Origin of the sequence: Amycolatopsis sp. NPDC006125 (assembly GCF_040614195.1) — a bacterium.
GTDB classification, from domain to species: Bacteria; Actinomycetota; Actinomycetes; order Mycobacteriales; family Pseudonocardiaceae; genus Amycolatopsis_E; species Amycolatopsis_E tucumanensis.
This window is the reverse complement of the sequence record NZ_JBEXTZ010000017.1, coordinates 55,533-103,794: the sequence shown is the minus strand read 5'-3', so window position 1 is coordinate 103,794 and position 48,262 is coordinate 55,533. Positions and strand designations below refer to the sequence as shown.

Here is a 48,262-nt window from a genome sequence, read left to right as displayed (position 1 = left end):
GACGCCACCATCCCGCCCGGCGGCTACGTGTGCGGCGTCTGCGGCATGCCGACCGAGTCCGAGCCGTGCCGCGAGCACCAGCCGCGCGCCGCCGCGGATCACAAGCGGTCTCGTACCGCCCGGCCAGATCGGAGTCGGAGATCTCCTGCGCCCCGCCGAGGCACTCGGTGACGTCCTCGCCGGTGAGCTCGATGTGGATGCCGCCGGGGTAGCTGCCGAGCTTGTGGTGCACCTCGAAGAAGCCCTGGACCTCGTCGATGATGCGGTCGAAGTGGCGGGTCTTGTAGCCGCTGGACGACTCGTGCGTGTTGCCGTGCATCGGGTCGCACTGCCAGATCACCTTGTGGCCGGTGGCCTCGACCTTCTCCACGATGGCGGGCAGGACGTCGCGGACCTTGCCGTTGCCCATGCGGGAGATGAGGGTGACGCGGCCGGGCTGGTTGCGCGGGTCGAGGCGCTCGACGTACTCCACGGCCTGCTCGGGCGTGGTGGTCGGGCCGATCTTGACGCCGATGGGGTTGGCCAGCAGTTCGGCGAGGGCGATGTGGGCGCCGTCGAGCTGGCGGGTGCGCTCGCCGATCCACAGGAAGTGGGACGAGAGGTTGTACAGCTTCGGGTTGGCCGCGTTGGCGTTGTCCATCCGCAGCATGGCGCGCTCGTAGTCGAGCAGCAGGGCCTCGTGGCTGGCGAAGATCTCGGTGGAGTGCAGCGAGGTGTCGCTGACGCCGCAGGCGGACATGAACCGCAGGCCGCGGTCGATTTCGCCGGCCAGCGCCTCGTAGCGCTCGCCCGCGGGCGAGGTGCGGACGAAGTCCTTGTTCCAGTCGTGCACCTGGGCGAGGTCGGCCATGCCGGCGCCGGTGAGGGCGCGGACCAGGTTCATCGCCGCGCCGGAGTTGGCGTAGGCGCGGATCATGCGGCCCGGGTCGGGGACGCGCAGCTCGGGCTTGGCGACGAGCGAGTTGACGATGTCGCCGCGGTAGACGGGCAGGCCGAGCGCGTCGGTGCTGTTGGAGCGCGGCTTGGCGTACTGGCCCGCGATGCGCCCGACCTTCACGACGGGCAGGCTGGCGCCGTAGGTGAGGACGACGGCCATCTGCAGCAGCGTGCGCAGGTTGGCGCGGATGTGCGGCTCGGTGTTGGACTCGAACGTCTCGGCGCAGTCGCCGCCCTGGAGCAGGAAGGCCTCGCCGCGGGCGACCATGGCGAGGCGGTCCTGGAGCCGGTCGATCTCGGCGGGCACGGTGATGGGCGGCACGGCCTCGAGCAGGTGGCGGACCCGGCCGACCGCGTCGGCGTCGGGCCACTCCGGCTGCTGGGCGGCGGGGCGGGACAGGGCGTCGTCCAGCCGGGCACGCAGTTCCGGCGGCAGGGGCGGCAGCTCGGGAAGGGTGTCGACGGGCACGTCCACGGTCCAGTTCACCACCCCAGGATATGGGGTGCGCTGGGACGATCCGCCCCGAGGTGGTGGGGGCCACCCCGGGGCGGCGCCCTCAGCCCTGCCGCACCCGCTCCGGCTCGGGTTCCGGCTTCGCGCGGTCGCCGTGGCCCGGCCACCACGCGGCGCGGCCGATGAGCGCCGTGAGGCTGGGCACGAAGAACATCGCCATGACGAACGCCGCGACGAGGATCCCGAACGACAACGCGAACCCCATCTCGGCCAGCAGCGCGTTGCCGGCCAGCATCAGCGCGCCCAGCGAACCCGCCAGGATGACGCCCGCCGCGGCGATGGTCGGGCCCGTGTGACGCACCGCGAGCGCCGCCGCCTCACGCGGGGAATGACCGTTCTTCGCCTCTTCCCGCAGCCGGGCCATCATCAGGATGTTGTAGTCCGTCCCCAGCGCGACCACGAACATGTAGATGATCAGCGGGATCATGAAGATCAGCCCGGTCTCGCCGATCGCGTTCTGGAACAGCAGCGTCGTCGCGCCCAGCGTCGCCGCGAAGCCGAGGCCAACGGACGCCATCACGTACCACGGCGACACCACGCTGCGCAGCAGCAACGCCAGCACCAGCATGATCAGCACCGCCGCCACCGGGAACACCACCCGGTAGTCGCGGTTCATCGTGTCCTGGATGTCGACGTACACCGCCGTCTCGCCGCCGACCAGGGCCCGCGCGCCAGGCGGGGCGCCGTCGTGCGCGGCCGTCCGGAGCGGACCCGACACCGTGTCGATCGCCGCGTCCGAACTCGGGTCGTCGGTCAGGGTGACCGCGAAGTTGGCCGTCGCGCCGTCGGCGCTGACCTGCGGCTGCCCGACCTGCCCGACACCCGGCACGGCCCGCAGCCGCTCCCCGAACGACGGCAGCGCCGGGACGTCCAGCGCCCCGCTGTCGCTGTGCAGGTAGACGTTCGTCGGCGAGGTCGTGCCCGGCGGCAGGCCGCGCTCCAGCTGCCGCAGCCCGACCTGCGATTCGGCGGTGTCCGGCATCGACCCGGACGCCAGGTCGAAGGTCGGGTTGAAGTTGACCAGCCCGGCGGCCAGCGCGGCCATCACCACGCCGGACACGGCCGCGAAGATCGCCGGCTTGCGCCCGAGACCCCGGCCGATCGCGGCGAACCGCGCGCCCTTCGGCTCGGCGCGCCACGACTTCGACGGCCAGAACACCTTGGCGCCCAGCAGGGACACCACGGCGGGCACCAGGGTCAGCCCGGCCAGCAGCGTGACCGCGACCGCGATCGCCAACGACGGGCCCATCGACCGGAAGAACCCGAACAACGACAGGGCCATCGACAGGAACGCGATGATCACGACGGCCGCCGCGGACGTGATGGCCTCGCCGACGCGGCTCACCGCGGTGACCATCGCCTGTTTCGGTTCGTCCCCGGCGCGCAGGCGTTCGCGGAACCGGAACATCAGGAACAGGATGTAGTCGGTGCCGACGCCGAACAGCACCACGATCAGGATCGACGAGATCGACGCGTCGGTCTGCATCCCGAACAGCTTCACCACCCAGGAGATGAGGCCGTTCGCGATCTGCGACACGATGCCGATCAGCACGATCGGCAGCAACGCGATCACCGGGCTGCGGAAGATCACCAGCAGCAGCACGAGGATCAGCAGCACGGTCGCGATGCCGACCACGGCGTCCGCGCTGCCCGACGCCTCCTGCACGTCGAGCTGCTGCGCGACGGTGCCGGTGGTGGCGGCCTTCAGGTCGCCGCCGCCGAGCAACGCCTGCAGCTCGGTGCGGAACTGCTTGGCCGACGCGGTCAGCTGCTCGGCGTTGCCGGACGACAGCTGCGGCATCTTCACCGCGGAGATCTGCACGACGTTGTTGGGCGCCGGGGTGGGCGGCGAGATCAGCTCGACGTCCGGCAGGCGTTTCGCGGTCAGGCCGGCCAGCACTTCACCGGTCTTCTGGATGTCCGCCGCGGTGAGCGGAGCGTTGTCGCCGCGGTAGAACACGACGAGCATCGACGGGGTGAACGCGGTGGGAAACGCTTCCTGGCCCAGGGTCATCGCCTGGATGGACTCGTAGTCCCTGGGCAGTGCGTCGCTTTCGTCCGTGCTGCGGGGCAGCGCCGGCGCGGTGAAGATCACCACCACGGCCAGCACGACCCAGGCGGCGATCACCCACCAGGGCCGGTGTACGACCAACCGCCCCAGCCGGGCGAAGACGCCACGCTCGATGACGGGTTCTTGCCTCGCGGAGGTCATGCCCCATTCACCCCCCGCGAAGCTGAGAACCGGGAAGAGCCCTAGGACGTGTCCTCAAAGTTGGAGATTCGACCTGGTTTGATCTTGAGTTGTGGTGCGTAGGCACGAGCTGACTGATGAGCAGGGGCAGGTGATCGAGCCATCGCTGCCGGCGTCGGGGACGAAGGGACGTCCGCGGGTCGATGACCGCCGGGTGATCAACGGGATGTTGTTCAAGGCCAAGACCGGGGTGGCTTGACGTGACTTGCCGGAGCGGTATGGGCCGTGGAAGACGGTCTACAACCGGTTCTGGCGCTGGTCACGAACCGGCACTCTGTCCGCGTTGGTGGCACGGTTCGTGTGATCGCCGAGGCGATCGACGAACTCGACCGCGAAGTCTCGGTCGATTCCAGCATCGCGCGGGCGCATCAGGACGCTGCCGGCGCCCGCCGCATGACCGCGTCCCACACAGGGGGAAGCGCACTCGTGCGGCGGACACAGCGAACCACATGATCATGCCATCGGCCGGTCCCGCGGCGGACCAACCACCAAGATCCACCTCGCCTGCGACGGCCACGGACGGCCCTTTGTCGACCCTGTTGACCGGCGGCAACGTCAACGACTGCGTCATGTTCACGCAGGTCATGGCAGGCATCGAGTTCCACCAGCCAGGCCCGGGCAAGACCGCCACCTCCTACCGGAGCATGATCGACCTGGCCACACTGCTCATCTGGCTTTGAGGACAGGCCCTAGGACATCGCTTTCCACTCATGAGCCAGGAGCCCGAGCAGCACCTCATCGAGGAACTCGCCCATCACCCAGGCCGACTTGCGCAGCACGCCCTCCCGCACGAAGCCGTTGCGCTCCGCCGCGCGCAGCATCGCGTAGTTGTCCGCCAGCGTCTCGATCTGCAGCCGCTGCAGGCCGCGCACCACGAAGCCGTAGTGGCACAGCACCGCGACCACGTCGCTGCCGTAACCCTTGCCGCGCGCGGACGGCAGCAGTCCCAGCCCGATGTGCGCGGTGCGGTTGTGCGTGTCGATGCCCCACAGGTTCGCGGTGCCGATCAGCGTGTCGCCCGCCAGCTCCACGATCGAGAACGGGACGTGTTCCGCCACGCTGTCGTCGACGTGCAGCCGCCGGTCCTTCGAGCTCGGCGAGATCGGCCGCCACGGCCGGCTTTCCGCCCGGGAACCGCCCTCCACGTCGTCGTAGAGCTCGGTCCGCAGGATCGGGATGTCCTCCTCGTACCGGGCCCGCAGCCCGACCTTCTCGCCCTTCAGCATGCGGGCTTCCTATCCGACCGGGCCGGGCCGCGGCAACCGAATATGAACTACCGCGCAGCCGCCGCGTTGTAGAGCGCCTCCGCGTCCGCGCCGAAGTACGGGCCGAACATCACGCCGGGCAGGAAGGTGTAACCGAAGCTGTTCACCGAGTTCTGGATGCCGGTCCCGGTCGCCTCGTCGAAGCTGAGGAACCACGGGCCGCCGCTGGAACCGCCGGTCATGTCGCAGCGCATTCCGAGGTCGTTGCTGCCGAACGTGTCGTTGAAGGTCCGGCCGGCGCAGTAGGTCAGTTCGCTGCCGTCGTACGGCGGCTCGGCGGGGTAGCCGAAGCTGTGCATCGCCTGGCCGCGCGGCTGGTTGAACGCGATGCCCTGCGAGCCGACGACATCCGTCAGGTACTGGCCGTTGAGCGGGGCCACCACGGCGGCGCCGACGTCGTAGTTGAGGTCCTCGTTCGCCTGCCACTGCGGCGTGGTGAGGGTCGTGGTGGCGGCCCACTCGCCGTACGGGGCGTTGCCGTTGTCGTAGCCCGGCACGAAGACCCAGTTGGTGTGCCAGCTGCCCTCGAACTTCACGCAGTGCCCGGCGGTGATGACGACGCTGCGGTTGGCGCTGGTGACCGCGTCGCCGCTGCACGAGGCCGGGGAACCGTTGAAGGTGAAGAACACCCGGCCCGCGGTGCGCGTGACCGCGCCGCCGCCGGCCCACGGGTCGCCGGTGCTGACCTTCGAGGTCCGCGACGGGAGCAGGCGCGGCACCGCGGCGCGGACGTCGGCGCCGAGGTCGCGGGCGGCGGTCACCAGGCCGTCGAGCGGCTTGGCGGAGCGCATCTTCTCCGGCGTCCAGTACTCCGCGGCACCGGCGCCGTGGACGTGGACCGCCGGGCCGGGCGCCGCCGTGGCCGGCGCGTTGAACACGGCCGTGGTGACCGCGGCGACCGCCGCGAGAACCAGTGCCCGGATACCTGTTCGCTTCATGACGCCACCCGTCTGCCGGTCGATCCGTTGTCACCGAAAGTTAGGCGGGCGCGACGGGGTGAACAATCGGCCGTTCGGGCCCAGGGTGAGCCCGAACGGCCGATGCGCGTTATTTGGTTGCGTTACCCGGAGAGTTACACCACAGCGAGCGGCAGAGCCGTCGGGTGCACCGGGGCCGGCAGGTCCGACGCGCCGGTCAGGTAGGCGTCGACGGCGTTGGCCACCGAGCGGCCCTCCGCGATCGCCCACACGACCAGCGACGCGCCGCGGTGGGCGTCACCGCAGACGAACACGCCCGGGGCCTCGGTCTGCCAGTCCGGGCCGCACGAGATGGTGCCGCGCCGGGTCAGCCGGATGCCCAGGTCGTCGAGCAGCCGCATGTGCTCCACGCCCTCGAACCCGATGGCGAACAGCACCAGGTCGGCCGGGATCTCCTCGATCTCGTCCGACACCGGCAGCACCTCGCGGCGCCCGGTCTCCGGGTCCTTGACGACCTTGACCTGCTGCAGCTCGATCGCGCGGACGTGCCCGTTCTCGTCGCCCACGAACCGCCGCACGGCGACACCGAACTTCCGCTCGCCGCCCTCCTCGTGCGCCGGGTAGGTGCGCAGCACGTACGGCCACGTCGGCCACGGCGACCGCTCGTCGTCGCGGGTCGTCGGCGGCATCGGGTACTGGTCCAGCTGGACCACCGAGGCCGCGCCCTGGCGGATCGCGGTGCCGTAGGAGTCGGCGCCGGTGTCACCGCCGCCGATGATCACCACGTGCTTGCCGTGCGCGTGGACCGGCGACGGGCCGTCGCCCTCGCATTGCTTGTTGGCCGGCACCAGGTGCTCCATCGCCAGGTGGATGCCCTTGAGCTCCCGGCCGGGCGTGGTGGTGTCGTCCCGGCCGCGCAGCGCGCCGACGGCGAGCACGACCGCGTCGTAGCGGGCCCGCAGCTCCTCGACGGTGATGTCGACGCCCACCTCGCAGCCCGTGACGAACTGCGTGCCCTCCTTCTTGAGCTGGGCCAGGCGCTTGTCGAGGTGCTTCTTCTCCATCTTGAACTCGGGGATGCCGTAGCGGAGCAGCCCGCCGAGCCGGTCGTCCCGCTCGAAGACGGTGACGTCGTGCCCGGCGCGGGTGAGCTGCTGGGCGGCGGCGAGCCCGGCCGGGCCGGACCCGACCACGGCGACGCGCTGACCGCTGGCCACCTCGGCTACCTGCGGCTGGGCCAGGCCCAGCTCCCACGACTTCTCCGCGATCGTCGCCTCGACGCGCTTGATCGCGACCGGCCCGCCGGACAACGGCGAGATGGACAGCGTGCAGCCCGCCTCGCACGGCGCCGGGCACAGCTTCCCGGTGAACTCCGGGAAGTTGTTGGTGGCGTGCAGCCGGTCGCTGGCCGCGGTCCAGTCACCACGGCGCACCAGGTCGTTCCACTCCGGGATCAGGTTGCCCAGCGGGCAGCCGGAACCGGCCGAGTGGCAGAACGGGATGCCGCAGTCCATGCAGCGGGTGGCCTGGGTGCGCACCTGCTGGTCGCGCTCGGCCGGTTCGAGGTCGACGTAGACCTCGCGCCAGTCCTCGGCGCGGTGCTCCTTGGGGCGCTTGGGCGGCTCGACCCGCTCGTACTTCAGGAAGCCCTTGGGGTCAGCCACGAGACGCCACCTCCATGATCGCCTCGTCGACGTCGCGGCCCGCGGCCTTCGCGGCCTTGGTCGCCTCCAGCACGCGCTTGTAGTCGCGCGGCATGACCTTCGTGAAGCTCGCCGACCGGCGCGGCCAGTCGCCGAGCAGCGACGCGGCGACCGCCGAGCGGGTGAGTTCGTGGTGACGGGTCACGATGTCCTTCAACCAGTTCAGATCCTCGGGCTCGAGCGGGAGCAGCTCGACCATCTCGCGGTTGACGCTGCCCTCGTCGAGGTCGAGGACGTAGCCGATACCGCCGGACATGCCCGCGGCGAGGTTGCGGCCGGTCGGTCCGAGCACCACGGCACGGCCACCGGTCATGTATTCGAAGGCGTGGTCGCCCACGCCCTCGGCGACGACGGTGGCGCCCGAGTTGCGTACGCAGAACCGCTCGCCCACATGCCCGCGCAGGAACATCTCCCCCGCGGTGGCGCCGTAGGCCAGCGTGTTGCCGGCGATGACCTGACGTTCAGCGGCGAACGTCGCGTCCGGGTGCGGCCGCACGATGATGCGGCCGCCGGACAGGCCCTTGCCGACGTAGTCGTTGGCGTCGCCCACCATCTCCAGCGTGACGCCGCGCGGCAGGAACGCGCCCAGCGACTGCCCCGCCGACCCGGTGAGCCGGATGTGGATCGTGCCGTCGGGCAGGCCCTCCCCGCCGTAGCGGCGGGTGATCTCCGAGCCCAGCAGTGTGCCGACGGTGCGGTTGACGTTGCGCACCGGCAGTTCCAGCCGGACCGGGTGCGCGTCCTCCAGCGCCGCCTCGGACAACTGGATCAGCGTGCGGTCCAGAGCGTGCTCGAGGCCGTGGTCCTGCTCGCGGATCTTGCGCCGGGCGCCGCCGTACGGGGTGTCGGTCGGCATCTGGAAGATCGGCGACAGGTCCAGGCCGCTGGCCTTCCAGTGGTCGACGGCGTCGTCGGTGTCCAGCACGTCGGCCCGGCCGATCGCCTCGTCCAGGGTGCGGAAACCCAGCTCCGCCAGCAGTTCCCGGACCTCCTGCGCGACGAACCGGAAGTAGTTCACCACGTGCTCGGCCTGCCCGGTGTAGCGCTTGCGCAGCTCCGGGCTCTGGGTGGCGACACCGACGGGGCAGGTGTCGAGGTGGCAGACGCGCATCATGATGCAGCCGGCCACGATCAGCGGCGCGGTCGCGAAGCCGTACTCCTCGGCGCCGAGCAGCGCGGCGACCACGACGTCGCGGCCGGTCTTCATCGCGCCGTCGACCTGCACGGTGATGCGGTCGCGCAGCCCGTTCAGCATCAGGGTCTGCTGGGTCTCGGCAAGGCCGATCTCCCACGGCGTGCCCGCGTGCTTGAGCGAGTTCAGCGGCGAGGCGCCGGTGCCGCCGTCGTGGCCGGAGATCAGCACGACGTCCGCGTGCGCCTTGGACACGCCGGCCGCGACCGTGCCGACGCCGAGCGAGCTGACCAGCTTCACGTGGATGCGGGCCTGCTCGTTGGCGTTCTTCAGGTCGTGGATCAGCTGCGCCAGGTCCTCGATCGAGTAGATGTCGTGGTGCGGCGGCGGCGAGATGAGGCCGACGCCCGGCGTGGAGTGCCGGGTGCGCGCGATCCACGGGTACACCTTGTTCGGCGGCAGCTGGCCGCCCTCGCCGGGCTTGGCGCCCTGCGCCATCTTGATCTGGATGTCGTCGGCGTTGACCAGGTACTCGCTCGTCACGCCGAACCGGCCGCTGGCGACCTGCTTGATCGCGCTGCGCCGCTCGGGGTCGTAGAGCCGCTCCGGGTCCTCGCCGCCCTCACCGGTGTTGGAGCGGCCGCCGATGCGGTTCATCGCGATCGCGAGCGTCTGGTGCGCCTCGGCCGAGATCGAACCGTAGGACATCGCGCCGGTGTTGAACCGCTTGCAGATCGACTCGACCGACTCGACCTCGTCGATCGGCACCGGGGCGCGGCCTTCCTTGCGGAACTTGAACAGCCCGCGCAGCGCGCCGCCCTCGCGGGACAGGCGGTGCACCTCTTCGGTGTACTTCCGGTACACCTCGTCGCGGCGCGTCTTGCTGGCGTGCTGCAGCAGGAACACGGTCTCCGGGGTGAACAGGTGCAGCTCGCCCTCGCGGCGGTAGGCGTACTCGCCGCCGCTGTCCAGGCGGCGGTGCACCCGGTCGGTGGGGTTGTCCGGGTACGCCCGGCGGTGCCGGACGGCGACCTCCTCGGCGAGCACGTCGAGACCGACGCCGCCGAGCTTGGACACCGTGCCGGTGAAGTACTCGTCGAGCAGTTCCTGCGACAGCCCGAAGGACTCGAACACCTGCGCCGCGGTGTAGGCGCCGACGGTCGAGATGCCCATCTTGGACATGATCTTCAGGACGCCCTTGACGAGCGCGTTGACGTAGTTGCGCACGGCCTTGCGCGGCTCGATGCCGGTGATCGCGCCCTGCGCGATCATGTCCTCGATCGTCTCGAAGGCCAGGTACGGGTTCACCGCGGCCGCGCCGTAACCGAGCAGCAGCGCGATGTGGTGCACCTCGCGGGCGTCACCGGTCTCGACGACGAGCGCGACGCGCAGCCGCTCCTTGGTGCGCACCAGGTGGTGGTGCACCGCGGAAACCAGCAGCAGCGACGGGATCGGCGCCATCTTGTGGTCGGAGTCCCGGTCGGACAGCACGAGCGTGCGCGCGCCCGCCGCGATCGCCTCGGACGCCTCGCGGCGCACCCGCTCGATCGCCTCCGCCAGCGCCTTGCCGCCGCCGTCCACTTCGAACAGTCCGGACAGGACGGTGCAGGCGAAGCCGGGCAGGTCACCGTCGTCGTTGATGTGGATGAGCTTGGCCAGCTCGTCGTTGTCGATGACCGGGTACGGCAGCTGGATGTGCCGGCACGAGGCCGGGCCAGGGTCGAGCAGGTTGCGCTCGGGACCCATGATCCGGCTCATCGAGGTGACCAGCTCCTCGCGGATCGCGTCCAGCGGCGGGTTGGTCACCTGGGCGAAGGCCTGTTTGAAGTAGTCGTAGAGCTGCCGCGAGCGCTTGGACAGCACGGCGGGCGGGGTGTCGGTGCCCATCGAGCCCAGCGGCTCGGCGCCCTTCTCGGCCATCGGCGCGAGCAGGATCTTCAGCTCCTCCTCGGAGTAGCCGAAGGCGAGCTGGCGGCGCAGCACCGAGTCGTGGCTCTGCGTGACGTGGTCGCGGTCCTGCAGGTCGGCCAGCTGCAGCAGGCCGGCGTGCAGCCACTCCTCGTACGGGTGCTGCTTCGCCAGCTCCGACTTGACCTCGTCGTCGGCGACGATGCGGCCTGCCTCGGTGTCCACCAGGAACATGCGGCCCGGCTTGAGGCGGCCCTTGGCGACCACCTGGTCCGGCGGCACGTCCAGGACGCCGGCCTCGCTGGCCAGCACGACGCGGTCGTCGGCGGTGCGCCACCAGCGGCACGGGCGCAGGCCGTTGCGGTCCAGCACCGCGCCGACGAGCGTGCCGTCGGTGAAGGTGACGCACGCGGGGCCGTCCCACGGCTCCATCAGGCTGGCGTGGAACTGGTAGAACGCGCGGCGCTGCGGGTCCATGGTCGCGTGGTTCTCCCACGCCTCCGGAATCATCATCAGCACGGCGTGTGGCAGGCTGCGACCGCCCAGGTGCAGCAGTTCGAGCACCTCGTCGAAGGACGCCGAGTCCGACGCCTCCGGCGAGCAGATCGGGTACAGCCGGGTCAGGTCGCCCGGGATCAGGCCCGATTCGAGCAGCGCCTCGCGGGCCCGCATGCGGTTGCGGTTGCCGCGGATCGTGTTGATCTCACCGTTGTGCGCGACGAACCGGAACGGGTGCGCCAGCGGCCACGACGGGAACGTGTTGGTGGAAAAGCGGCTGTGCACCAGCGAGATCGCGCTGGTGAGCCGCGGGTCGCGCAGGTCGCCGAAGAACGCGGGCAACTGCTCGGGCGTGAGCATTCCCTTGTAGACCAAGGTACGCGAGGACAACGACGGGAAGTACGTGCCGCACTCGGCCACGACGCTCTCGTGCTCGACGCGCTTGCGCAGGCAGAAGGTGAGCCGGTCCAGTGCGAGGCCGGACGGTCGCACGCCCTCGGCGTCCGGCCTGCCCGCCACGAACAGCATGGCGAAGTGCGGCATCACCGAACGCGCGGTGGGGCCGATGTCAGCCCCGTCGGCGTCGACCGGGACCTCGCGCCAGCCCAGCACCTCGAGGCTCTCCTCGTCGGCGAGGCGTTCGATCAGCGCCACGGCCTTGCCGCGCGCCTCCTCCTCGGCCGGCAGGAACGCGATGCCGGCCGCGTAGCGGTGGTGGCCCTGCGCGTCGGGTTCGGGCAGCTCGAAGCCGGCTTCCTCGCGGAGCAGCTGGTCGGGCAGCTGCACGAGGATCCCGGCGCCGTCGCCGGAAGTCGGTTCGGCGCCCGCGGCGCCCCGGTGGTCCAGGTTGATCAGCGCCGTCAGCCCGTCCGTGACGATGGCGTGCGTGCGCCGGCCCTGAATGTCGGCCACCATCGCCACACCGCAGGAATCCTGCTCCATGGCAGGGTCGTACAGGCCCTGCTTGCCCGGGTTGGCGGAGAAGATCATGCGGGGACCTCCTTCGTCGTCTCAATGCTCAGTTCGGAAAGTTCCCCCGGTACTGCTGCAGGGACGACGATGGCCCTTGGATTAGCGCGACCTTAACACCCAGGAAACATGACGGCACCCTCTCGGAGTGTGGATTTTCTCATCCGATCGGTAACGATCTGGCTGCGAGGAACGACGTCGTTCTTGATGGGCTGGTTCGGTTCTGCTTACCGAGCATACGCGTCGCGCGATCCCATCAAGATTACGCGAGGATCCCGCCCGGCGGCCAGATTCGCCGGTGGTAGCGTTCCTCACGCTGGTCAGCGGCTTGCCGACCAGTGACGCGGCGGCCGCGAAACCGGTGGGAACCCGGTGCTGTGCCGCAACTGTGATGACTCGGGTGCGCTCCGTGCTCACCCGGTCGAGCCAGGTCGCCTGCCGCCGCGCCGACGCCTTTCGCCTCCGGCTCAGGGGTGCGGCGTCCGTTACGCCTGGGTGCGGGACGGGGCCCCGGGACGCCGGCCGGAAACCGAGGTCTTCCCGTGTTCCGTCGTATCGCACCGTTGTTCGCCGTTCTACTCGTACTCACCGGGTGCGCCACCCGGCCGTCCGAGGATTCGACCGCCCCACCCGAAACGCAGGGCGCCTTCCCGGTCACGGTCGCCGCGCCCGGCGCACCGGCGGTGACGCTCGACCGGCAGCCGCAGCGGATCGTGTCGTTGTCGCCCGCCGCCACCGAGACGTTGTTCGCGCTCGGCGCGGGACCGCAGGTGGTCGCCGTCGACTCGGCGTCGAACTTCCCGGAGCAGGCGCCGCGGACCCAGTTGTCCGGCCTGAGCCCGGATCCGGAGGCGATCGCCGCCTACCGGCCCGACCTCGTCGTGGTCTACGCCGACACCACCGGCCTCGCCGACGCGCTGGCCAGGACCGGCACCAAGACCCTCGTGATGCCCGACGCGAAGACGCTCGACGACGCCTACGCGCAGTTCGAGGTGCTGGGCAAGGCGACCGGGCACCAGGCCGAGGGCGAGAGCCTGGCCCGGCAGACCCGCGACGACATCGACAAGATCGTCGCGGACACCCCGAAGCGGTCGCTGACCTACTACTGGGAGCTGGACCAGACGTTCTACAGCGTGACCTCGGCAACGTTCGCCGGGCAGGTGCTCACCCGGTTCGGCCTCACCAACATCGCCGACGGGACCGATCCGAACGCCTCCGGCGGCTACCCGCAGCTGTCGGCCGAACGCATCCTGCAGTCCAACCCGGACCTGATCTTCCTCGCGGACAGCAAGTGCTGCGGGCAGAACGCGCAGACCGTCGCCGCCCGGCCGGGCTGGAACACGTTGACCGCTGTGCAACGCGGACAGGTGATCGCCCTCGACGACGACATCGCCTCGCGCTGGAGCCCGCGGATCGTCGAGCTCGTCCGCACGGTCGCCGACGCGGTCGCCAAGGCCGGTGCCTGACACCCGCACGCGGCTGCGAGCCCCGGTCCTGGTCGCCGGGCTCGTGGTGCTCGTGGCCGTCCTGCTGTTCGCCGTGCTCGTCGGGGCGAGCGACCTCGGCTGGCAGCGGGTGCTCGCCGAGATCTGGGCGCAGGTCACCGGCGGGCAGTCGCCGCTGTCCGCGCGGGAGGCCGCGATCGTGTGGCAGCTGCGCGTGCCGCGGGTGCTGCTCGCCGGGATCGTGGGCGCGGCGCTCGCGGTGTCCGGGGCGACGTTCCAGGGCGTGTTCCGCAACCCGCTCGCCGACCCGTACCTGCTGGGCGCGGCGGCCGGGGCGGGCATGGCGGCGACGCTCGTCGTGGTGTTCGCCCCGGCGGTCAGCGGCTGGGTCGTCGGCCCGTTGCCGCTGGCCGCGTTCGCCGGCGCGCTCGGCGGGGTCGGGCTGAGCTGGCTGGTGGGCCGCTCGGCCGGCGGCAGCACGAGCACGCTGCTGCTGGCCGGGGTCGCGGTGGCGTCGTTCCTCACCGCGATCCAGACGTTCGCGCAGCAGCTGAACACGGAGACGATCCGGCAGGTCTACACGTGGATGCTGGGCGGGCTGAACGTCAGCGGGTGGCGGGAGGTCCTGATCGCGGTGCCGTACGTGGCGGTCGCCGCGGTCGTGCTGTGCCTGTCGGCGCGGCTGCTCGACGTGCTCGCGCTCGGCGACGCGGAGGCGGCGTCGCTGGGGCTGCGCCCCGGCCGGATCCGGCTGGTGGTGCTGGCGGCGGCGTCGCTGGCGACCGCGGCGGCGGTGTCGGTGAGCGGGCTGATCGGGTTCGTCGGGATCGTGGTGCCGCACGTGGTGCGGATGCTCGCCGGGGCCAGCTACCGGGTGGTGATCCCGCTGTCGCTGGTCGGCGGCGCGGCGTTCCTGGTGCTGGCCGATCAGCTGGCGCGCACGGTCATGCCGGGCGAGCTGCCGCTGGGCGTGGTCACCGCGTTCACCGGGGCGCCGTTCTTCGCCTGGATCCTGCGCTCGTCGCGGAGGAGGTTCTCGTGACCGCGTTGTCGTTGCGCTCGGTGCGGGCAGGCTACGGCGATTGCCCGGTGGTGCACGGGGTGTCGGTCGAGGTGCCGCCCGGCGGGTGGCTGGCGATCGTCGGCCCGAACGGCGCCGGGAAGTCCACTTTGCTCAAAACGGTGGCGGGACTCCTGTCGCCGCAAGGGGAAGTGCTCATCGACGGCAGGTCTGGGTTGCCGCGCAAGGAACTGGCGCGCGTGGTCGGTTACGCGCCCCAGGACCCGGCCGTGCCAGCCGGCCTGACGGTGACCGACTACGTGCTGCTCGGCCGGACGCCGCACCTGGGGCTGCTGGCACGGGAAAGTCGGGCCGATCTGTCCATTGTGGAGGACGTGCTGGCCCGGCTCGATCTGGGTGCGCTGGCGGGCAGACGAATGGACATGCTCTCCGGCGGCGAACGCCAGCGGGCGGTCCTGGCGCGGGTGCTGGCGCAGCGGGCGAGCCTGCTGCTGCTCGACGAGCCGACCACCGGCCTGGACATCGGGCACGCGCAGGCGCTGCTGGAGCTGATCGACCGGCTGCGGCACGAGGACGGGATCACCGTGGTGTCGACGCTGCACGACCTGACGTTCGCCGCGCAGTACGCCGAGCAGCTCCTCCTGCTCGACGACGGCCGGGCAGTCGCCGCCGGACCGCCGGCGGAGGTGCTCACCACGGAGACGCTGGCGCGACACTACGGCGCAGCGGCGGAAGTCCGCGTCGGCGACCGTGGCGAACTGGCGGTGCTACCGATCCGCCCAACGCGACCCTGACCCGGGGAAGCGCTGGCGCGGCAGCGGAAGTCCGCGTCGGCGACCGTGGTGAACTGGCGGTGCTACCGATCCGTCCCCGCCGGGACCAGACGGGAGAACGTGGTGGAACTGCGGTATTCGGCGCTGGCCGCGCCCGACCTGCACGGGCGTTCGGAGGCCGAGGTGTTCGTGCACGTCGAAGCCGACCTCGTGGTGCGCGACGGCGCGGAGATCTACTCCGAGGGCGCCTTCCCGGTGGTCGAGCTCGCCGCCGCCCTGCGCGAATGGCAGACCAGCCCGGCGCGGGGCGACTTCGAGTTCACGTCCCTGTCGCTGGAGGACCGGTGGCAGGTCCGGATCGTGGCCGCCGGGGACCGCTGGCGGGTGGTCGACGACGTGACCGGCGCGGCAAGGCGCCCTTCGCCCGCTCGTGGAGATCGATGAGGCGATCGACGCGTTCGTGGACGCGCTGCGCGCCGACTGCACGCGGGAGTTCGGCCCCTGGATCGACCGGTTCTTCCACCCCACACAGAACTAACGCCGCCGTGGAAAACCCTTGCCCCGTAGTGACTTAGCTGCCCGGTCCGCCGCTCATCAGGGCAGGCGGGCGTGTTCGGCTCGGGTGGCAGCGAGCCGCTCACGCGCGAGCGCACGGGCCCGCTTCGGGTCGTCGCGAGCGGCCTGATCTTGCCCCAGCCGCCCCAGTGGCCCTCGGGGATCTCCGTGGGGAACACCCAGATCCGGCTGGCGTCACGCGGCCAGGCGCCGTTCTCCGCGTCGAGGATCGCCTCGGTGACCTCGGCGATGACGCTCGCACGCTTCTGCTCGTCGAGCCGGCCCTCGGGAACGGACGGGACGACCTTGTAGCGAGGTGCGTCCGCGGGTTCTCCGCCGACGTAGACGCCGGCCGGCCGGTGCAGCCAGAGCCAGGAGACGGAACGGGTCACCGGGCCGGCGGGGTCGCACGGCGCATCACTCCTGCGGTCCTGAACTCCCAGGCCCGAAGTCTGGGGCGAACGTTGACCGCCGCGGCACTAGAACCTGTTACAGTCGGGCGCATGATCCTCGATCGTTTCCGCGTGACCGGCAGGGTCGCCGTGGTCACCGGGGCCGGGCGCGGCATCGGCGCGGGAGCCGCCGTGGCGCTGGCCGAAGCCGGTGCGGACGTGGTGATCTCCTCCCGCACGAAGACCGACCTCGACGCCGTCGCCGCGCGCGTGGCCGACGCCGGGCGGCGCGCGCACGTCGTGCCTGCCGACCTCAGCGATCCCGCCGCGGCCGCCGCACTCGCGCAGGCCGCGGTCGGCGAGTTCGGCCGCGTGGACATCGTGGTCAACAACGTCGGCGGCACCTACCCCCGCCCGCTGCTGGAGACCACACCCGAGTTCCTGGAGGAAGCCTTCCGCTTCAACGTCTCCACCGCGCACGCCCTCACCACCGCGGCCGTGCCGTTGATGACCGACGGCGGCGCGGTCGTCAACATCTCGTCGAACATGGGCCGCGTCGCCGGGCGCGGGTTCGCCGCCTACGGCACCGCCAAGGCCGCGCTCGCCCACTACACGCGCCTGGCCGCCTACGACCTCGCGCCGCGGATCCGGGTCAACGCGATCGCCGTCGGGTCGGTGGCGACCTCGGCGCTCGAAGTGGTGGTGAACAACCCGGAGATCAAGGGGAAGATGGAGGCGGACACGCCGTTGCGCCGGCTCGGCGAGGTCGAGGACATCGCCGCCGCGATCGTCTACCTGGCCTCCCCCGCCGGCTCGTTCGTCACCGGGAAGGTGCTGGAAGTGGACGGTGGGCTGCAGGCGCCCAACCTCGAACTCGGATTGCCGGACCTGTGACCCACCGGGTGGTGCAGTGGAGCACCGGCAACGTGGGGCGGCACGCGATCGCGGGCATCGACGCGCATCCGGAGCTGGAACTGGCCGGCGTCTGGGTGTCGAACCCCGACAAGGCCGGCCGCGACGCCGGTGAGCTGGCCGGCCTTGGCCGGACGCTGGGCGTCGAGGCGACCACCGACGCCGACGCGCTGCTGGCGCTGAAGCCGGACTGCGTGGTCTACACGGCGATGGCGGACGACCGTCTGATGGAGGCGCTGGCCGACCTGCAGCGAATCCTGCGGGCGGGCGTCAACGTGGTGTCGAGCAGCCCGGTGTTCCTGCAGTTCCCGGACGGCGTGGTGCCCGACGAGGTGTCCGTGCCCGTGCGTGCGGCCGCGGCCGAGGGCGGCGCGTCCCTGTGGGTGAACGGCGTCGACCCCGGATTCGCCAACGACTGGCTGCCGCTGGTGCTGACCGGCGTGTGCGAGCGGATCGACGAGGTGCGCTGCTTCGAGATCCTCGACTACTCGACCTACGACAACCGCAAGGTCGTCTTCGACATCATGGGTTTCGGCAGCCCGCTGGACCAGAAGCCGATGCTGCTGCAGCCCGGCGTGTTGTCGCTGGCGTGGGGCAGCGTGGTGCGTCAGCTGGCGGCCGGGCTGGGCGTGGAGCTGGACGCGGTCGAGGAGAGCTACGAACGGCTTCCCGCGCCGGCGACGTTCGACATCTCGTGCGGCACCATCGCCGAGGGCACGGCGGCCGCGCTGCGGTTCGAGGTGCGCGGCATGCGTGGCGGACGGCCGGTGTGCGTGCTGGAACACGTGACGCGGCTGCGGCCCGACCTGGGGCCGGACTGGCCGCAGCCGTCCGGGCAGGGCTGCTACCGGGTGCAGGTGACCGGCGAGCCGAACTACACGCTGGACCTGCGGCTGGTGGGCACGGACGGCGACCACAACACGGCCGGCCTCAAGGCGACCGCGATGCGGCTGGTGAACGCTATCCCCGCGGTGGTCGCGGCGCCGCCCGGGCTGCTGACGGCGCTGGACTTGCCGCTGGTGACGGGGCGCGGCCTCGTCAGCTAGACCACTGCGTCAGGCCGATGTAGAGCACCACACCCGCCGCGACGAGGGCGGCGAACCCGAGCGCGCCGCCGAGGAGCAGTCCGCTGCCCAGGGAACGCCACGGCGGCCGAGCGAGCCGGCACAGGCACCCGCCGATGATCGCGCCGAAGGTGACCCCGATGAACGCGTAGGTGTATTCGCCGGCGTGCCAGCCGGTGATCGCGTCCCGGGCCAGGGCGACCACGACCCCGATCAGCAGTCCGGTCGCGAGCGCGAACCCCAGGAAGGCGACTCCCGGCCGGGGCCGGAGCGGGTCGGGCGCGGTCATGGTCGCCAGTCTGCCGCGCCCGGCCGGTCGCGCGCCTGAGTAGAACTACTCGCGTTCCGGGGACACCTTCTCGGTGTCGTCGGCCGAATCGTCGTCCTTGCTGCGCAACGTTTCCGGCGCCTCGCGCGGCCCCCGGCGCTTGGCGAGGAAGAAGTACACCATCGCGCCGGCGAACACCAGGATCGACGTCCAGGTGTTGACCCGCAGGCCGAGGATGTGGGTGGCGTCGTCGGTGCGCATCAGCTCGATCCAGAAGCGGCCCAGCGTGTACCCGGCGACGTACAGGGCGAACGCGCGGCCGTGGCCGAGGCGCATCTTGCGGTCGGCGTAGACGACCAGCGCCGCGATGATCAGGTTCCAGATCAGCTCGTACAGGAACGTCGGGTGCACCGGGCTGTCGGCGAGCGGGATGTGCCCGAACGCGATGCCGTTGGGCCCCTGGTCGGGGATCGTCGGGTTGTTCGGGTCGAAGCGCTGGTAGATCTCCAGGCCCCAGGGCAGCGTGGTGTGTGCCCCGTAGAGCTCCTGGTTGAAGTAGTTGCCGAGGCGGCCGATGGCCTGCGCGGCGATGATGCCGGGGGCGATCGCGTCGGCCATCGCGGGCAACGGCACGCCCTTGCGACGGCAGCCGATCCACGCGCCGACCGCGCCCAGGGCGATCGCGCCCCAGATGCCGAGGCCGCCGTCCCAGATGTAGAGCGCCTTGACCGGGTCCTTGCCCTCGCCGAAGTAACGCCACCAGTCGGTGATGACGTGGTAGAGGCGCCCGCCGACGAGACCGAACGGCACGGCCCACACGGCGATGTCGACCACCGTGCCCTTGGTGCCGCCGCGCTGCACCCAGCGGCGGTCGCCCCACCAGATGGCGAGGATGATGCCGGCGATGATGCACAGCGCGTAGGCGCGGATCGGGATCGGTCCCAGGTGCCAGACGCCGCGGTCCGGGCTCGGGATCGTCGCGAGGAACACAGCCGAGGCGGAATTCACGCGCTCACCGTAACGTGCGCGGTGTGAAGTGCGTGGGTCAGCCCGCGCGGTTGAGGACGGCCGACCCGATCGCGAGCACACACCCGACGCCGAAAATGGCCGTCAGGTACCACGGGCCACCCTGGGTGACGTTCCAGACCGCCACGAGAGCCGCCACCACGGCGATGACGAGACTGCGCACCTGCAGTGGAGAAGGCCGGGCCATGCGGACAGCCTGCCATGCCCGGATCAGCGGGTGAGGTCGAGGGTGGCCGCGAAGGGCTCGGAGAAGGTGAGCTTGCCGCCCTCGCTGCGCGCGCTCTCGCGGTACTCGCCGTCGGCGAGCTCGAACAGCACCGCCGGGCCGTCGGTCTCCACGAGGAGGTAGAACGGGACGCCCGCCTCCGCGTAGAGCTGCCGCTTGAGCACCCGGTCCTGCACCCGGCTCGACGGCGAGACGATCTCCGCCGCCAGCAGCAAATCCTGAGCCTGGCAATACAGGCCGCTGTGCCCGCTCCGGTTCATGACGACGAAGTCCGGGATGAGCAACCGCTGCCCGCCCAACCGGACGTTCACCCCCGGCAGCAGTTCGGTTCCCGCCGGAAGCACCGGCGGGAATCCGATCAGCAACCGTTGCAGGAGGCGCTGGTGTCCGGACCGGGGTGCCGGACTCACCAGCAGAGCACCATCGACCAGCTCGATCCGGCAGCCGCGATCCTCGGGCAAGTCGAGCACGTCCTCAACCGTCCACGGCTCGACCCGCAACACGAGGTGGCCCGGTTCGGCAGGCCAGTGTGGCATATCGTCCCCCGGTTCATCCGAAACGCGAGGGCACCCTTCCACCCGGCACCGGCCGCCCTAGCCCGCGGACGCTCCTCGCCGCTCGAGGGCGCGGCGTACCTTGCGCTTGTCGTACTCCGGCAGGGCCTCCACGGCGGCCAGGTCGGGCAGCAGCGCGGGCTCCGTGGTGAACGCCCGGAACGCCGTCCCGATCGTCACCCCGTGGTCCGGCCGCGACAGCACCGTCACCGCGTCGCCGGCCTGGACCGGGCCCGGCTCCAGCACCCGGAAGTACGCGCCGGGCAGCGCACGCTGCGTGAAGGTCTTCACCCAGCCGCGTTCGCCGAGCCAGCCGGCGAACGTGCGGCACGGGATGCGCGGCGACGTCACCTCCAGCACCAGCGACGACCCGACCCGCCACCGCTCCCCGATCAGCGTCCCGGTCAGGTCGACGCCCACCGTGGTCAGGTTTTCGCCGAACACGCCCGGCGGCAGGTCGCGGCCCAGTTCCGCCGCCCAGACGTCCAGGTCCTCCCGCGCGTACGCGTACACCGCCTGGTCGTCGCCGCCGTGGTGGCGCAGGTCGCAGATCACGTCACCGGCCACGCCGCTCGCGCCGACCCCGCGCGGGCCGGGCGCGGCCACCGCCACCGGCCCGTCGACGGGACGCTTGTCGATCCCGGTGACCCCGAGATCGGCCTCCCGCACCTCGCGCTTCGAACCGATGTTGACCGACAGCACCTTCGCCATGCTCATGCCTTGCAGAACCAGTCGGCCTGCCCGGGCTCGGGCACGGCGCCGCCGGGCGGGAACGTCTCGCGGAAGGTGAACGCGTACGGCGTCGGCCCGTGCGCCCGCAGGTGCCGGATCCGGTCCTCGGCCTCGGCGGTGCCCGGGCGGTGCCCCTCGGGCACCCACCACAGCGCGGTGAACGCCTCGGGCATCCGCTCGAACCACTCGCGGCGGCGCTTCAGCACGGCCCGGTGCTCGCCCGAGTACACGTACGCGGCCAGGTCCTCGACCGAACGCCAGGTCGACATGTTGACGATGACCCCCGCGCTGGTGCCCGTGTCCCACTCGAAGGCGCGGATCGCGGTCGCGTTGCCGTCCTCGGTCTGCATGCGCCACACGAAACCGGGTGCGGCGTCGGCGAGGGCGTTGATCGGGTCGAGCGCGTCCACGAAGTCCTTGAGCTGGGGCGACGTCAGCGGGGCGACCAAGCGGCCGACGTTCACCTGCGCGAGTTCATAGGCCATGCCGCCAGTCTGCCGATCAGCGGGCCCGGCGGCCACGTGTTTTAGCCCGGGCTCACGCCGTGGCGACGGCCTGGCGCACGCCCTCGGCGAGCTCACCGGCCAGCGCGTGCACCGGTTCGGTGCCGCCCGCGGCGGCCGACACCAGCGCCGACCCCACGATCACGGCGTCCGCGAACCCGGCGATCTCGGCCGCCTGCTCACGCGACCGGACACCCAGGCCGACGCCGATCGGCAGGTCCGTGTGCGCCCTGGTGCGGGCCACCAGCTCGGCCGCGCCACTGCTGACCTGGTCCCGCGCGCCGGTGACACCCATGACCGCGGCCGCGTACACGAACCCGGAGGACGCCTTGACGGTCAGGTCGATCCGCTCCTCCGACGAGGACGGCGCGACCAGGAAGATCCGGTCCAGGCCGTGCTGCCCGGACGCGGCCATCCACTCGCCCGCCTCGTCCGGGATCAGGTCCGGCGTGATGAGGCCGAGGCCACCGGCGGCGGCGAGGTCGCGCGCGAACTTCTCCACCCCGTACTGGCGCACCGGGTTCCAGTAGGTCATCACGACCGCGCGGCCACCGCGGGCCGAGACCGACTCGACGACCTCGAACAGGTCGCGCAGCCGGAAGCCGTTCTTCAGCGCGGCGTCCGCGGCGAGCTGGATCGTCGGGCCGTCCATCACCGGGTCGGAGTAGGGCACGCCGACCTCGACGAGGTCCGCGCCGCCGTCGATCAGGGCCGCCAGCAGGTCCTTCGAGCCCGGCACCGTCGGGTACCCGGCGGGCAGGTAGCCGACCAGCGCGGCGCGGCCCTCGCTCTTCGTCTGAGCGAACAGATCCTGCAGCCCGGTCACTTCTCCACCAATCCGAAGTACTTCGCGGCGGTGTCCATGTCCTTGTCGCCGCGGCCCGACAGGTTCACCACGATGAGCCCGTCCCGGCCCAGCTCCTTGCCGAGCTGGATGGCGCCGGCCAGCGCGTGGGCCGACTCGATCGCCGGGATGATGCCCTCGGTGCGGGACAGCAGCGCGAACGCGTCCATCGCCTCGGCGTCGGTGACCGGCCGGTACTCGGCGCGGCCGCTGTCCTTGAGCCACGCGTGCTCGGGGCCGACGCCCGGGTAGTCCAGGCCGGCCGAGATCGAGTGCGACTCGACCGTCTGGCCGTCCTCGTCCTGCAGCAGGTACGACATCGCGCCGTGCAGGTTGCCCGGCGTGCCCTTGGTCAGGGTGGCGCCGTGGCGGTTTCCGTCGATGCCCTCGCCGCCCGGCTCCAGGCCGACGAGCCGCACGTCCGGGTCGTCGATGAAGCCGTGGAAGATGCCGATCGCGTTGGACCCGCCGCCGACGCAGGCCGCGACCGCGTCCGGCAGCCGCCCGGTCTGCTCGAGGATCTGCGCGCGGGCCTCCTCGCCGATGACCTTGTGGAAGTTGCGCACCATCATCGGGAACGGGTACGGCCCGGCGGCGGTGCCGAACAGGTAGTGCGTGGTGTCGGCGTTGGCGACCCAGTCGCGCAGCGCCTCGTTGATCGCGTCCTTGAGGGTGCGCGAACCGGTCTTGACCGGGATCACCTCGGCGCCGAGCAGCCGCATCCGCGCCACGTTCAGCGCCTGCCGCTCGGTGTCGACCTCGCCCATGTACACCACGCACTCGAGACCCATCAGGGCGCACGCGGTGGCGGTGGCGACGCCGTGCTGGCCCGCGCCGGTCTCGGCGATGACCCGCTTCTTGCCCATCCGCTTGGTGAGCAGCGCCTGGCCCAGCACGTTGTTGATCTTGTGAGAGCCGGTGTGGTTGAGGTCCTCGCGCTTGAGGAAGATCCGCGCGCCGCCCGCGTGCTCGGCGAACCGCTCGGCCTCGGTGAGCAGCGACGGCCGTCCGGCGTAGTCGCGCAGCAGGCGCTTGAACTGGGCCTGGAACTCCGGGTCGAGCCGGGCCTTGTCGTACTCGGCGGACACCTCGTCGACGACGCCGATCAGCGCCTCCGGCATGAACCGGCCGCCGTAGGGGCCCCAGTAGCCGCGCTCGTCGGGGTCGTGCGCGTCGTGCTGCTCGTGCTCGCTCATCGGCTCGGCCTCGGGCATGCGGGGTGCGATCCGGCGGTGACCAGCTTCATCAGGGCGCCCTTCGGGTCGCCCGAGGCCACCAGGCCCTCGCCGACCAGCACCGCGTCGGCGCCGTGACCGGCGTAGGCCATCAGGTCGCCGGGGCCGCGGACGCCGGACTCGGCGACCTTCACCGTGTCGAACGGCAGGCCCGGCGCGAGACGGCCGAAGACGTCCCGGTCGACCTCGAGGGTGTGCAAGTTGCGGGCGTTGATGCCGATGACCTTGGCGCCGGCCTCCAGCGCGCGGTCGGCCTCCTCGGCGTTGTGCACCTCGACCAGCGCGGTCATGCCCAGCGACTCCACCCGGTCGAGCAGCGCCATGAGGGCGTTCTGCTCCAGCGCGGCGACGATCAGCAGGACCAGGTCGGCGCCGTGCGCGCGGGCCTCGTGGACCTGGTAGGGGGTGACGATGAAGTCCTTGCGCAGGATCGGGATGTCGACCGCGGCGCGGACGGCGTCCAGGTCGGCCAGCGAGCCGCCGAACCGGCGCTCCTCGGTGAGGACGCTGATCACCCGCGCGCCCGCCGCCTCGTAGTCCTTGGCCAGCGCGGCGGGGTCGGGGATGTCGGCCAGCGCGCCCTTGGAGGGGCTGCGGCGCTTGACCTCGGCGATGACGCCGATCGACGAGTCACGCAGCGCTGACATGGCGTCCCGCGGTGGCGGCGCCTGCGCGGCGAGCCGCTTCAGCTCGTCGAACGGGAGCGCCTTCTCCCGCTCGGCGAGATCTTCCCGGACGCCGGCGACGATGTCTTCGAGAACGGTCACGGCGCAACCTCACCGGTTGTCGCACATTCACTCGAAAGCTGGCTCACAAACACCTTCCCCTTCCCGCAGAAAAGATGCTAACCCGCCCACCTGTGCGGACCGGTTCCGGGTCGGACTTGCCTTGTCCGGCAGCGGAAATCGCCGCCTACCGATCAGTAGTCGGGTCTTCGCCCTCCGACAGCGCCTCCCACAGCTCCGCGTCCGGATCCTTCGCGGCCTTCTTCCGGCCGGCCGGGGCCTCGTAGCGCGCGCCCAGCTTCGCCATGCGGCCCGCACCCTTGATCGCCAACAACCCCGCGACGAGCATCAGAATTCCCGCCAGCAGCGCCAGTCCGCGCCCGGCGAAGATCTGCCCGGTGGGCGCGCCCTCGGGGAAGCCGCCGAAGCGCCAGCCGTCGATCGCGATCCAGCCCGCGGCGATCCCCGCCAACGCGACCAGCACGCCCAGCACACGGCGCAGCCAGCCGCCCGCGGCGATCAGCCCGGCGACCCCGGCCAGCGCGAGCACGGCCAGCGGCACCAGCGCCACGGACTCCTGCTCGCCGGTGTGCTTGTCCAGCACCATCCCGCGCACGCCCGCGTCACGCAGCTCGGCCGCCCAGACCAGCCGCGAGGAACCCCACAGCGCGGCCGCGGCCAGCAGCAGCGCGGCCGCGACGATCCACAGTGGACGCTTACTGGACGCTGGCGACGTCATCGGCCGGGTCCAGCTTCCGCGGCGGCGCCATGGTCTGCGCGGCGGCGACCGCGGAGAGCACCGTGCGGGCCTTGTTCAGGCATTCGTTGTCCTCGTACTCGGGCACCGAGTCGGCCACCACGCCGCCGCCCGCCTGCACGTACGCGATCCCGTCCCGGATCAGGGCGGTGCGGATCGCGATGGCCGTGTCGGCGTCGCCCGCGAAGTCGAGGTAGCCGACGACGCCGCCGTAGAGACCGCGGCGAGTCGGCTCCAGCTCCTCGATCAGCTCCATCGCGCGCACCTTCGGGGCGCCGGAGAGCGTGCCCGCCGGGAAGCACGCGGCCACCGCGTCGAACGCGGTCTTGTCCTCGGCCAGCTCACCGGTGACGGTGGACACGATGTGCATGACGTGGCTGTAGCGCTCGATGGCGAAGAAGTCGACCACCCGGACGGTGCCGGGCTTGCAGACCTTGCCCAGGTCGTTGCGGCCGAGGTCGACCAGCATGAGGTGCTCGGCGCGCTCCTTCTCGTCGGCAAGGAGGTCCTTGGCCAGCTGCGCGTCCTCCTCCGGGTCCGCGCCGCGCCAGCGGGTGCCCGCGATCGGGTGCGTGGTGGCGCGGCCGTCCCGCACGGTGACCAGCGACTCGGGGCTGGAGCCGACGATGTCGAAGCCGTCCAGCCGCAGCAGGTACATGTACGGGCTGGGGTTGGAGGTGCGGAGCACGCGGTAGATGTCCAGCGCGTCGGCCTGGGTGGGGATCTCGAACCGTTGCGAGGGCACCACCTGGAACGCTTCGCCGGCCTTGATCGCCTCGACGGCCTTCTCCACCGCGGCGAAGTAGTCGGCCTGCGTGCGGCGGCGCTCGAACTCCGGCGCCGGGCGGTCGAAGACGGCGGCGGTCGCGGGGGCCGCGGCGCCGAGCCGCTCGGTCATCTCCTCCAGGCGGCGGACGGCGTCGTCGTAGGCCGCGTCGACCCGCTCCGGGCTGTCGTCCCAGTTGACCGCGTTCGCGATGAGCGTGACCGTGCCCTCGTGGTGGTCCACGGCGGCCAGGTCGGTGGCCAGCAGCATGGTCAGCTCGGGGATGTCGAGGTCCTTCTCGGCCAGCTCCGGCAGCTTCTCCAGCCAGCGCACGGCGTCGTAGCCGAGGTAGCCGACCATCCCGCCGGTCAGCGGCGGCATGCCGGGCAGCGGCTCGGTGTGCAGCGCGGCGACCGTCTCCCGCAGGACGGTCAGCGGGTCGCCCTCGGCGGGCAGGCCCACCGGCGGGGTGCCCTCCCACACGGCCTTGCCGTCCCGCACGGTCAGCGCGGCGGGGCTGCGGACGCCGATGAAGGACCAGCGCGACCACGACTGCCCGTTCTCGGCCGACTCGAACAGGAACGTGCCCGGGCGGTCGGCCGCGAGCTTGCGGTAGACCCCGACGGGCGTTTCGCCGTCGGCGAGCAGCCGACGGACCACCGGAATCACGCGACGACCCTCGGCGAGGGCGCGGAACTCGTCGCGTGCGGGGCTCACCGAACCGAGGCCGCCGTCGGTGGGATTCGCACTGACCATGGGGCCATTGTGCCGCCCGGGTCCGACACTCTTCGCACCGGGCGTTAATTCAGGCTCCGTTGAATTCTGGTCCCGCCCGCGTCATGATGGAGGGGTGAGCACCGCGGAACAGCCTACGCCCGCCAAGCGGCGCGGCCGCCGCCCCGGCGGCCAGGACACCCGGGCCGCGCTCGTGGCCGCCGCGCGCGAGGTCTTCAGCGAGAGCGGCTACGAGGGCGCGACCGTGCGCGCGATCGCCGCCCGCGCCGGCGTCGACGCGGCCATGGTGAACCACTGGTTCGGCGGCAAGGAGGGCCTGTTCGCGCAGGCCGTGCTGCAGCTGCCGTTCGACCCGGTCGAGCTCCTCTCGCAGCTCATGGACGGGCCGGTGGACGAGCTCGGGAAGCGGATCGTGCGGCGGTTCCTGACGGTGTGGGACGCCACCGAGGGCGGCGCGTTCCCCGCGCTGGTGCGCAGCATCGCCAGCCACGACCAGGCCGCGTTGAGCCTCAAGGACTTCCTGATCCGGCACGTGCTGGAGAACGTGGTCGGCCGGGTGTCGCCGGACCGGCCGGAGCTGCGCGCGACGCTGTGCGCGTCGCAGGTGGTGGGCATGGGGATGGCCCGGTACGTGGCGAAGTTCGAGCCGTTCTCGACCACGGACATCGACACCATCGCGGCGGCCGTCGGCCCGACGTTGCAGCGCTACCTGACCGGCGACATCGACTAAGCCTGTTTCATAAGCGGCGGAGCCGTTTGCGGTGGGCCGTCAACCGGCACCGCCGCGGGTGTGAATGGGCGCCGCCGCGCGGAGCGCGTCCGCTGAGGGTGGTGGCGGGCTGGCGGGTGGGCGGTTCCTGGCGAGGACAGCGCCGACGTGGTGAATTGGCATTCATGAGGAGGCGATCCCACAGCCAGGGGCCGCCTCAGGTTCCGCTCCCCGCACCGCCACGCAAGCCACTTCCGTCATCTTCAAGCAGCAGGCGGTCGTCGCTGTCGAAGCAGGTGCGGGTGCCGGTGTGGCAGGCGGGGCCCGTCTGGTCGACGCGCACCAGCAGCGTGTCGGCGTCGCAGTCGAGGCGGACCTCGCGCACGTGCTGCACGTGCCCGGACGTCTCGCCCTTGACCCACAGCTCCTGGCGGCTGCGCGAGAAGTACGTGCCGCGACGGGTGGTCAGCGTGCGCTCCAGCGCCTCGTCGTTCATCCAGGCCACCATCAGCACGTCGGAGGTCGCGTGGTCGACCACGACCGCGCACACCAGGCCGTCGGCGTTGCGCTTGAGCCGCTGGGCCAGCTCGGGTGCCAGGCTCACCTGACCTCGACCCCGCCGTCGCGCAGGGCGTCCTTGACCGCGCCGATCTTCAACTGTCCGAAGTGGAACACGCTGGCCGCGAGCACGGCGTCCGCCCCGGCCCGCACCGCGGGCAGGAAGTGCTCGACCGCGCCCGCTCCCCCGCTGGCGATCACCGGCACGGTGACGACCTTGCGGGTCTTCTCGATCAGCTCCAGGTCGAAACCGGCCTTGGTGCCGTCGGCGTCCATCGAGTTCAGCAGGATCTCGCCGACGCCCAGCTCCTCGCCGCGCTGGGCCCACTCGACCGCGTCGATGCCGGTGCCGCGGCGGCCGCCGTGGGTGGTCACCTCGAACCCGGACGGCGTCGGCTCGGAGCCTTCCGGCACGCGCCGGGCGTCGACCGACAGCACGATGCACTGCGCGCCGAAGCGGCGGGACGCCTCGCGCAGCAGCTCGGGCCGGGCGATCGCCGCCGTGTTGATGCTCACCTTGTCCGCGCCCGCGCGCAGCAGGCGGTCGACGTCGTCGCAGGCACGCACACCGCCGCCGACGGTCAGCGGGATGAACACCTGCTCGGCGGTGCGCCGGACCACGTCGAAGGTGGTCTCGCGGTTGCCCGAGGACGCGGTCACGTCGAGGAAGGTCAGCTCGTCGGCGCCCTCCGCGTCGTAGGCCCGCGCCAGCTCGACCGGATCGCCGGCGTCCCTGAGGTCGGCGAAGTTGACGCCCTTCACCACCCGGCCCGCGTCGACGTCCAGACACGGGATCACCCTGACCGCTACACCCATGCCACCAGGGTAGATGTTCCCTAGAGTGGCGTGGGTGTGGTGGGGGTTGCTGTGCGCGGTGGCCGCCGCGGTCGCCTACGGGGTCGCGTCCGTGTTCCAGGCCGTCGCGGCCCGCGCGGTGGACGACGGCGGGTCCGGGGTGGACCCGCGGCTGCTCGTGCGCGTGCTGCGGCAGTGGCGGTACGTGCTCGGGCTCGGCCTGGACGTCGTCGGGTTCGTGGCGCAGCTGGTCGCGTTGCGGGTGCTGCCGCTGTTCGTGGTGCAGGCCGCGCTCGCGGCGAGCCTCGCCGTCACCGCCGTGGCGGCGCTCACGCTCGGCGTGCGGCTGTCCGGCCGGGAGTGGGGCGCGATCGCGCTGGTGTGCGCGGGGCTGGCGCTGCTCGGCGTGTCCGCGCGGAGCGAGGGTTCCGAGCCGGTGGGCACGGCGTTCCACGTCGCCCTGCTCGTGGCCGTCGCGCTGCTGGCGGTCGCGGGCTGGACCGTCGGGCGCGCTCCCGAGCACATCCGCACACCGGCTCTCGGGCTGGTCTCCGGGTTGTGCTTCGGCGTGGTCGCGCTGGCCGGGCGGGTGCTGGACGCGACGGGCGTCATCGCGGTGCTGACCGATCCCGCCACGTACGCCCTCGCCGCGGCCGGGGTGCTCGCGATGCTGTTCTACGCCTCGGCGCTGCAGCGCGGCAGCGTCACGACGGCCACCGCGCTGATGGTGGTCGGCGAAACGGTGGTCCCGTCGCTGATCGGCGTGGTCCTGCTGGGCGATTCGACGCGGGCCGGGTTCGCGCCGGCGGCCGTGGCCGGGTTCGTGGTCGCGGTGGCGGCGGCGCTGGCCCTGGCCCGGTTCGGCGAGGTCGACAGTCCACAGCGGACACCGGTGCGGCGCTGATCACGCTACCGTTGGGGGCATGTCGGATTTCGAGCGCATCGCCGCCGAGAAGTACCTCCTGTTGACGACGTTCCGCAAGAACGGCACGCCCGTGCCGACGCCGGTGTGGGCCGCCGGGCACGACGGCGAGCTCGTCGTGTGGAGCGACCGGACGGCGGGCAAGGTCAAGCGGATCCGCAACAACCCCGAGGTCACGCTGCAGGGCTGCGACTTCCGCGGCCGCGAGACCCACGGGCCGGTGGTGACCGGGCAGGCCCGGCTCCTGGACGACGCGGCGACCGAGCGGGCGCGCTCGGCGATCGCGCGCAAGTACGGCGTGGTCGGTCAGGTGACGATGTTCTTCAGCAGGCTGCGGGGCCGCCAGAAGACGATCGGCCTCGCGATCAAACTCGCGGGCTGACCGCGTCCAGGGCCTGCGGCAGCGTGAACGCGCCCGCGTAGAGGGCCTTGCCGATGATGGCGCCCTCGACGCCGTCCGCGGCGAGGCCGGCCAGCGCGCGCAGGTCGTCCAAACTGGACACCCCGCCGGAGGCGATCACCGGCGCGTCGGTGCGGGCGGCGACCTCGGCGAGCAGCTCCAGGTTCGGACCCTTGAGGGTGCCGTCCTTGCTGACGTCGGTGACCACGTAGCGCGAGGCGCCGTCGCGGTCCAGGCGCTCCAGGACCTCCCACAGGTCGCCGCCGTCGCTGGTCCAGCCGCGGCCCTTGAGCCGATGGCCGTCCTCGGTGATGCGCACGTCCAGGCCGATCGCGACGCGGTCGCCGTAGGTGGCGACGACCTTCGCGGTCCACTCCGGATCTTCGAGCACGGCGGTACCCAGGTTCACCCGGCGGGCGCCGGTGGCGAGCGCGGCCTCCAGCGACGCGTCGTCGCGGATGCCGCCGGACAGCTCGACCTGCACGTCCAGCTCGCCGACCACGCGGGCGATCAGTTCCTTGTTGTCGCCCTTGCCGAACGCGGCGTCGAGGTCGACGAGGTGGATCCACTCCGCGCCGTCCCGCTGCCAGGCGAGCGCCGCGTCGAGCGGGCTGCCGTAGGAGGTTTCCGTGCCCGCCTCGCCCTGGACGAGACGCACGGCCTGGCCATCGGCCACATCGACGGCGGGAAGGAGGGTGAACGTCACGCGGCCACTATAAGGAGCAACGGCGCTCAGCTGCCCGGAGGGTGGGACTGGTCAGAGGCTGCGCAGCCAGTTCTCCAGCAGGTGGGCGCCCGCGTCGCCGGACTTCTCCGGGTGGAACTGCGTCGCCCACAGCGGGCCGTTCTCCGCGGCCGCCACGAAGTCCTCGCCGTGGTGCGCCCACGTCACCTTGGGCTGCTGGCCGGGCAGGCCGGAGTCGAGCTGCCAGCTGCGGGCGGCGTAGGAGTGCACGAAGTAGAACCGGGCGTCCGCGTCGAGGCCGGCGAACAGCTGCGAGTCCTCCGGCGCTCGGACGGTGTTCCAACCCATGTGGGGGACGACGTCGGCGTGCAGGCGGTCGACCGTGCCGGGCCACTCGCCGGTGCCCTCGGTCTCCACACCGTGCTCGACGCCACGCTCGAACAGGATCTGCATGCCCACACAGATGCCCAGGACGGGACGACCGCCGGCGAGACGGCTGCCGATGATCTTCTCCCCGCCCACGGACAGCAGGCCCGCCATGCAGGCCGCGTAGGCGCCGACGCCGGGGACGACGAGGCCGTCGGCTTCCAGCGCCGCATGCGGGTCGGCGGTCACCTCGACCTCGGCGCCGACGCGGCGCACAGCGCGCTCAGCGGAGCGCAGGTTCCCCGATCCGTAGTCCAGAATCACGACGCGAGCCACCTGACCAGTCTAGAGGCTTCGCGTGGGTGGTTCCGCCGGGCGGCTCGGAGGCGTTTGATTGCGGCAGGCGGGGGAAGGCTGCGGGAGGGCGCCGCGGTAGGGAGTGACGATGTCGTCGCAGAGCGAAGCCCACGGGTCCGGTGAGCTGGCCAGGGAGCTGGCCAAGACGCTGGACGAGCTGGACAGCGGCCGGCTGGGCCCGGACGAGGTGCGCGAGCTGCTCGAAGGGCTGACCACGCTCGCCACGGCGGTGACGCGCGTGCTCGACGACCTGCGGGCGTGCCCGGTGCTGCGAGAGCGGGAGCACGAACTGGGGCTGCTCGCGTTCCAGACGATCCGCAGCAAGCTGGAACAGGCCGCCGCGGCGGCCGAAGACCTGCAGGTGAGCGCCGAGGCGCTGTGCCGGCTGCTGCCCGAGCACACGCCGGAGGATTGAGCCGGCGGGTGCCACGGCTCGCGAGTTCCGAGGCTGCTGCGCGGACGGCAACGGCGGCGGGGCGGCAGCGGCGGGGCCGGTGCCGCCACCGGCGCGGCAGGCAGCAGCAGCGGCGCGTGCGGCGCAGTGGGCAGCAGCGCCGCGACCACTGGCCCGCCGGGCAACGGCACGCGGGGCGGCCCAGCCGCCAGGCCGCCGGCGCACCGGCAGGCGGCACGGCCGGCGCCAGCGGGACGGGCGCAGGTACCAACCGGCCAGGCCACCCGCCCGGCTGGCGCAGCCACCCACACCCGCCAGGCTGGCGCAGCCACCCACCCGCCAGGCCAACCACCGGGCTGGCGCAGCCACCCACGCCCGCCAGGCCAACCACCGGGCTGGCGCAGCCACCCACCCGCCAGGCCAACCACCGGGCTAGCGCAGCCACCCACCCGCCAGGTGCCGGGTCAGCGCCGGCAGTCCGTGTGGGTGAAGCCCGCTCGGGTGGTTCTGGGCCTCCACTTCGTCCGCTCAGTCCGGGCGCAGGAAGGCCTTCAGGGCGGCCGCGATGCTCGCCTCGTCGAGGGCGTGCGCCAGGTCATGGTCGGTGACGTCGCCGTACCTGCGCACCTCCGCGTCCCGGCGGGTGCCCAGTGCCCGGAGGCGGTGCGGGACCTCCACGAGGGCCTCGCTGACCTGGTGGGCGGACGTGCCGGCCAGGTACGGCTCGACCAGCACCACATCCGCCACGCCCGTCTCGGCCACCGCCGCGCGCAGGGTCGCGGCGTCGAAGGGGCGGACGGTCTTCGCGTAGAGCACCGTCACGTCCAGGCCCTCGGCCGCGGCCAGCACGCGGTCCAGCATCGGGCCGACCGCCAGCACGACCCCGCGCCCGCCCCGGCGCACCACCTGCAGACCCGGCCCCGGGCGTGGGCGCGCGTTCGACTGGCCGCTCAGGCGCAGGTACACCGTGCCGTCGCCGGGCAGCGCGTCGCGCAGCAGCGACACCGCCTCGTCCGGGTGCCCTGGCACGTGCACGGTCCAGCCCGGGATCGTGTCGATGAGCGCGACGTCCCCCGGCGACTGGTGGGTGCGGCCGGCGGTCGACATGTCGTACGAACCGCCCCACGAGACGAGCACCGCGCCCGCGCCCTGGTGGGTCAGGTCCAGCTTGACCTGCTCGTACGGCCGCTCCACGAGGAACGACGGGAACGTGTGCACCACGGGCCGCATCCCCGCCAGCGCCAGCCCGCCCGCGACGCCGATCAGCGCCTGCTCCCGGATGCCGACGTTGATGACCCGCTCCGGGTGCCTGCGCCGGGCGGCTTCCAGCGACGCGGCGGAGATGTCGGCAAGCACGACCGCGACTCGCGGATCCTCGTCGAGCACTTGCTCCATTGTGGACAGGAAGGTCTCCCGCATTCCGCTCATGGCTCAGCTCCCCTTCGGTTCGACGACGGCGACCACGCACAGCGGCCGGTCCTGGTGCGGCGTGGTGAACGCGGCGTGCAACGCGTCGTGGTCGCGGCCGTCGACCGTGCGCGTGGCCCAGCCCTCGACCGCGAAGCGCTGCGCGATGCCGCCCGGCCAGCCGTGCGTCGCCGACTGGTTGTCGACCACCACCGCGGTCAGCTGGGCCATCGACGCCCGTCCGGCGAGCGCGATCGCCTCGTGGTTGGAGCCCTCGTCGAGCTCGGCGTCCCCGGTCAGCACCACCACCTTCGGTTCCGTCAGGCCCTGCGCGCGCAGCCCGAACACCGTCCCGACGCCGAGCGCGAGCCCGTGCCCCAGCGAGCCGCTGGAGATCTCCACGCCGGGCACGAGCGTCCGGTCCGGGTGGTAGCCCAGCCTCGACTCGCTGCCCGCCCAGCCGGCCAGTTCCGCGGGGTCGAGAAACCCCTTCGCCGCCAGGACCGCGTAGTAGGCCATCGGCCCGTGGCCCTTCGACAACAGGAACCGGTCGCGGGCCGGATCGTCCGGCGCGTCGGGCGACACGTTCAGCACCCGGTCGTACAGCACCCACAGCACATCTACTGTGGACTCCGCCGCGCCGGAATGCTTCTCGTCGCCGCGCATGGCGTCGATCAGCGCCGGCAGGTCGGCGTAGCCCATCCCCCTGGTCGTGTTTTCCATGCTTCGACCGTGCAACCTCGACTTAAGTCGAAGTCAAGGCTAGGCTGGCGCCGTGACCAAGCTTGCCGACCACCTGACCATTGGCCAGGTCGCGGAGCGCAGCGGCGTGCCGCACACGGCGCTGCGCTTCTACGAGGACCGGGGCCTGATCACCTCCGAGCGCTCGGCCGGGAACCAGCGCCGGTACCCGCGATCGGTGCTGCGCCGGATCGCATTCATCCGGGCGGCGCAGCGGGTGGGGCTCAGCCTCGAGGAAATCCACGACGCGCTGTCCACCCTGCCACGCGACCACGCCCCGACGAAGGCCGACTGGGCCCGGCTGTCCCGCGGGTGGCAGGACGAACTCGACGCCCGGATCGACGCCCTGCAGCGGCTGCGCGACCGGCTGACGGGTTGCGTCGGGTGCGGGTGCCTGTCGTTGCGCGTGTGCGGGCTCTACAACACCGACGACCGGATGGCGCAGTACGGCCCAGGCGCGCGGGGACTCAAGCCGGCCACCGAGGGCGGCGCGTAGTCGGCCCGACGGGTCGCGCGCAGTCGGCCAGCGACGGTGGCGCGCAGCCAGCCAGCGACGGTGGCGCGCAGCCAGCCAGCGAGGGTGCCGCGCAGCCGGCGAGGGTGCCGCGCAGCCGGCGAGGGGTGCTTGATTTCGGGAGTGCCGGGGCATCGCCTCCTTCTGTTGACCGCAATACGGGGATGACGGGTGGTCTCGGCTGCAGCCGGGCGCGGGGAGCCAAGTCGGCCCGGGATGGCGCTCAATCAGCGCGGTGGGTGCACGTCGCGGGAGCCCCGGGATGGCGCCCAATCAGCGCGATGAGTGCACGTCGCGGAAGCCCCGGGATGGCGCCCAATCAGCGCGATGAGTGCACGTCGCGGAAGCCCCGGGATGGCGCCCAATCAGCGCGATGGGTGCACGATTTCGCGGGAGTGCCGGGACACCACCGGATTGAGGTCCGCGAGACGGGAGCTGGCGCTCAAGTCGGCGAGCCGCGGGCTCGCCCGGGAGCGTCAGGCCTGCCCCACATCGAGCAGGGCCTCGTCGAGCCGCGGCGGACTCCGGCGCATGGTGGGGGCGTACCGGAGCTCGTCGCGGCGCCGAGGGCGGCCGGCACTCCGCAGTCGCAGTTCACGGCGCGTCTTCGGAACATCCGGTCGAGCGCGACGACACCTGGCGCACGCAAGCCGCGCCAGCGTCGCGTCCACCGCAGCGTGCCGTCGCAGCCGAAATCGGCCAGCAGGCGGCTCACGTAGCAGCTCAGGCATTCCCGTTCCTGCGGCTCGGTCCACAGGTCGAGCAGGCCGGCGTTCGTCATCGGACCCTCCTTCGGTTCGTGCTCCCTGACTACCAGCGGCCTCCGACAAAAACCTTGCGCCGCCTCACCCGATCGTGCGCAACTGGAAACAACATGGACGAAAGAACGATCATCCGGGTGTCCAAGCGGCTGTCCCGGCACCTGCGGCACGAGCCCGGCGCGATCGGGCTGGCCCTCGGCCCCGGCGGCTGGGTCCCGGTCACCGAACTGCTCGCCGCGCTCGCCCGCCACGGGCTGCCGCTCTCCCGCGCACAACTGGACGAAGTCGTGGCGGACAACGACAAGCGCCGCTTCGCCTTCGACGAGACCGGGACGCTCATCCGGGCCAGCCAGGGGCACACCGTGGACGTCGACCTCGGCCTGCCGGACGCCGACCCGCCCGCCACCCTCTTCCACGGCACCGCCGAACGGTTCCTGCCCGCCATCCTCCGCGAGGGCCTGCGCCCGCGCTCCCGCCACGACGTGCACCTTTCGAGCGACACCGAGACCGCCGTCCGCGTCGGCTCGCGGCACGGCAAACCCGTCGTGCTGGTCGTCGACGCTGCCGGAATGACCCGCGACGGCCACCGCTTCCAGGTGAGCGCGAACGGCGTCTGGCTCACCCGTGCGGTGCCTCCGCAGTACCTGAGCCGTCACTGACCGATCACAATGAACGGGTGCGGATCAGGCCAGCCGATGTCACCGACGCCGTAGCCGTCTACACCCTGCTGGACCAGTCCGCCGGCGGACAACCACGGCGGGCGGCGTTCGACCACCACTATGAGCAGCTCATCGCGGCGATGACCTACGACGACACCGACTTCCTGGTGGCCGACACCGACGGCGAGGTCGTCGGCTACGTGCTGGCCGCCCGGGTCCTGTCGCTGCACGCCGGCGGCCCGGTCAGCCACCTGCTGGAACTCGTGGTCGCGCAGGCGCACCGACGGCAGGGCATCGGCGCGATGCTCGTCGACGCGGTCGTCCGGCGAGCGCGGCGCGCCGGGGCCGTCGAAGTGCACGTCATCGCCAGGCACATCCCCGGCTACTTCGAGCGGCTGGGCTTCGCCGAGACCGCGACCTGCCTGACACTGCCGCTCTCCTGAGTCAACCGCGCCGGCGGGGCCTGCCGAGCAGCTTGCGCCCCACCTCGAGCAGCGACTCGCGCAGGGTGTCGTCGTCGTAGTGCGCCAGGTCGGGCGAACCGCCGGCCAGCGCGATTCCGGCGACGGCGGCGTGCGCGGCGACCACCCGCGCCGGATCGGGATCGGGGCCGGTCAGGATCGTCATCATCCCGACCATGCAGCTCTCCTTGCCGAAGAAGTGCTTCTCCAGCGCCCGCGCCACCCCGGGGTCGCTGGAGAACAACGCGACCAGCGCCCGGTGCCGCACCACGAGGTCCACGAACCCGGCCAGCATGTGGTCGATACGCGCGCCCGGCCTGCGCTCCCGCTCCGCCTCCCCGACGATCGACTCCAGCTCGCGCAGCCCGGGCTCGACCACGGCTTCGGTGATCTCGTCCTTCGTCTTGAAGTGGTAGTACACCGCGGCCTTCGTGACGCCGAGCTCGTCGGCGATCATCTGCAGCGACGTGCCCTCGACCCCGTGCGCGGTGAACAGCCGCAATGCCGTGGCGAGCAGGCGGGTGCGGGTGTCTTCGTGTCCGGCCACGGCTGCCATCGACTGGTGAACCTCCTCGTCAGCAGCCGAAGAGTACGCGACCCGAAATCCTCGGGCAAACGTTTGAGGCGCTAGCCGTGCGGCTAGTCACACACTAGCCGATCGGCTTGGAGCTCCACTTGCCGATCGGCTAGCTTGAGTATCACCGGATCGGATGTCACTCGACTGAATTGGAGCCGAGTACGTGGCCACCCTGCTCTACCGCCTAGCCCGGTTTTCGTTCCGCCGGCGCTGGCTCGTCGCGAGCGTCTGGACGGCGGTTCTGCTCGTCCTGGGCGGCGGCGCGCTGACGCTGTCCGGCCAGATGTCGAACTCGGTGACCATCCCGGGCACCGAGGCGCAGCAGGCCATCGACCACCTCAAGGACAAGTTCCCGCAGGCAGCGGCAGGCAACGCGACCGCGCGCGTGGCGATCGAGGCGCCGGACGGACAGGCGCTCACCGACCCGGCCGCCCGCGCGACCGTCGAGGAGATGGTCGGCAAGATCAAGACCGCGCCCGGTGTCGCGATGGTCGCCGACCCGTACCAGGCCAAGACGATCTCCGCGGACGGCCGCATCGCCATGGCCCAGGTGAGCTACAAGGTCCCGGCCCCCGAGGTGACCGACAGTGACCGCGAAGCGCTCAAGTCAACCGCCGACGCGGCGAAGAGCGCCGGTTTCACCGTCGAATTCGGCGGTGACGCGATCCAGGGCGTGCCCGCCACGGAGGCCACCGAGGGCATCGGCGTGATCGTCGCGGCCATCGTCCTGGCGATCACCTTCGGCTCGATCGTCGCCGCCGGGCTGCCCCTGCTGACCGCCCTCATCGGCGTCGGTGTCGGCATGGCCGGCGTGATGACCGTGTCCGGGTTCGTCGACCTGAACTCCAACACCCCGATCCTCGCGCTGATGCTCGGCCTCGCCGTCGGCATCGACTACGCGTTGTTCATCGTCTCCCGCTACCGGCACGAGCTGGCCGAGGGGCACGATCCGGAACTGGCCGCCGGGCGCGCGGTCGGCACCGCGGGTTCCGCCGTGGTGTTCGCCGGCCTGACGGTGATCATCGCCCTGGTCGGGCTCACCGTCGTGGGCATCCCGATCCTCGGCCAGATGGGCGTCGCGGCCGCCGGGACCGTCGCCGTCGCGGTCCTCATCGCCCTGTCGCTGCTGCCCGCGCTGCTCGGCTTCGCCGGCCGCAAGGTCGTCGGCAAGCACGCCCGTCCGAAGCAGAACGGCAAGCCCGCGATGGGCGAGCGCTGGGCCCGATACGTCGGACGGCACCGCGTCCCGGTGCTGGTGACCGCGGTGGTCGGCCTGCTCGTCGTCGCGATCCCGGCGCTGAGCATGCAGCTCGGCCTGCCCACCGACGCCACCGCCGCGCCCGACTCGACCCAGCGCAAGGCCTACGACCTGATCAGCAAGGGCTTCGGCGAGGGCACCAACGGCCCGCTGATCGTCGTCATCGACTCCGCCGACGCGCCCGACCCGCGCCTGGCCGCCACCGAGGCCACCGACTCGATCTCGCGCCTGCCGGACGTCGCCGCGGTGACGCAGGCGCAGTTCAACGCCGAGGGTGACACCGCGCTGGTCACCGTGATCCCGAAGAGCGGTCCGAGCAGCGAGGCGACCGAGCAGCTCGTCGCGAGCATCCGCGACCAGTCCGACCGCCTGTCCGGGGCCACCGGCGCGAAGCTGTCGGTGACCGGTCAGACGGCGCTGCAGATCGACGTGTCGGAAAAGCTGGCCGGCGCGATGCTGCCCTACCTCGGCCTCATCGTCGGGCTCGCGTTCCTGCTGCTGATGCTGGTGTTCCGGTCGATCATCGTGCCGCTGAAGGCGACGCTGGGCTTCCTCGGCTCGGTCGTGGCGACCTTCGGCGCGGTGGTCGCGGTGTTCCAGTGGGGCTGGCTCACCGACCTGCTCGGCGTCGACTCGACCGGCCCGATCATGAGCATGCTGCCGATCCTGCTGATCGGCGTGCTGTTCGGCCTCGCGATGGACTACCAGGTGTTCCTGGTGACCCGGATGCGCGAGGACTACGTGCACGGCGCGGACGCCCGCGACGCCGTGGTGAGCGGGTTCAAGCACGGCGCCCGGGTCGTGGTCGCGGCCGCGCTGATCATGATCAGCGTGTTCGCCGGGTTCATCGCGGCCGAGCTGTCGCTGATCCAGTCGATCGGGTTCGCGCTGGCGTTCGGCGTCCTGGTGGACGCGTTCGTGGTGCGCATGACGATCGTGCCCGCGGTGATGTCGCTGCTCGGCAAACACGCGTGGTGGCTGCCGAAGTGGCTGCACCGCGCGCTGCCGAACGTCGACGTGGAGGGCGAGAGCCTCGCCAAGCACCTCGACGAGCGCCGTGAACTGGAAGGCGCGCGGAGCTAGGAAACCAGCCAGGCGATCGCGCCGCCGACGGCCAAGAGTGCCGCGACCAGCAACAGCATCGCGAGCACCTTGGCCGTCTTCCACGTGCTGTACACGCCGCCGACCAGGAAGCCGCCGAGCGCCAGCAGCAGCACGGCGACCAGTTCCTTGCTCACAGGACACCCTTCGTCGACGGGATGCCACCCGCGCGCGGGTCCGGCTCGGTGGCCGCCCGCAGCGCACGCGCGACCGCCTTGTACTGGGCCTCGGCGATGTGGTGCGGGTCGCGGCCGTGGATGACGCGGACGTGCAGCGCGATCTGCGCGTGGAACGACAGCGAGTCGAACACGTGCCTGGTCAGCACGAACGGGTAGTTGCCGCCGATGGTGAACGTGTTGAACTGCTCCGGCTCGCCGACGTGCACGCAGTACGGGCGGCCGGACACGTCGATCGCGGCGTGCGCGAGTGTCTCGTCCATCGGGATCCACGCGTCGCCGAAGCGGCGGATGCCCGACTTGTCGCCCAGCGCCTGGCGGATCGCCTGGCCCAGCACGATCGCGGTGTCCTCGACCGTGTGGTGCGCGTCGATCTCGATGTCGCCGGTCGCGTCGACCTTCAGGTCGAGCGAGCCGTGCACGCCGAACGAGTTGAGCATGTGGTCGTAGAACGGGACCCCGGTGGACACCTCCACCTGCCCGGTGCCGTCCAGGTCGACCACCACCGTGATCGAGGACTCCTTCGTGGTCCGGGAAACCTTGCCGACGCGGCTCACCGCGGGACCTCCTTGCTCGCCGCCAGGAAGGCGTCGTTCTCCTCCGGGGTGCCGACGGTCACCCGCAGGTGACCCTCGATGCCGACGTCACGGATCAGCACCCCGTTGTCCACGTAGGCCTGCCAGCTCGCCCGCGCGTCGGCGAAGCGGCCGAACAGGATGAAGTTGGCGTCGCTGGGCACCGGCGTGAAGCCGAGGCCCAGCAGGCCCTCGACGACGCGCTCGCGCTCGGCCGCGAGCTTGGCGACCGAGGCCAGCGTCTCGTCCGCGTGCCGCAGCGCCGCCCGCGCGGCCGCCTGCGTCAGCACCGACAGGTGGTAGGGCAGGCGCACCAGCTGCAGCGCGTCGATCACCGCCGGGGCGGCCGCGAGGTAGCCGAGCCGCCCGCCGGCGAAGGCGAACGCCTTGCTCATCGTGCGCGACACGATCAGCTGCGCCGGGTAGGCCTCGATCAGCTCGACCGCGCTGCGCTGCGACGAGAACTCCGCGTAGGCCTCGTCCACCACGACGATGCCCGGCGCGGCACGCAGCACCAGCTCCAGTTCGTCGAACGGGATCGAGCCGCCGGTCGGGTTGTTCGGGCTGGTCACGAACACGACGTCGGGCTTGCGCTCGGCGACGATCCGCGCGGCGGCCTCGGTGTCGAGCGTGAAGTCGTCCCGCCGGGGCGTCGCGACCCAGTCGGTGCGGGTGCCCGCCGCGATGATCGGGTGCATCGAGTACGACGGCTCGAAGCCGAGCGCGCTGCGGCCGGGACCGCCGAAGGCCTGCAGGATCTGCTGCAGCACCTCGTTGGACCCGTTGGCGGCCCACAGGTTCCGCTCGGTCAGCGGCACGCCCGTCGCGCCGGACAGGTACGCCGCGAGGTCCTGGCGCAGGGCGATCGCGTCGCGGTCCGGGTAGCGGTGCAGGCCAGCGGCGGCCTCGCGGACGGCCTCGGTGACGTCGTCGACCAGGGCCTGCGGCGGCGGGTACGGGTTCTCGTTCGTGTTGAGCCGGACCGGGACGTCCAGCTGCGGGGCGCCGTAGGGGCTGCGGCCCCGCAGGTCCTCGCGCAGCGGCAGGTCCTCGAGACGGACGTCGTCGGAACTCACTCGGCTCCTCCCGGGAAGCGGGCGGTGACCGCTTCCCCGTGTGCGGGCAGGTCTTCGGCGTTGGCGAGCGCGACGACCTTGCCGGCCACCTCGCGCAGCGCCTCCTCGCTGTAGTCGATGACGTGGATGCCGCGCAGGAAGCTCTGCACGGACAGCCCCGACGAATGGCGCGCGTAACCGCCGGTGGGCAGCACGTGGTTCGACCCCGCGCAGTAGTCGCCGAGCGAGACCGGCGCGTACGGGCCGACGAACACCGCGCCGGCGTTGCGCACCCGGGCGGCGACGGCCCGCGCGTCGGCCGTCTGGATCTCCAGGTGCTCGGCCGCGTAGGCGTCCACCACCCGCAGCCCCTCGTCCACAGTGGACACCAGCACGGTGCCGGACTGCTTGCCGCGCAACGCCTCGCCGATGCGCTCGGTGTGCTTGGTGGCGGCGACGCGGCCGGCCAGCTCCCGGTCCACGGCGTCGGCCAGCTCCTCCGACGTGGTGACCAGCACGCTCGCGGCGAGCGGGTCGTGCTCGGCCTGGCTCACCAGGTCGGCCGCCACGTGCACCGGGTCGGCCGTCTCGTCGGCCAGGATCGCGATCTCCGTCGGACCCGCCTCGGAGTCGATGCCGATCAGGCCGCGCAGCAGGCGCTTGGCCGCGGTCAGGTAGATGTTGCCGGGGCCGGTCACCAGGTCGACCGGGACCAGCTCGGCGCCGTCGGTGTCGGTGCCGCCGTGGGCCATCAGCGCCACGGCCTGCGCGCCGCCGACCGCCCACACCTCGTCCACGCCCAGCAGCGCGGCGGCGGCCAGGATCGTCGGGTGCGGCCTGCCGCCGAACTCGGCCTGCGGCGGCGAGCACAGCACCAGCGAGCCGACGCCCGCGACCTGAGCCGGGACGACGTTCATCACCACGCTCGACGGGTAGACCGCCAGCCCGCCGGGGGCGTAGAGGCCGACGCGCTCGACCGGCACCCAGCGCTCGGTGACCGTGCCACCGTCGGCGACCGTCGTGGTCACGTCGGCCCGCCGCTGGTCGGCGTGCACCTTGCGGGCGCGCTCGATCGCCTCCTCCAGCGCGGCGCGCACCGCCGGGTCCAGCGTGGTCAGCGCGGCCTCGATCTCCGCGCGCGGCACGCGGACGCTCGCCGGGCGCACGCGGTCGAACCGCTCGGTGTACTCCAGGACCGCCTCGACCCCGCGCTCGCGGACCGCCTCGACCACCGGGCGGACCTGATGCAGCGCCGCGTCCACGTCGATCTCGGCACGCGGGAGCGTGGCTCGGAGTTCGGTGGCGGACAGCACGCGTCCACGCAGGTCGATGCGGTTCAACATGGGTCTAGGGTACGAGTTGGAACGTTGACGACGACCAGGGAGGTAGCCCGTGCTCCGGATCGGCTTGTGCCAGCTCACATCGAGTGCCGAGCCCGCGGAGAACCTCGCCCCGATCCGCGAGGGCGTGGCGCGCGCGGCAGGTGAGGGAGCGCGGGTCGTGGTGTTCCCGGAGGCGGCGATGGCGCGGTTCGGGGTGCCGCTCGGGCCGGTCGCCGAGCCGCTCGACGGGCCGTGGGCCAAGTCGGTCGCCGCGATCGCCGACGAGCACGGCGTGCTGGTGGTGGCCGGGATGTTCACGCCGCACGAGGACGGCCGGGTGCGCAACACCCTGCTCATCACCGGGCTCGGGCACCACACCGGCTACGACAAGATCCACCTCTACGACGCGTTCGGCTTCCGCGAGTCCGACACGGTCGCGCCGGGCGCCTCACCGGTGACCGTCGAGGTCGACGGCGTGACGCTGGGCTTCGCGACCTGCTACGACGTGCGGTTCCCGGAGCTGTTCCGGGCGCTGGCCGACCGGGGCGCGTCCGCGGTCGTGCTGCCCACGTCCTGGGGCGCGGGCGAGGGCAAGCGGGACCAGTGGGAGGTGCTGGTGCGGGCGCGGGCGCTCGACTCCGGCTGCTGGGTGCTGGGCTGCGGCCAGGCCGACCCGGCGGCGTCCGGCGTCGAGGTGAACCCGAAGGCGCCGACCGGCATCGGGTATTCGACGGTGGCGGACGGGTTCGGGCGCGTGCACGCCCAGCTGGGAGCGGGGCCGGAGTCGGTCGTCGTGGACATCGACCCGGAGGTCGCGGAGAAGGCCCGCAACGCGACGGGGGCGCTCGCCAACCGCCGGCTCTGAGGTGAGCGGCTACCCGAAGCCGCACGACCCAGAAGCTCTGCGGCGCAGGCCGTCATGTCCGACCTGCTGGTCGCCGGGCTGCCGCCGGCCCCGGCGCGGTGGGTAGCACCGGAGCGCAGGTGGTGGTGGACAAGCTGGGTTGCCGCGGGTCGTGGCCACTTGGCACCACCACTTCATCCTCACCACGGCCACCGATCGTGGAAGCGATGCAGGACGCGATGCTGAAGATCACTCTCCACCGCGGGTCACGAGGTGGAGAGGGAAACGACGAACGACTACGCGCCGCACGACCTCGTGGTGACCGCCCGGAAGCAGCCGACCTCGTGGCGGGACTGGTTCACCACCAGTTCGAGGAGCGCCAAGCGCGCTCGCGTGCGAGGCAGCACGGCTTTAAGCCATGCCCTCCTCGATGGCCAGCCGGGTCAGTTCCGGGCGCCGGCGGCGGCCCGTCTTGTCGCGGATCCGGTCCAGGTACGAGCGGACGGTGCGGACGCTGATCGACATCGCCTCGGCGATGTCGGCGTCCCGCTCCCCCGCGGCGACCAGCGACAGCACCTGCCGCTCGCGGTCGGACAGCACGCTGCCCACCCCGGCCCGCGGGCGCGTCGAGTCGAGCAGGAACGACGCCAGCGTCGGCGACACGTAGGAGTTGCCCGCGGCGATCTCGCGGATCGCGTGCAGGATGTCGTCGCCGTCGGCGTCCTTCGACAGGTACCCCCGCGCGCCTGCCGAGATCGCGCCCAGCACCTCGTCCTGGCCGGCGTGCGCGGACACCACCAGCACCTTGTGCCCCATCCGCACGACCTCCTGCACGGCCTGCGAGTCGGTCACGCCACGCAGCTTGAGGTCCAGCACGACGACGCACCCGGCCGGTTCGTGGCTGCTCGCGAACGCGGCGACGGACTCCGCGACGGGTCCCAGCTCGATGTCCCGCGCCTCGGAGAGCACGTTCGCCACCGCGTAGCGGTACAGCGGGTGGTCCTCGATCACGCCGACCCGGATGGGCCCGCCCTCGCTCGCGGCCATGGGACCTCACTCCCTGTGGGCATTTTTCCCGGCAGCGAATACCGGTTCCCCGTTTATTCTGTACCAGGATCAAGGAGAAGCGAGTTGACCGCTGCCGACGCGGGGGTCTCCGCCGGTGGCGGGACCGCACCCGAAGCACCCCGGCCCCGCCGGTTCACCGTGGCGCCGTTCGTGCTGCCCATCGGGTTCGCCCAGATCGCGGTCTGGGAGTCCGCGCTGGTCGCGACGCTGCTGGCGGTGCACGACGTGCTGCCGGCGAAGCTCGTCGTGACCGTGCTGGCGCTGCTGGCGATCGCCTCCACGTCCGTCCGGTTCGCGGGACGGCACCTGGCGGGCTGGGCGCTCACCTGGGTGTCCTACCGGCTGCTGCAGCACGACGAACGCCGCCAGGCCGCCGACCCGCTGCGCGTGCTCGCCCACGACTTCCGGCTGCGGCAGCACGTCGACCGCGCCGGGAACCGGTTCGGGGTCGCCGGGGTCGGCGACGGCTGGACCACGGTGATCCGGTTGCGCGAGGGCGTGGAGCCGGACGTGGCGAAGGTGCTGGACCTGCTGCGCGCCGCGTGCGACAACCCGGAGATCCCGCTGGCCGGCGCCCAGCTGCTGGTGCGGACGAGCTTCGGCGAGCGGACGTACCTGGTCGCGGTGCGGTACCGGGCGAGCGAGGCGCCGCTGGCGGCGCTGGCCCGCGGCGGCGGTGAGGCGGGCGAGCTGCGGGCGACGACCCGCGCGGCGCTGGCGTTGATGGGCGCGCTCGCGAAGGCCGGGTACGGCAGCACGCTGCTGGAGGCCGGCGAGCTGGCGACGGAGCTGCGCGCCACCCTCGGCGCCGACACCCCGGCGCCGGTGACGGACGGCTGGCGGTCGTGGTCGGCGGGCGGGACCGCGCAGGCCGGGTTCGTCCCGCTGACGCGTGAGGACGTGCCCGTGCTGCTGACGTCGACGGCTCGCGGCGCGGCGCTGACGGTCGCCTCGTTCACGTTGCGCCGCAACCGCTTCGGGCGGCTCGTGGAGGAGGTCACGCTGCGGCTGGCGCGCTACGCCGGGACGCGGCGCCCGCCCCGGACCCGCGACCTGGACGTGCCGGTCGTGCCGCTGTACGGCAGGCACGCCGCCGCGGTGCGGCGCACGCTGCCGCTCGCGTTGCCGGGCTGAGTCACGCCATCAGCGGCGTCGGGTCGGCGAAGATGCCCGCCAGGACGCCGGTGCACGCCGCGACGGCCTGGACGTCCGGACCGAACCGCGTCACGGTCACCAGGTCGGTGCCGGGCAGGGCGGTCGTCGCCGCGAAGGCGTGCAGCAGGGTCGCCAGGTGTTCCGGCGCGTCGGTGATGTTCTGGCCGCCGAGGACGACCTGGTCCGGGTTGACGACGTCACGCAGGATGGCGACCGCCCGGCCCATCGTCGCGGCGCGTTCGGCCAGCGCGCCCCGGTCGGTCTGGTCGTTGACGGTCGCTTCGAGGCAGCCGGTCCGGCCGCACGCGCAGCGCACGTCGCCGCCGACCGGCAGGTGCGCGACCGACCCGGCCTGGCCCGGGCCGCGGTGCAGCACGCCGTTGACGACGAGCGCCGCGCCGACGACCTGGCGGGCGTAGAAGTAGAGCAGGCTCGGGTACTGCTTGCCCTCGCCGAACAGCAGCTCGGCGTGCGCCATCGCGGGCACGTGGCCGTCGACGTGCACCGGCAGGCCCGTCCCGCGCGCCAGCACCGCCTGCGCGGGGGCGCGGTGCCAGCCGAGCCGGTCGTGCGTGATCAGGCCGCGGGCGATGTCTACCTGGCCGCCGGTGGCGAGCCCGAGCCCGACGACCCGCCGCTCCCGCCAGCGCCGCAGGAACGCGCGGACCTTCGCGGCGAGGAACGCCAGCCCGTCCTCGGCGCTGCCCCGCGGGGTCGGGATCTTTTCGCTGCCCACGAGCCGCCCGCGCAGGTCGACGATGCCGAACGTGGTGGTGCGGACGCCGATGTGCACCCCGCACGCGGCGAGCACGCTGTCGTCGATGTCGACCGGCACCCTGGGCCGTCCGACGGCGCCAGCGCGGGCGAGGTCCGGCGCGTCCCGCACCAGCCGGGCCTCGGCGAGCGCGGTGACCTGACGGCTGACCGTCGGCATGCTCAGCGACGTGAGCTCGGCGATCGCGGCCCGCGACAGCGGGCCTTCCCGCCTGATCGCGCCGAGCACCGCGGCGGCGTTCGACACTGCGCACCCCCCAGGACTTCGTTCCACCGTGCACGAAAGTAGCCGACCACGTCAAAACCGCCCGGCATGCGGGACGGTGGCAGACTCCGGGGGGTGAGCACGCGCCCGTACGTCCTCGCCTCGGCGGCGGTTTCCCTGGACGGCTACCTCGACGACACCAGCGACCGGCGGCTCCTGCTGTCCAACGAGGAGGACTTCGCGCGGGTCGACGACGTGCGTGCCGGGGTGGACGCGATCCTGGTCGGGGCGGGCACGATCCGCACCGACAACCCGCGGCTGCTGGTGCGCTCCGGGCGCGGCAACCCGGCGAAGGTCACGATCACCGGGAGCGGCGACCTCGACCCGTCGGCGAACTTCTTCACCACCGGTGACGTCGAGAAGCTGGTGTACGCCCCGGCCGCGGCGGTGCCGAAGGTGCGGGAGCGGCTGGGCGCGGTGGCGACCGTGGCGGACGGCGGGGACCCGCTCGACCTGCGGCACGTGCTGGCGGACCTGGCCGGCCGCGGGATCGAGCGGCTGATGGTCGAGGGCGGCGGCGCGGTCCACACGATGTTCCTCACCGCGGGCGTGGTGGACGAACTGCAGCTGGCGATCGCGCCGGTGTTCGTGGGCGAGGCGGAGGCGCCGCGGTTCGTCGGGCCCGGCCGGTTCCCGCCGGGACGGCTGCAGCTGACCGAGACGCGCCGCATCGGGGACGTCGTGTTCATGCGGTACCACCTGGGGCAGGCGGCGCGGGACCACCGCAGGCTGCGGGAGGCGATCGAACTGGCGGAGAAGTGCCCGCCGTCGACGACGTTCCGGGTCGGCGCGATCGTGGTGAACGCCGCCGACGAGGTGCTGGCCACCGGCTACTCGGGCGAGACCGACCCGCACGACCACGCGGAAGAGGTGGCGATCACCAAGCTCGGCGACGCGGACGTCACGGGCGCGACCATCTACTCGTCGCTGGAGCCGTGCAGCTCGCGGGCGTCGCGGGCGGTGTCGTGCACGCGGCACATCCTGGACGCCGGCATCCCGCGCGTGGTGTTCGCCTGGCGCGAGCCGAACCTGTTCGTGGACTGCGTGGGAGCGGAAACCCTGCGCGCGGCGGGCCGCGAGGTGCGCGAACTGCCCGACCTGGCACCCCTCGTCAAGGCGACGAACGCGCACCTGCCGCTGGGGGACTAGATAGCGTGAGACCGTGACGTGGGTGAAGTGCACATGCGGATACCGTGATGAGCAACGCAAGAACGTTCGCATAGCAATGAAGCCGCTGATCCTCGCGGGCGGCGGATTGTTACTGCTTGCTGGGGCAGCACTCGCCACACGAAGCGGGCTGATGAACCTGACGGTCTTTGGGATCTTCCTGATCGCATGGTCCAGTTCCTTCGCGATTCTGTTTTTGATCGGCTTTCTGGGGCTGCGAAGCGATCACAAGCCGCTGTGGCGTGACATGAAAGACGGCGCCTTCCTAAGCCTGTTCTATTTTCCATTCTCGTTCGCCATCAGCTGGAGCCGCTATCTCGAAGGAGACTTGCCCGGCCCAACTCTTACCACCACTGTCGGCATACTCACAATTCTATCGACTTCAGCGGTTTGGCTGGTCATTCTGCGGGGGCCCGCGAAGATGCAGGAGTACTCTCGAGACTATCTGACGGTACGAACGAGTTCAGATCAGCCGATCAGGAATCGCAACCTGCAACCACAGAAGGCGGCGATGATCCACCTGGTCAAATGCATTGAAGACCAAGCTCCAGAGACTGCGAGACGCATTCG

General features: G+C 71.9%; 49 protein-coding genes and 1 pseudogene (1 of these 50 running past the window's edge). 19 read left to right on the top strand and 31 right to left on the bottom strand.

Features of this window, described 5'->3' with window-relative positions:
- On the bottom strand, positions 1-1,423 hold a 1,423-nt coding region (locus ABZ193_RS11745; RefSeq protein WP_354709794.1), incomplete at its 3' end, for a class II 3-deoxy-7-phosphoheptulonate synthase.
- Positions 1,424-1,493: 70 nt separating this feature from the next.
- Positions 1,494-3,662 (bottom strand): MMPL family transporter, encoded by a 2,169-nt coding sequence (locus tag ABZ193_RS11740; protein ID WP_354709793.1) that lies wholly within the window; start codon positions 3,660-3,662, stop codon positions 1,494-1,496.
- Between the two features lie 91 nt (positions 3,663-3,753).
- Between ABZ193_RS11740 and ABZ193_RS11735 the strand changes: the two are divergent.
- Positions 3,754-4,324: pseudogene (locus ABZ193_RS11735) on the top strand (IS5 family transposase); the annotation flags it as partial.
- 66 nt (positions 4,325-4,390) lie between these two features.
- Here ABZ193_RS11735 and ABZ193_RS11730 read toward each other — a convergent pair.
- From ABZ193_RS11730 to gltB, 4 genes are all read right to left on the bottom strand, one after another.
- Positions 4,391-4,927 carry a GNAT family protein gene (locus tag ABZ193_RS11730; protein WP_020419665.1) on the bottom strand — a complete coding sequence of 179 codons (537 nt, stop codon included), beginning with the start codon at positions 4,925-4,927 and terminating at the stop codon, positions 4,391-4,393.
- A gap of 47 nt (positions 4,928-4,974) precedes the next feature.
- A complete protein-coding gene (locus tag ABZ193_RS11725) occupies positions 4,975-5,904 on the bottom strand; it encodes a peptidase (RefSeq protein ID WP_237338156.1) in 930 nt (309 codons plus the stop codon).
- Positions 5,905-6,038: 134 nt separating this feature from the next.
- Positions 6,039-7,547 (bottom strand): glutamate synthase subunit beta, encoded by a 1,509-nt coding sequence (locus ABZ193_RS11720; protein WP_020419667.1) that lies wholly within the window; start codon positions 7,545-7,547, stop codon positions 6,039-6,041.
- Complete coding sequence (gene gltB, locus ABZ193_RS11715; RefSeq protein WP_354709792.1) at positions 7,540-12,114, bottom strand: glutamate synthase large subunit; 4,575 nt, start codon at positions 12,112-12,114, stop codon at positions 7,540-7,542. The genes ABZ193_RS11720 and gltB overlap by 8 nt, the downstream gene beginning before the upstream one ends.
- A gap of 542 nt (positions 12,115-12,656) precedes the next feature.
- On the opposite strand from gltB, the gene ABZ193_RS11710 reads away from it, so the two are divergent.
- From ABZ193_RS11710 to ABZ193_RS11685, 6 genes are all read left to right on the top strand, one after another.
- Entirely contained in the window at positions 12,657-13,559 is a 903-nt protein-coding gene (locus ABZ193_RS11710) for an ABC transporter substrate-binding protein (protein ID WP_354709795.1), read from the top strand.
- The gene (locus ABZ193_RS11705; protein ID WP_020419670.1) at positions 13,552-14,580 is read left to right on the top strand and encodes an iron ABC transporter permease; all 1,029 of its coding nucleotides are present in this window, start codon (positions 13,552-13,554) and stop codon (positions 14,578-14,580) included. The genes ABZ193_RS11710 and ABZ193_RS11705 overlap by 8 nt, the downstream gene beginning before the upstream one ends.
- Positions 14,577-15,353 carry an ABC transporter ATP-binding protein gene (locus tag ABZ193_RS11700; protein ID WP_354709791.1) on the top strand — a complete coding sequence of 259 codons (777 nt, stop codon included), beginning with the start codon at positions 14,577-14,579 and terminating at the stop codon, positions 15,351-15,353. Before ABZ193_RS11705 ends, ABZ193_RS11700 begins: the two co-directional genes overlap by 4 nt.
- A gap of 102 nt (positions 15,354-15,455) precedes the next feature.
- A complete protein-coding gene (locus ABZ193_RS11695) occupies positions 15,456-15,776 on the top strand; it encodes a hypothetical protein (protein ID WP_354709790.1) in 321 nt (106 codons plus the stop codon).
- Positions 15,777-16,390: 614 nt separating this feature from the next.
- Positions 16,391-17,173: an SDR family oxidoreductase gene (locus ABZ193_RS11690; RefSeq protein ID WP_354709789.1), complete on the top strand. Its 783-nt coding sequence runs from the start codon at positions 16,391-16,393 to the stop codon at positions 17,171-17,173.
- Positions 17,170-18,237: a diacylglycerol kinase gene (locus ABZ193_RS11685; protein ID WP_354709788.1), complete on the top strand. Its 1,068-nt coding sequence runs from the start codon at positions 17,170-17,172 to the stop codon at positions 18,235-18,237. The genes ABZ193_RS11690 and ABZ193_RS11685 overlap by 4 nt, the downstream gene beginning before the upstream one ends.
- On the opposite strand, the gene ABZ193_RS11680 is transcribed toward ABZ193_RS11685, so the two are convergent.
- The 11 genes from ABZ193_RS11680 to ABZ193_RS11630 all read right to left on the bottom strand — a co-directional run bounded on the left by ABZ193_RS11680 (position 18,230) and on the right by ABZ193_RS11630 (position 26,647).
- Positions 18,230-18,544 (bottom strand): hypothetical protein, encoded by a 315-nt coding sequence (locus ABZ193_RS11680; RefSeq protein WP_354709787.1) that lies wholly within the window; start codon positions 18,542-18,544, stop codon positions 18,230-18,232. The two genes, ABZ193_RS11685 and ABZ193_RS11680, sit on opposite strands and share 8 nt — an antisense overlap.
- Positions 18,545-18,589: 45 nt before the next feature.
- Positions 18,590-19,531 (bottom strand): prolipoprotein diacylglyceryl transferase, encoded by a 942-nt coding sequence (lgt, locus tag ABZ193_RS11675; protein ID WP_354709785.1) that lies wholly within the window; start codon positions 19,529-19,531, stop codon positions 18,590-18,592.
- A 37-nt stretch (positions 19,532-19,568) separates the two neighbouring features.
- Positions 19,569-19,736: a hypothetical protein gene (locus ABZ193_RS11670; protein ID WP_020419677.1), complete on the bottom strand. Its 168-nt coding sequence runs from the start codon at positions 19,734-19,736 to the stop codon at positions 19,569-19,571.
- A 23-nt stretch (positions 19,737-19,759) separates the two neighbouring features.
- Positions 19,760-20,245 (bottom strand): Uma2 family endonuclease, encoded by a 486-nt coding sequence (locus ABZ193_RS11665; RefSeq protein WP_354709783.1) that lies wholly within the window; start codon positions 20,243-20,245, stop codon positions 19,760-19,762.
- 123 nt (positions 20,246-20,368) lie between these two features.
- Positions 20,369-21,046 carry an MOSC domain-containing protein gene (locus tag ABZ193_RS11660; protein WP_020419679.1) on the bottom strand — a complete coding sequence of 226 codons (678 nt, stop codon included), beginning with the start codon at positions 21,044-21,046 and terminating at the stop codon, positions 20,369-20,371.
- Positions 21,043-21,546: a DUF3291 domain-containing protein gene (locus ABZ193_RS11655; RefSeq protein WP_237338164.1), complete on the bottom strand. Its 504-nt coding sequence runs from the start codon at positions 21,544-21,546 to the stop codon at positions 21,043-21,045. The genes ABZ193_RS11660 and ABZ193_RS11655 overlap by 4 nt, the downstream gene beginning before the upstream one ends.
- Before the next feature lie 52 nt (positions 21,547-21,598).
- Positions 21,599-22,390: a tryptophan synthase subunit alpha gene (gene trpA / locus ABZ193_RS11650; RefSeq protein WP_354709782.1), complete on the bottom strand. Its 792-nt coding sequence runs from the start codon at positions 22,388-22,390 to the stop codon at positions 21,599-21,601.
- Entirely contained in the window at positions 22,387-23,622 is a 1,236-nt protein-coding gene (gene trpB, locus ABZ193_RS11645) for a tryptophan synthase subunit beta (protein WP_027934830.1), read from the bottom strand. The genes trpA and trpB overlap by 4 nt, the downstream gene beginning before the upstream one ends.
- Positions 23,601-24,410, bottom strand: a complete 810-nt coding sequence (trpC, locus tag ABZ193_RS11640; protein ID WP_027934829.1) for an indole-3-glycerol phosphate synthase TrpC — start codon at positions 24,408-24,410, stop codon at positions 23,601-23,603. Before trpC ends, trpB begins: the two co-directional genes overlap by 22 nt.
- Positions 24,411-24,555: 145 nt before the next feature.
- A complete protein-coding gene (locus ABZ193_RS11635; protein WP_020419684.1) occupies positions 24,556-25,107 on the bottom strand; it encodes a Trp biosynthesis-associated membrane protein in 552 nt (183 codons plus the stop codon).
- A complete protein-coding gene (locus tag ABZ193_RS11630) occupies positions 25,085-26,647 on the bottom strand; it encodes an anthranilate synthase component I (protein WP_020419685.1) in 1,563 nt (520 codons plus the stop codon). Before ABZ193_RS11630 ends, ABZ193_RS11635 begins: the two co-directional genes overlap by 23 nt.
- A 94-nt stretch (positions 26,648-26,741) precedes the next feature.
- Between ABZ193_RS11630 and ABZ193_RS11625 the strand changes: the two genes are divergently transcribed.
- On the top strand, positions 26,742-27,356 hold the full coding sequence (locus tag ABZ193_RS11625; protein ID WP_020419686.1) for a TetR family transcriptional regulator: 615 nt from the start codon (positions 26,742-26,744) through the stop codon (positions 27,354-27,356).
- 196 nt (positions 27,357-27,552) lie between these two features.
- Here ABZ193_RS11625 and hisI read toward each other — a convergent pair whose 3' ends face one another.
- Both hisI and hisF read right to left on the bottom strand, forming a co-directional pair.
- Positions 27,553-27,939 carry a phosphoribosyl-AMP cyclohydrolase gene (gene hisI, locus ABZ193_RS11620; protein WP_020419687.1) on the bottom strand — a complete coding sequence of 129 codons (387 nt, stop codon included), beginning with the start codon at positions 27,937-27,939 and terminating at the stop codon, positions 27,553-27,555.
- Positions 27,936-28,709, bottom strand: coding sequence for an imidazole glycerol phosphate synthase subunit HisF (gene hisF, locus ABZ193_RS11615; protein ID WP_027936114.1), 774 nt, complete (start codon positions 28,707-28,709; stop codon positions 27,936-27,938). The genes hisI and hisF overlap by 4 nt, the downstream gene beginning before the upstream one ends.
- Positions 28,710-28,743: 34 nt before the next feature.
- Here hisF and ABZ193_RS11610 point away from each other — a divergent pair, with 34 nt between their 5' ends.
- Positions 28,744-29,592, top strand: a complete 849-nt coding sequence (locus ABZ193_RS11610; RefSeq protein ID WP_354709778.1) for a DMT family transporter — start codon at positions 28,744-28,746, stop codon at positions 29,590-29,592.
- A 19-nt stretch (positions 29,593-29,611) separates the two neighbouring features.
- On the top strand, positions 29,612-29,992 hold the full coding sequence (locus tag ABZ193_RS11605) for a PPOX class F420-dependent oxidoreductase (protein ID WP_354709777.1): 381 nt from the start codon (positions 29,612-29,614) through the stop codon (positions 29,990-29,992).
- On the opposite strand, the gene priA is transcribed toward ABZ193_RS11605, so the two are convergent.
- Both priA and hisH read right to left on the bottom strand, forming a co-directional pair.
- The gene (gene priA / locus ABZ193_RS11600; protein WP_020419691.1) at positions 29,976-30,716 is read right to left on the bottom strand and encodes a bifunctional 1-(5-phosphoribosyl)-5-((5-phosphoribosylamino)methylideneamino)imidazole-4-carboxamide isomerase/phosphoribosylanthranilate isomerase PriA; all 741 of its coding nucleotides are present in this window, start codon (positions 30,714-30,716) and stop codon (positions 29,976-29,978) included. The two genes, ABZ193_RS11605 and priA, sit on opposite strands and share 17 nt — an antisense overlap.
- Positions 30,717-30,767: 51 nt before the next feature.
- Positions 30,768-31,397: an imidazole glycerol phosphate synthase subunit HisH gene (gene hisH, locus ABZ193_RS11595; RefSeq protein ID WP_037323030.1), complete on the bottom strand. Its 630-nt coding sequence runs from the start codon at positions 31,395-31,397 to the stop codon at positions 30,768-30,770.
- 109 nt (positions 31,398-31,506) lie between these two features.
- Between hisH and ABZ193_RS11590 the strand changes: the two genes are divergently transcribed.
- A complete protein-coding gene (locus ABZ193_RS11590; RefSeq protein WP_235716187.1) occupies positions 31,507-31,833 on the top strand; it encodes a hypothetical protein in 327 nt (108 codons plus the stop codon).
- A 507-nt stretch (positions 31,834-32,340) separates the two neighbouring features.
- Here the strand turns inward: ABZ193_RS11590 and ABZ193_RS11585 are convergent.
- The gene (locus ABZ193_RS11585) at positions 32,341-33,240 is read right to left on the bottom strand and encodes a transketolase C-terminal domain-containing protein (protein ID WP_354709775.1); all 900 of its coding nucleotides are present in this window, start codon (positions 33,238-33,240) and stop codon (positions 32,341-32,343) included.
- A gap of 3 nt (positions 33,241-33,243) precedes the next feature.
- Positions 33,244-33,942, bottom strand: coding sequence for a transketolase (locus ABZ193_RS11580; RefSeq protein ID WP_354709774.1), 699 nt, complete (start codon positions 33,940-33,942; stop codon positions 33,244-33,246).
- Positions 33,943-33,994: 52 nt separating this feature from the next.
- Between ABZ193_RS11580 and soxR the strand changes: the two genes are divergently transcribed.
- Entirely contained in the window at positions 33,995-34,456 is a 462-nt protein-coding gene (gene soxR, locus ABZ193_RS11575; RefSeq protein ID WP_020421831.1) for a redox-sensitive transcriptional activator SoxR, read from the top strand.
- A 460-nt stretch (positions 34,457-34,916) separates the two neighbouring features.
- On the opposite strand, the gene ABZ193_RS11570 is transcribed toward soxR, so the two are convergent.
- The gene (locus ABZ193_RS11570) at positions 34,917-35,255 is read right to left on the bottom strand and encodes a DUF2695 domain-containing protein (protein WP_354709773.1); all 339 of its coding nucleotides are present in this window, start codon (positions 35,253-35,255) and stop codon (positions 34,917-34,919) included.
- Positions 35,256-35,348: 93 nt separating this feature from the next.
- Between ABZ193_RS11570 and ABZ193_RS11565 the strand changes: the two genes are divergently transcribed.
- Together ABZ193_RS11565 and ABZ193_RS11560 are read left to right on the top strand one after the other, a co-directional pair.
- Positions 35,349-35,894: an RNA 2'-phosphotransferase gene (locus ABZ193_RS11565; protein ID WP_354709772.1), complete on the top strand. Its 546-nt coding sequence runs from the start codon at positions 35,349-35,351 to the stop codon at positions 35,892-35,894.
- Positions 35,895-35,911: 17 nt separating this feature from the next.
- Positions 35,912-36,337: a GNAT family N-acetyltransferase gene (locus ABZ193_RS11560; protein ID WP_020421833.1), complete on the top strand. Its 426-nt coding sequence runs from the start codon at positions 35,912-35,914 to the stop codon at positions 36,335-36,337.
- A gap of 1 nt (position 36,338) precedes the next feature.
- On the opposite strand, the gene ABZ193_RS11555 is transcribed toward ABZ193_RS11560, so the two are convergent.
- Positions 36,339-36,911 (bottom strand): TetR/AcrR family transcriptional regulator, encoded by a 573-nt coding sequence (locus ABZ193_RS11555; protein ID WP_020421834.1) that lies wholly within the window; start codon positions 36,909-36,911, stop codon positions 36,339-36,341.
- 184 nt (positions 36,912-37,095) lie between these two features.
- Here ABZ193_RS11555 and ABZ193_RS11550 point away from each other — a divergent pair, with 184 nt between their 5' ends.
- Positions 37,096-39,273: an MMPL family transporter gene (locus tag ABZ193_RS11550; RefSeq protein WP_354709771.1), complete on the top strand. Its 2,178-nt coding sequence runs from the start codon at positions 37,096-37,098 to the stop codon at positions 39,271-39,273.
- Here the strand turns inward: ABZ193_RS11550 and ABZ193_RS11545 are convergent.
- Genes ABZ193_RS11545 through hisD form a run of 4 tightly spaced genes read right to left on the bottom strand, consistent with a single transcriptional unit; the run spans position 39,270 to position 42,440 of the window.
- Positions 39,270-39,428, bottom strand: a complete 159-nt coding sequence (locus ABZ193_RS11545) for a hypothetical protein (protein ID WP_017984024.1) — start codon at positions 39,426-39,428, stop codon at positions 39,270-39,272. The two genes, ABZ193_RS11550 and ABZ193_RS11545, sit on opposite strands and share 4 nt — an antisense overlap.
- A complete protein-coding gene (hisB, locus tag ABZ193_RS11540) occupies positions 39,425-40,024 on the bottom strand; it encodes an imidazoleglycerol-phosphate dehydratase HisB (protein WP_017984025.1) in 600 nt (199 codons plus the stop codon). Before hisB ends, ABZ193_RS11545 begins: the two co-directional genes overlap by 4 nt.
- The gene (locus tag ABZ193_RS11535) at positions 40,021-41,118 is read right to left on the bottom strand and encodes a histidinol-phosphate transaminase (protein WP_354709770.1); all 1,098 of its coding nucleotides are present in this window, start codon (positions 41,116-41,118) and stop codon (positions 40,021-40,023) included. The genes hisB and ABZ193_RS11535 overlap by 4 nt, the downstream gene beginning before the upstream one ends.
- Complete coding sequence (hisD, locus tag ABZ193_RS11530; RefSeq protein ID WP_020421837.1) at positions 41,115-42,440, bottom strand: histidinol dehydrogenase; 1,326 nt, start codon at positions 42,438-42,440, stop codon at positions 41,115-41,117. Before hisD ends, ABZ193_RS11535 begins: the two co-directional genes overlap by 4 nt.
- Positions 42,441-42,489: 49 nt before the next feature.
- Between hisD and ABZ193_RS11525 the strand changes: the two genes are divergently transcribed.
- Positions 42,490-43,284, top strand: a complete 795-nt coding sequence (locus ABZ193_RS11525) for a carbon-nitrogen hydrolase family protein (RefSeq protein ID WP_027934814.1) — start codon at positions 42,490-42,492, stop codon at positions 43,282-43,284.
- A 390-nt stretch (positions 43,285-43,674) separates the two neighbouring features.
- Here the strand turns inward: ABZ193_RS11525 and ABZ193_RS11520 are convergent, their stop codons facing one another.
- Positions 43,675-44,310, bottom strand: a complete 636-nt coding sequence (locus tag ABZ193_RS11520) for a response regulator transcription factor (RefSeq protein ID WP_020421839.1) — start codon at positions 44,308-44,310, stop codon at positions 43,675-43,677.
- Positions 44,311-44,394: 84 nt separating this feature from the next.
- Between ABZ193_RS11520 and ABZ193_RS11515 the strand changes: the two genes are divergently transcribed.
- Entirely contained in the window at positions 44,395-45,465 is a 1,071-nt protein-coding gene (locus ABZ193_RS11515) for a type VII secretion protein EccE (RefSeq protein WP_020421840.1), read from the top strand.
- A gap of 1 nt (position 45,466) precedes the next feature.
- Here ABZ193_RS11515 and ABZ193_RS11510 read toward each other — a convergent pair whose 3' ends face one another.
- Positions 45,467-46,507, bottom strand: a complete 1,041-nt coding sequence (locus ABZ193_RS11510; RefSeq protein ID WP_020421841.1) for an ROK family transcriptional regulator — start codon at positions 46,505-46,507, stop codon at positions 45,467-45,469.
- 93 nt (positions 46,508-46,600) lie between these two features.
- On the opposite strand from ABZ193_RS11510, the gene ABZ193_RS11505 reads away from it, so the two are divergent.
- Together ABZ193_RS11505 and ABZ193_RS11500 are read left to right on the top strand one after the other, a co-directional pair.
- Positions 46,601-47,674 (top strand): dihydrofolate reductase family protein, encoded by a 1,074-nt coding sequence (locus tag ABZ193_RS11505; RefSeq protein ID WP_354709767.1) that lies wholly within the window; start codon positions 46,601-46,603, stop codon positions 47,672-47,674.
- A gap of 13 nt (positions 47,675-47,687) precedes the next feature.
- Positions 47,688-48,262, top strand: partial view of a hypothetical protein gene (locus ABZ193_RS11500; RefSeq protein WP_354709766.1) — the 5' portion only. 346 nt of this gene lie beyond the right edge of the window; only the first 575 of its 921 coding nucleotides appear in the window; it begins with the start codon at positions 47,688-47,690; its stop codon lies off the right edge, out of view.

Coding starts and splice junctions, on each gene's coding strand:
- ABZ193_RS11630 (WP_020419685.1), bottom strand. CDS start 26,647: ATGGTCAGTGCGAATCCCACCGACGGCGGCCTCGGTTCGGTGAGCCCC.
- ABZ193_RS11590 (WP_235716187.1), top strand. CDS start 31,507: ATGTCGTCGCAGAGCGAAGCCCACGGGTCCGGTGAGCTGGCCAGGGAG.
- hisD (WP_020421837.1), bottom strand. CDS start 42,440: ATGTTGAACCGCATCGACCTGCGTGGACGCGTGCTGTCCGCCACCGAA.
- ABZ193_RS11655 (WP_237338164.1), bottom strand. CDS start 21,546: ATGGCCTATGAACTCGCGCAGGTGAACGTCGGCCGCTTGGTCGCCCCG.
- gltB (WP_354709792.1), bottom strand. CDS start 12,114: ATGATCTTCTCCGCCAACCCGGGCAAGCAGGGCCTGTACGACCCTGCC.
- ABZ193_RS11605 (WP_354709777.1), top strand. CDS start 29,612: ATGTCGGATTTCGAGCGCATCGCCGCCGAGAAGTACCTCCTGTTGACG.
- ABZ193_RS11635 (WP_020419684.1), bottom strand. CDS start 25,107: ATGACGTCGCCAGCGTCCAGTAAGCGTCCACTGTGGATCGTCGCGGCC.
- ABZ193_RS11740 (WP_354709793.1), bottom strand. CDS start 3,662: ATGACCTCCGCGAGGCAAGAACCCGTCATCGAGCGTGGCGTCTTCGCC.
- ABZ193_RS11670 (WP_020419677.1), bottom strand. CDS start 19,736: ATGGCCCGGCCTTCTCCACTGCAGGTGCGCAGTCTCGTCATCGCCGTG.
- ABZ193_RS11565 (WP_354709772.1), top strand. CDS start 35,349: ATGGACGAAAGAACGATCATCCGGGTGTCCAAGCGGCTGTCCCGGCAC.
- ABZ193_RS11680 (WP_354709787.1), bottom strand. CDS start 18,544: ATGACCGCGCCCGACCCGCTCCGGCCCCGGCCGGGAGTCGCCTTCCTG.
- ABZ193_RS11690 (WP_354709789.1), top strand. CDS start 16,391: ATGATCCTCGATCGTTTCCGCGTGACCGGCAGGGTCGCCGTGGTCACC.
- hisF (WP_027936114.1), bottom strand. CDS start 28,709: ATGGGTGTAGCGGTCAGGGTGATCCCGTGTCTGGACGTCGACGCGGGC.
- ABZ193_RS11580 (WP_354709774.1), bottom strand. CDS start 33,942: ATGGAAAACACGACCAGGGGGATGGGCTACGCCGACCTGCCGGCGCTG.
- ABZ193_RS11730 (WP_020419665.1), bottom strand. CDS start 4,927: ATGCTGAAGGGCGAGAAGGTCGGGCTGCGGGCCCGGTACGAGGAGGAC.
- ABZ193_RS11555 (WP_020421834.1), bottom strand. CDS start 36,911: ATGGCAGCCGTGGCCGGACACGAAGACACCCGCACCCGCCTGCTCGCC.
- ABZ193_RS11570 (WP_354709773.1), bottom strand. CDS start 35,255: ATGACGAACGCCGGCCTGCTCGACCTGTGGACCGAGCCGCAGGAACGG.
- ABZ193_RS11660 (WP_020419679.1), bottom strand. CDS start 21,046: ATGAGCATGGCGAAGGTGCTGTCGGTCAACATCGGTTCGAAGCGCGAG.
- ABZ193_RS11725 (WP_237338156.1), bottom strand. CDS start 5,904: ATGAAGCGAACAGGTATCCGGGCACTGGTTCTCGCGGCGGTCGCCGCG.
- trpB (WP_027934830.1), bottom strand. CDS start 23,622: ATGCCCGAGGCCGAGCCGATGAGCGAGCACGAGCAGCACGACGCGCAC.
- ABZ193_RS11520 (WP_020421839.1), bottom strand. CDS start 44,310: ATGGCCGCGAGCGAGGGCGGGCCCATCCGGGTCGGCGTGATCGAGGAC.
- ABZ193_RS11585 (WP_354709775.1), bottom strand. CDS start 33,240: ATGAGCGGAATGCGGGAGACCTTCCTGTCCACAATGGAGCAAGTGCTC.